The following is a 57,671-nucleotide window of genomic DNA, read 5'->3' on the forward strand; positions in this document are numbered from 1 at the left end:
GGCCTCGCGGTCGAAGAAGGGCTGCGCGTTGGCGCGGAGCCACATGGCGACGGAGTCGTACGCGTCGGCCATGGCGACCGTGGAGATGGACAGCCCTTCCGGCACCCCCGCGGCCGCCTGCTGCATCATCAGGCGGACCGATTCGACGGCCTGGGGCGAGGAGTCGTAGACCTCGACGCCGATCGCGAGGTAGGGCTCGCCCACGGCCGGCTGGATCCAGGCCTGGCGCAGGGCCCGCACCGCGGGGGTGCGGTGCGCGGCTGTGGCGAGCAGGGCGTAGAACTGCGGGATCTGCAGCGACGGTTCGCCTATCTGCAGCGGGCCCGCGGGCAGCAGGTCGAGGCCGCCGGCGATCCTGCGCAGGTCGGGCCAGGGGATGCCGACGCCGCCGCCGTTGGCGTGCGGATTGAGCCAGAGCCCGCAGTGCTCGGGGAAGAGGCTGCGGGCGATGTCCCGCCCGGTGACGATCTCGTGGTCGCGGTTCCAGCCGCTGACGGACAGTTCCTTGGGCGAGGTGCAGCAGGGCGCGTAGCGCTGGCCGCTGACCTCCATGGACGCGTATTGCGCGTCGGGCGCCCCCGGCGTGCCCTGCCAGAGCAGCATCCAGACCTGGCCGTCGGCCAGCGACGCGAGCAGGTTCTCGTATGCGTCGAAGCGGCCGGGCGCCACCTGGAGCAGCATCTGCTCCACATGGCCGGCCGCCGCGCCGCCTTGCGCGCCCGCGATCACGTGGGACCGCCCCTTTCCCGTCGTTCGGTGTTCCGCCATCAAACCAGGTCGACTGTTCCCGGTGGAATGCTGACCGACTCAAGCGGCGCCGGCTAAATGGCACGTATACGGCGGGTATACACAAGCGCCCCGCCAGGCACGCGGGTTGGCCCCGGCGTGCGGCTCAGTCCCGGCTGTAGAACGGTCGCACGGTCTCCAGCATCCAGTCCCCCACCGGGTCCTGGGCGATGTCGAGCAGGATCAGGTGCACCGGCCAGGGCAGCGGCGCCGCGCCCAGGGCGCGGCCGAGCGCGTCCATGGCGGCGGACCTGTCCTGGTCCTGCCAGCCGTCGAGTTCGACGCCGACGAAGAGCGCGGGCGGGTCCTCCTCGACCGCGGCCATGGCGCGGCGGGCGCTGAGCACCACGGGGGTGACGGCGTATTCGGCGGCGGCGACGGCCAGGAAGTCCACCGGCTCGTCGTCGGGCGCCGGCTCCCACAGCCGCACCCTGGCGCCGCTGGGGCTCTGCTCGCCGTATGCCCCGGGCTGCCCGGTGCGGCACAGTTGGGCGACGGCCTCGGGCGGCAGCGGCACTCCGACGGCGCCGCCGGGATTGACGGCGATGCCGACCAGCGGGGGCAGTCCGCGGGCGAATTCCCTCACCGGCGCGACCGTGCAGGACATGCCTTCCGCGGCCTGCCGGAACTGCTGCTCGGAGCTGAAGACCGGCACATAGGGCGCACCGCCCAGCTCCAGGGTGGGCAGGTCGAGGCCGCCGCCTCCCGGCAGGTCTCCGTTGGGCAGCGGCACCCACACATGGGAGCGGCCGAGGACTTCGAGCAGCCGGGGGGTCGCCGCGGGATTGCCGAGGCTCGCCGCGAGCACTTCCTCCAGCTCGTTCGCCGGCCATATGTACGGTGCCGGATTCTCCATGTCCACCCTTGTCCGCGCCTGTGCCACCGTCGCCGCCCGTGTCCTGACCGGAAACACTAGCGGCTGAGCGCTCGGGGTGCCCGAGCATGCAATGATGGCGGCACAATACGCATACCGGCCGTTGGAGGCCGCGCGGGAGAGTTCCGGCCCCTGTCACCAGGTGTCGGGCGCCGAAGGAGCAAGTCCTCCCTTGAATCTCTCAGGCACAGATACCGCGCGGGCGAGGCAGATCTGAAAAGCGGGCGGGCCGTCGACACCGGTCCCGCCCCACCCAAGGTGCAAACCGCGGCCCGCAGGGGTCACGGTGAACCTCTCAGGTTCCGATGACAGATGGGGAGGCCGGGGTCCTAGCCCCGGCCGCAGTGTCCCCGTCCGCCGCCTTTGGGAGCCCTTTCGATGAGTGAACCGTCGAACCAGCCGCTGAGCGCACCGCCCGCCGCGTCCCCGCGCCGTACCGCCCTCGACGCGGTGCACCGCGCCCTCGGTGCGACCATGACCGACTTCGCGGGCTGGGACATGCCGCTGCGCTACGGCAGCGAGCGCGACGAGCACCAGGCCGTACGCACCAGGGCGGGGCTCTTCGACCTCTCGCACATGGGCGAGATCACGGTGACCGGTCCGCAGGCCGGGCAGGCGCTGGACCACGCCCTGGTCGGCCACCTGTCGGCGCTCGCGGTCGGCAAGGCCCGCTACACGATGATCTGCGCGCCGGACGGCGGCATCCTGGACGACCTGATCGTCTACCGGCTCGCCGAGCAGCGCTACCTGGTCGTCGCCAACGCCTCCAACGCGCAGACGGTGCTCGACACGGTCGCGCTGCGCGCGGCGGGATTCGACGCGCAGGTGACCGACGACCGGGACGCCTACGCGCTGCTGGCCGTGCAGGGCCCGGCCGCGCCCGGCATCCTCAAGGCGGTCACCGAGGCGGACCTGGACGGGCTGCGCTATTACGCCGGGCTGCCGGGGACCGTCGCGGGGGTGTCCGCGCTGATCGCCAGGACCGGTTACACGGGCGAGGACGGCTTCGAGCTTTTCGTGGCCCCCGCCGACGCCGAGCGGCTGTGGCAGGCGCTGCTTACGGCGGGCGCCGACGCCGGTCTGGTGCCGTGCGGGCTGTCGTGCCGCGACACGCTGCGCCTGGAGGCCGGGATGCCGCTGTACGGGCACGAGCTGACCGCGAAGGTCACGCCCTTCGACGCGGGGCTCGGGCGGGTCGTGAAGTTCGACAAGCCCGGTGACTTCGTCGGCCGGGAGGCGCTGACCGCGGCCGCGGCCAGGGCCGCCGACATCCCGCCGCGCAAGCTGGTCGGGCTGATCGCCGAGGGCCGCCGGGTGCCGCGCGCGGGCTACACGGTCACCGACGCGTCCGGCGCGGTGATCGGCGAGGTCACCTCGGGCGCCCCGTCGCCCACCCTCGGCGTGCCGGTCGCCATGGCGTACGTGGACGCCGCCCATGCCGCGCCCGGCACCGAGGGGGTCGCGGTCGACATCCGCGGCAGCCGCGAGCCGTACCGTGTCGTGGCGCTGCCCTTTTACCAGCGCGAGCGCTGAGACCCCGAAGTTTTCCACAGAAGGCGGCTTGTCCACAGGCTGCCGCGTCGGCTTCGCCATCACCTCTTCGCATCCGGGAGAATTTCCGTCATGAGCATCAATCCTGAGCAGCTGCGTTACAGCAAGGAGCACGAGTGGCTCACCGACCCCGAGGACGGCGCCTCGACCGTGGGCATCACCTCGCATGCCGCCGACGCGCTCGGTGACGTCGTCTTCGTCCAGCTCCCCGAGGTGGGCGCGACGGTGACCGCGGGCGAGAGCTGCGGCGAGCTGGAGTCCACCAAGTCCGTCAGCGAGCTGTACGCCCCGGTGTCCGGTGAGGTCACCGAGGTCAACCAGGACGTCGTCGACGACCCGTCGCTGGTCAATTCCGCGCCGTTCGAGGGCGGCTGGCTGTTCAAGGTGAAGGTCTCGGACGAGGGCGCGGACCTGCTGACCGCGGCCGAGTACGACGCCTTCATCGCGGCCTGAGCCCTCGTCCCCGCCCGCCACACCAGGAAGATCCCATGTCGCTCCTGAATCAGTCACTGCACGACTTCGACCCCGAGGTCGCCGCCGAGGTCGACGCCGAACTGCACCGCCAGCAGTCCACGCTGGAGATGATCGCCTCGGAGAATTTCGCCCCGGTGGCGGTTCTGGAGGCCCAGGGCTCGGTGCTGACCAACAAGTACGCCGAGGGCTACCCCGGCCGCCGGTATTACGGCGGCTGCGAGCATGTCGACGTCATCGAGCAGCTGGCCATCGACCGGGTCAAGGCGCTCTTCGGCGCCGAGGCCGCCAACGTCCAGCCGCACTCGGGCGCGCAGGCGAACGCGGCGGCGATGTTCGCGCTGCTCAAGCCGGGCGACACCATCCTCGGCCTGGACCTGGCGCACGGCGGTCACCTGACGCACGGCATGAAGATCAACTTCTCCGGCAAGCTCTACAAGGTCGCCGCCTACCACGTCGACGGCGACACCGGCCTGGTCGACATGGCCGAGGTCGAGCGGCTCGCCAAGGAGCACCGGCCGCAGCTGATCATCGCCGGCTGGTCGGCGTATCCGCGGCAGCTGGACTTCGCCGCCTTCCGGCGGATCGCCGACGGGGTCGGCGCGTATCTGATGGTCGACATGGCGCATTTCGCCGGCCTTGTCGCGGCCGGGCTGCACCCCTCGCCCGTGCCGCACGCGCATGTGGTCACCACCACGACGCACAAGACGCTCGGCGGCCCGCGCGGCGGCATCATCCTGTCCACCGCCGACCTGGCCAAGAAGATCAACACCGCGGTCTTCCCCGGCCAGCAGGGCGGCCCGCTGGAGCATGTCATCGCCGGCAAGGCCGTCGCCTTCAAGGCCGCGGCCACCGACGAATTCCGCGACCGCCAGACCCGTACGCTGGAGGGGGCGAAGATCCTGGCGGAAAGGCTCGGGCGGGACGACCTCGCCGCCGCGGGTGTCGCCGTGCTGTCGGGCGGCACGGACGTGCACCTGGTGCTGGTCGACCTGCGCGCCTCGGCGCTCGACGGCCAGCAGGCCGAGGACCGGCTGCACGGCATCGGCATCACCGTGAACCGCAACGCGATCCCGAACGACCCGCGGCCGCCCATGGTGACCTCGGGCCTGCGGATCGGCACACCGGCGCTGGCCACCCGGGGCTTCGGCGCCGAGGCCTTCCGCGAGGTCGCCGACATCATCGCGACGGCGCTGCAGCCGGCCTTCGACGCGGACGCGCTCCGCGCGAGGGTCACCGCGCTCGCCGAGCGCCACCCGCTGTATCCGACGCTCGCGTCATGAACTGCTCCGCGGTGTGCGGCACCCCCCCCCGCCGCACACCGCGGAGCGCCCGGCACCACCCCGCGGACAACGGCGTCCGCGGTCAACCTGGAGCACTGAACGCATGGCAATCTCCGTATTCGACCTCTTCTCCGTCGGCATAGGCCCCTCCAGCTCCCACACGGTGGGACCGATGCGGGCCGCCCGGATATTCGCGCAGCGGTTGAAGACCGAGGATCTGCTCACCCGTACGGCGGCGCTCAAAGCCGAGCTCTTCGGGTCGCTGGGCGCGACCGGCCACGGCCACGGCACCCCCAAGGCGGTGCTGCTGGGCCTGGCCGGTCACTCCCCCCGTACGGTCGACGTCGAAGCGGTGGACGCCGAGGTCGCCGCCGTCCACGCGGACAAGCGCCTGACGCTGCTCGGCGCGCACGACGTGGCCTTCGACCCGGCCACCGACCTGGTGCTGCACCGCCGCCGCTCGCTGCCCTACCACGCCAACGGCATGACGCTGTCCGCCTTCGACGCCGCGGGCGAACCGCTGCTGGCCAAGACGTACTACAGCGTCGGCGGCGGCTTCGTCGTCGACGAGGACGCGATCGGCGCGGACCGGATCAAGCTGGACGACACGGTGCTGCGCCACCCCTTCCGCACCGGGGACGAGCTGCTGCGGCTGTCCAGGGAGACCGGCCTGTCGATCTCCGCGCTGATGCTGGAGAACGAGAAGGCCTGGCGCACCGAGGCCGAGATCCGCGCGGGCCTGCTGGAGATCTGGCAGGTGATGCGGGAGTGCGTGCAGCGCGGCATGACCCGCGAGGGCATCCTGCCCGGCGGCCTCAAGGTCCGCCGCAGGGCCGCCACCACGGCCCGCCAACTGCGCGCCGAGGGCGACGCGGCGGCACACGCGATGGAGTGGATCACCCTCTACGCGATGGCGGTCAACGAGGAGAACGCCGCCGGCGGCCGGGTCGTCACCGCCCCCACCAACGGCGCGGCCGGCATCATCCCGGCCGTCCTGCACTACTACCGGGAGTTCGTCCCCGGCGCCGACGACGACGGCGTCGTCCGCTTCCTCCTCGCGGCCGGCGCGATCGGCATGCTCTTCAAGGAGAACGCGTCGATCTCCGGCGCCGAGGTCGGCTGCCAGGGCGAGGTCGGCTCCGCCTGCTCCATGGCCGCCGGCGGCCTCGCCGAGATCCTCGGCGGCACCCCCGAGCAGGTGGAGAATGCCGCCGAGATCGGTATGGAGCACAATCTCGGCCTGACCTGCGACCCGGTCGGCGGCCTGGTCCAGATCCCCTGCATCGAGCGCAACGGCATGGCCGCGGTCAAGGCGGTGACCGCCGCCAAGATGGCGATGCGCGGCGACGGCCGCCACCACGTGTCCCTGGACAAGGTCATCAAGACGATGAAGGAGACCGGCGCCGACATGAAGGTCAAGTACAAGGAGACCGCCCGCGGCGGCCTCGCGGTCAACGTCATCGAGTGCTGACCGTCTCGTGCCGCGTCAGGCAGCGTTCGCCCTGGGGCGGTGCCGGAGAACTCGTCGAAACGGTCTCCCGGCCGCAGCCGAGGATGGCCCCGTTCCGGCTCTTGACGGCCGGCTGGGCGGACGCGGAGCAGGGGCCGGGGCCGGGGGGCCCGTCGGCGGCGTCCGGGGCTCGCAGCAGCCCGTTCCAGCCCTGGCCATACAACCTCTGACCTGGTCTTCTGTCGTTCTCGCTCCTACGATCGACACCGGTCGAAAGGGGGGCCGGATGGACCGGACCGTACGCACCGTCGAGGACGTTCTCGCGCTCCTGGACGGGCTCTTCGCATCTGAGTCCGAGGCCGGCCGCTTGGCGACGGGCGACGGCAAGGACTTCTGGGACCGCTTCTACGCCGACCGGTCGAGGCCGGTCCCGTTCTTCGCGACGAAGCCGGACGAGAACCTGGCCGCTTACCTCGCTCAGGGCCTGATCGCCCCCGGCCGGGCCCTGGACCTGGGATGCGGGCCCGGACGCAACGCCTTGTACCTCGCATCGCACGGCTTCGGGGTGGACGCCGTCGACCTCTCCCCGGTGGCCGTCGCCTGGGGCGAGGACCGGGCCCGCGAGGCCGGAGTCGACGTCCGCTTCCTGTGCGGTGACGCTTTCGCCCTCCCCGCCGCCGAGTTGAGCGGCCCCTACGACCTGGTCGTCGACTCGGGGTGCTTCCACCACCTGCCGCCCCACCGCCGCGTCAGCTACCTGGCCCTCCTCGACCGGGTCCTCGCCCCCGGCGGCCACCTCGCACTCACCAGCTTCGCCGCCGGCGGAGCCGGAATGGGGTCGGAACTCACGGACACCGACCTCTACCGCGAACGCGATCTGCGGGGCGGCCTCGCCTACACCCCGGAGTCGCTGCGCTGGATCTTCTCCGACCTGGCGGAGGTGGAACTGCGCCGCATGCGGGAGGAGCCCCCTGAGTCAGCGCTGTTCGGCGTGGCCTTCCTGTGGACCGCGTTGTTCCGTCGGGGTGTGACCCCCTGTCACGACGGGGCCGACGTGGTCTGATGCGGCGTTAGCCCTGACCTGCGAATCCTCGTCTTCAGCGCTGTCGGAGCCGAACGCCCCCTGCCGCCGGACACCCATAAGGTGATCGTCGCTTTCCGTGCATCCCCCGGTCATGGAGCCGCGCAGGCGCGATGGCATGCTTGCCCCTGCAGTTTTCCAGACCCACAGGAGACAATGTGCCGCCCCAGCCCAAGCAGCAGCAGGACCCGGCCCTGCTGGACGGAGCGTCCTCGCGCTTCGCCACCGCGTTCACACGGCGGACGACACAGACTCGCGACGGTGGGGACGCGAGACCACGGCCGTGGGCGTGGCCGGCGGGCGCCGTCGCCGTCACCGTCTGCGTGCTCCTGATCGTGTTCGCCGTCTCGAAGATCCCGTCCGGATCCGACGCCGAGAACACGGCGAAACCCGCGCCCACCGCCACCAAGTCCGCGCTCCCGCCCAACCCGTCGTCCTCCCCCCGTTCGCGGGTCGGCTCGTCCGCACCCGGCCGGCCGGATAAACCGGGCAGCCCCGGGCACAAGGGCGGCGACACGGCCGCACACAACGGTGCGGCAGCCGGCGGCACCCCGAGCAGCCCCTCCACCGGGACCGGCTCCGCCCAGCAGCCCACCGGCTCCCCGACCGGCTCCGCCCATGAGCCCTCCGACTCCCCGACCGGCTCCACCCAGCAGTTCTCCGGCTCCAACCAGTCGAACGGTTCGGGCACTTCCGGCGGGCAGGCCTCGACCGGGGACACGCGGCAGCCGACCACCACCACGTACCCGGGTGTCTCCGTCTACAGCCACGCCAGCGGCCGCTGCGTCACCGCCGGCGGCTCCCAGAACACCAAGGCCAAGGACGGCACCCGCCTGGTGATCTGGAGCTGCGTGGGCGGTTCGTGGCAGAAGATCGACTTCCGGTCCGACGGCACCGCTCGGATGTTCGGCCTGTGCATGGACATCGCCTGGGCCTCCTCGAACGACGGCGCCGCCATCCAGCTCGCCAACTGCAACGGCGGATGGGCCCAGCAGTTCAAGCTCAACAGCGCCCACGACCTGGTGAACACCCAGATCGGCAAGTGCGTCGACGTCACCGACGGGGGGAGCGCCAACGGCACCGTTCTCCAGCTGTGGAGCTGCGGCGGCACCGACAACCAGAAGTGGAGCAAGTCCTGAGCCGGAGCGGTACACCGGGCGACCCGGCCCGGTGAGCCCGCACGTCGGGCGCGACCCCGTCCTCCCGGACGGGGTCGACGCACTTTCACCGTCCGCCACGGGCAGGGCGGAACCCCACACGATCGGAACACGGACATGGACCTTGACGACGGCCTCGACATGGACGAGCTGCTGGCCAGAGCCCGGAGGGTGCAGCAGGACATGACCCGGGCCCACGAGGAGCTCCGCGCGGCACACGTCCAGGGAACGGCGGGCGGCGGCGCGGTGAGGGCGGCGGTCGACGGCAGGGGGGAGCTCCAGGAGCTGGTGATCTCCTCGGCCGTCGCCGATCCGGGCAACGCACAGGGCCTGGCCGACCTGATCGTCTCCGCGGTCCGGGACGCCCAGCGGGCCCTGGTGGCCCAGAACGAGGAGCGCCTGCGGCCCGTGCTCAAGGCGCTCAAGACGGAACTCGGGGGCTTCGCGGGCTGACGGGACCCGGTCCGCCCTGGACACCGGGGCCGCGGAACGCCGGAGAACCGTACCGCGGCCCCGCCGCCGTCCCGGGGAGGACGGCCGTCACACGACGTGTTTCAGGTCCGCCCCCAAGGTGAGCTCGCAGAAGCGGGACGCGTCGTCGCCGGCGTCGAGCAACCGCTGCGGCGCATTGATCAGCCGGGCGCGCGGGTCGAGATCGATGGACACGGCCTTCGACGGCGCGGAGTCCTGAGTGGAGTCCCGCGCCGAGTCCCGCGTGGAGTCCTGAGTGGAGTCCCGCTGCGAAGCCTGCTCGGGGGACCGCGGGGCCCGCGTCAGCCCGGCCGTCCCGTGGTCGAGCCAGCGGATCGTGCCGCCGACGTTCATGGCCCACAGCGGCTCGCCCGGCACAGCGCCCATCACCAGCGACCGGGCGCCGGGACCGGCCTCCAGCAGCAGGCGCTCCAGCCGCGCCACGGCGTCGTCCACCGGCTCGCCCCACACGCGCTTGGCGAGCCCGACGCGCTCCCGGTAGCGGAGTCGACCCGCCGGTGCGGAATCCGCCACGAGCTCGGGCACCGCCTCCGGCACGGAGCCCAGGGTCGCGGCGGGCGTCTCCCGCGTCCCGGCCACCCCCCGGTACACGTCGGCCCGCGACCCGGCCTGCTCCGCCAGGTCCCGCACGGCACGCCTGCGGAACTCGTTCCTCGTGGTGGTCACGTAGGCGCGTGCCCGGTCCGCCAAGCGGTCGAGAGCGTCGGCCCGCCGCACGTGGTCGTGCTCGGCGATCCGCTGGTAGTCGCCCAGCAACCGGTCGAGGTCCGCCACCCGTGAGAGCGACCGCAGGTCGGACGCCCCGGGGTCGGTGCTGTGCTCGCGGAACCGGGCCGGGTCGAGCAGGTCCGCCGGCAGGACCTCGGAGGGGCTCGCCTCCTCAGCCGTGACCGTCCCGGTCCGCGTTCCCGCGCCTGCCACCCTCCCTTCCCCGGCGCGGAGTTCGGCCCCGCCCGGCACCACGGCCTCCTCCTCGACCGGCGGGAGGTCCCGCTGCCCGCCCGTCAGGAACCTCGCGCGACCGCTCAGGGCCGGGGGCTTCGGAAGCGCTCCCGTCCGCGTGAGCGGCGTGGGCGGTGGGGGAAGGACGGCGCCCTGCCGCGGGCGGGCGGCCAGGTAGGCGTCCCCGCGGCGGTAGACGACCGCCTGGGGGAGGGGGCCGGCGGTCTCGGCGTCCGCCCCGGTGTAGTAGCGGTAGGAGCCGTCCTCATCGACGACGGTCAGGTCCACGCGCAGGGCCCGCGCCGTCAGACCGGCGGCCAGTCGCTCCGTCTCCGCGTCCCAGCGTCGCGACGTCCGCAGGTTCAGCCTGACGAGACTCCGCCGCTGCTCCGCGGTGAGACGGGTGCGCAGCGCTTCGGGCAGCCGCCCGCCGTCCGCCGTGATCCGGTCGTGCAGGGCGGCGTCGTCGCGGAACCCCTGCCCGAGCCGGGTGTCCAGCTCGCGGGTGTGGAAGACCGCTCGCGGATCGAGCAGGACACCGGCCGGCAGGTCCGGGCTGTGGGCGACCCGCGCCGCCAGGCCGGCCGGGTCGCCGGCACGGCCGTCGCCGGCGTGCTGGACGGCCGCGTAGAAGCCGTTCCCGTCGACGTCGGGCCGGTGCAGGTCCAGGACCCACTCGCGCCCGTCCGGGTCGGTGGCGGTCAGGGTGCGGTGGTCCGCGGCGGCGTCGAAGTGCCGGAGGTCCTGGTCGGGGCCGCCCTCGTACTGCCACGGCGGCCGGGCGAACGCCGGACTCACGTCCGGGCCCTGCTGCCCGACCGTCCGCAGCGCGGCCCCGGTCTTCTTGACCTCGGGCGTCGTCGACTCCTGCTTCTTGACCTCGGGCTTCGTCGACCCCTGCTTCTTGACCTCGGGCTTCGTCGACCCCTGCTTCTTGACCTCGGGCTTCGTCGACTCGGCCTTCGGGGCCTTCGGCGGCGCGAAGGTCACCCTGTCCGGCCGGGGCGTGAGCCGGCTGCCGGCGGGGACGGCCTGGTGCTGGTACCAGGCGGTCAGCCGGTCGGCGCCCTCACGCACACGTGCGAGCTCGTCGGCGAGCGCCTCCGCGTAGTCCTGGTGGGCCCGCAGTTCGGTGCGGAATTCCGCCAGCCGCGCCTGCGCGCCGTCCCGCACGGCGCGGGCGGCGTCGAGCCGGTCCTGGAACCGCCGCGCCTGCGCCAGCCGCGTCCGCGCGGCCTCGATCCGCTCGGCCTGGACCTCCTCCCAGCCTCCGTGATCGGCTTCCGCGGACCCGGCCTCCTGTTCGAGGGCGGTGAGCGCCTCCTGGGCCGCCCGCAGGTCGGGGCCGGGCGCGGTGGTCAGGGCGGTCAGGTCGGATTCGGCCGCGGCCAGGGCGGCTTCCCGCTTCGCCCCGTCACCGCGGCGCAGATCCCAGTACTTCTTGTCGGCGCCGGTCCACTCCTTGTCCGCCTTGGTGACCGCGTCCCAGGACTCGGCCACGTCCGCGGGGAAGTTGGCGTCGTCGATGAGGTCCAGCCGGCGGGCCACGTCCTCGCGCACCCAGGCCAGCACGGTCGTCTCGGTCTCCCACGCCTGCGGTCCGCGCCGCGGATCGCCGAAGGGGCTCCGGAAGAAGGCGACCGCGGTGTCCGCTCCCTTGTGGCGGTGGACGTGGGCCACGCTCAGCCAGGTCGTGGGGATGGCGAACAGGAACGACCGTCCCGCGTTGGGTTTGACGTTCACCGAGCCGAGCTGCTCGGCGGCGCTGCCCGAGATCACGAAGTCCGTCTCGTGACCGGCGGACGCGCTGCCGAACTGGTTCGTACCGGTCACCGTGGACGTGGTCGGTCCGCCGTGCAGCGAGTTCTCCGACGCGCCGACACGGGACGCGGAAGAGCTGCTGCCTCGCGCGTCCCGCCGGGGCGCCTCGAACTTCATCCCGTCGGCGACGGCCAGCAGTTGCGCTCCGGCCAGATCGGGCCGGGAGTGGAGGGCGAGAGTCCCGTCGGCCGCGCCGAAGAAGCCGCGTTCGGTCAGCCCGACCACCTGGTAGCCGTCCGGCGTCAGGGTCTGCTCGTAGAAGGCCGCCAGCGCGCTGTTGGAGGTGCCGTCCTCCAGGCTCTGCGCGGCGCCGGTGCCGGAGCGGGTCAGCGGTGTGTTCCTGACCTCCGCCAGCAGGTCCTCGTCGGCGGCGTCCCCCTCGCGCGCCGACAGGGACGAGCCGTACGCGGTGCCCAGAGCCACGGTGTTCGCGGTGTGGAGCCGGTCGAGCCCGACGACGCTGCGGACGGTGAAGCCCTCGGCGGGCAGCTCGAACGGCTCGACTCCCCCGCGGGCGGCCCAGGACGCGACGTCGTACCGGCCGCCTGCCCCCACCGACCGCGGTACGGGGACCCGCCGGGGCGCGGTGCTCCGCGTGAGCAGCTGCGTCGCCGGCAGGTCGAGCCGGCCCTGCTGATCCGACGGGCCGGGGCGCATCAGGCTGAGCGGGTAGTGCTCGATGAGCCGGCCCGCGTTCCGCCGGACGTCGATCGAGTGCTGCCGCCGCCCGGTCCACTTGCGCGTCCACAGGCCCGCCTGCCCCGTCAGGCGGTCCACGACGGTGCGCGGGCCGGCCGGGACCGGATCGGCGGGCCTGGTGTCGGTGATCTCCAACGCCAGCCGGAGCTCGTACTCCGTGGCGTACTCGCCGTGCGCCTGCGTGGTGGTCGCCGTCGAGATCCGGACGCTGCCCTCGGACCGGGTCTGCGCCGTCGACTGCACCGACGAACCCGCCTGGGTGTACGTCGGTCCCGCGGACCTTGCCACCGGGTCGTGGGTGTGCGCGCCTTCGGACGTCTGGAATCCCAGAGCCGCGCCCGTGGCCCGGGTGCCGCTGTCCTGGACGGTCTCCGCCGCCTGCCGGTGCTCCTCCAGCTCGACGCTGTGGCCCAGTCCCCGGAAGTTCGCGCCGGAGTCCCGCACGGGGACCAGTTCGGCCCGGAGCTTCACCTGGCGGTGCCCGAGCCACAGCTGGGCGGACTGCGAGCCCCAGCGCCCGACGCGCGCCGGGACCGAGGCTCCCGTACTCGCCATCTCCTTGGCGATGGCGCGCACGACACGATCCGACACCAGCCGGTGGAGCTGCTCACGGTCCTCCTGCGAGAGCCCCAGCGGGCGGAGCCTCTCCTCGAACTCCCGCAGCGCGTCCGCCGTGTTGAGCGAGTTGACCGGCCAGCTGCCGAACGGCTGCTCCCGCAGCCAGGGCAGCGGCGACCAGGTGCGCCCGTCGTACAGCGGCACCTCGCCGAAGGAGTCCGCCAGCAGGCCGAGCCGGTGGGCGCTCTTCTCCGGAACGTGGCCCACCCAGCCGTCGGGGAGCAGGACCGTGCGCCCTGACGCGGCGGCCATCCATCGGGGAGCGTGACTCCAGCCGTGCGCCCACGCGCCGGCCCGTTCCGAGGCGACGGCGACCTCGTGGCGCACGGGTGCGGTCACCAGGACCTGGCGGCCGGTGTCCTTGCGGTTGATCTCCGCGACGGCCGTCCGCAGGACCGTCCGCGAGCGCGTGACGTCGCGGCGGTACGGGCTGGCCACCAGGGCGTAGGTGCCGGTGACCCCCTGCCCCACGGGGTGGGACCTCTGGTACCCCAGCTGACCGCCGAAGAACAGCGTGTACGTCCTGGTGTTGCGGCCGGCGGACGGCGTGACACCGCCGACGGTGGTCTCGGTGTCCACCTTCACCGCCTTGGTCAGGGCGGTCATGCCGGCCGGGATGCCGGTCCGGTGGACGAGCACCGCGGACCGGTTGAGATACGGCGCCGTGGACCACAGTCCCGGCGCCCGCCAGCCCGTCGCCGCCGAGGTCTGGTCGAAGTTGGCGGTCAGGTGCCCGGGATCGAAGATGCGCATCGCCGCGTCGTGCGCCGGGGCGCCCGTCTGCGTCAGCAGCCACGAGGAGCCCGACGCCTCGTCCAACGTCGCCTTCACCGCGCCGGTCAGCTGCCGGTCGGATCGCACGGAGACCGTCAGGTGGGGGTGCTCCGCGAGCGGGGAGGGTGCCCTGCCCGCGGCATCCGCCAGCGACTCCCCCGTCCCCAGCGCCAGATGCCGGGCGTCCCGGTCGGTCATGGCCTCCGTCCGCGCCGGCTGCGCGGGCGTGGCCACGGTGCCGGCGGGCGTGTGCTCGACCGGGATGCTCAGCACCACCCGGCCCAGACCCGCCGCGTTCCGCTGGGTGGCGGGGTCCGGGTGGGCGAGCAGTGTGGACTCCTGCTCGGGGAACACGAACGGCTGGGTGCCCAGCAGCGGCAGGAAGGGCAGGCCGCGCATCCAGCGGCGGAAGCGCCAGAAGCCGCCGCGCCTGGCTTCGAGGCTGACGGTGTAGCTGTACAGGTGCGAGCCGCCGTTGCCGATCGACAGGGCCTCGTGCGTGGCGACCGAGCCGTAGCCGCTCTCCGTCGCCGTGCGCCGGCCGACCCTGCCGCCCAGGGACACGGTTCCGGCCTGCACCGGCCTGCCGATGTCGTCCCTCGCCGCGTCACGCACCGACACCAGGCCCTCGACACCGACCTGCACGGCGGTGGCGCCGCCCTGCTGTCCCGTCAGGTTCTCGCTGCCCGGCGCGCTGTACCGCAGCCGCAGGTCCTCCTGCGTGCCCTCGTAGCGCCGCCCGGTCAGCCTGGCGTCCACCCACACGTAGCGGTGCCCGCGCGACAGGCCCGTCGACTCGGTCAGCCCGATCCGCATGCCCGTGGTCATCATCGTCCCCAGGCTCGACGCCATGCTCTGGTACGACAGCGAGTTGAGCACTTCCAGCGTGTTGGACAGCACGGTCTCGAAGTGACCGGTGCCGCGCCACCGGGAGTTCTTCGGGTCGAGCTGGTCCAGCGGGGCGACGGTGTTCGGGTAGACCCGGTCGATCTGCCTCAGCACCTCGTCGGCGAAATGCTCGGGGAACGTCACCGGCCGGCCGCCGACGACCCGGGTGATGTTCCCGTCGGCGAAGGTGAACTCCTCCACCCGGCTCATCCCCAGCGTCGGCGGTTCGTCGGCGCTCAGGTACGGCGGCGCCGCCGGCTCCTGTGCCGGTGGCGTGTCGACGCCCGGCTCGCCGGCCAGGCGGCGGGCTTCGGTGCCGGTCAGGCGCTCCACGGCCCACGTCTGGAACGTCTCGGTGCGGGGGCCGGTCAGCGCGCCCCCGGCGGCGGGGGGCGCCGTGACGGTGACCGTCTTCTGCACCAGATACAGGCCGGTGAGGGCGCCCTTGGCCTGGGCGGCGGCCTTGACAGCCCCGGAACCGCCGAAGACCGTTCCGCGGGTACGGGTGGCGCCGTAGCGGGCGCTGAGCCCGGCCAGCAGGCGCAGGTCGAACGCGCCGTCCGCCAGGCCGAACAGGTGGAATCCGGGGCCGGCCGTCGCGCCGACCTCGGCGCTGGTGGAGCTGCTCATCGTCCGCTCGGTGCGGACGGTGGCCTGTGCGGTGTCACGCAGCTCCGCGGCCTTGGTCTCGTTGATCAGGACCGCGTCACCGGATTCGACCGTCACCGTGAACACCCCGAGCGGGTCGGTGCCGGACGGGCCGCCCGCCAACTGCGGGGTGAACACCCTCCCGGTGTTCAGCGTGCGGCTCATCCGGTGGAAGCCCTCAGTGGAGAAGAAGTCGCCGATCTGGGAGGCGGCCATGCTGTCCGCCGGCACCGCGGCCTGCCGGAGCACCCACTCCCGGATGTGGCTGACCGGCCCGTACGCCTCGGTGTTCACCATCCGGAAGTGCGCGTTGCGGCCCAGCGTCATCCGCTGCGGCAGCGCCTCCTGCAGCGGCTTCGACGAGGTCACGGAGTCGGCGAGCCGCACCGCGAGCCCGTCGCGCACCGCGAAGCCGAAGGCCACCGGCCGCCGGGCCGCGGCCCCCTCGGCGACTCTGCTCCCCGTGCTGTCGACGGGGTGGCCCGCGCGGTCCTTGACCGAGAACTCGTACCAGACGTCGTCGAGGTGCTCGTGCGAGTCGTCGGAGGTGCGGGTCTCGGTCTGGTTCATCACCTGGTTCTGCAGGGAATACCGCGCCTGCTTCCCGAAGGAGGCCTGCACAGAGAGCCGTCCGAACGGTGTGACGGCGTTGCTGACGGGCCCGAGGGGCACCGTGGAGCCCAGCGAGAAGGAGTCCCCGTTGACCTTGACCTGGCCGCTGGTCACCGCGGACCGCTGCATCGTGTCGATCTTGACCGGCTTGCCGTAGCCGAAGGTGAACCGCTGCCACCGCCCGTACGGGCGTGCGGTCGCCTCCAGCGTCCGCGACTTCCCGTCCGCCGCCTGGTAGACGAACGTCCTGCCGTCGCCGAAGAACCCCTGCGGGTCGTCGCTCAAGGCGCGGGTCACCTGCTCCAGCAGCCCGGGGCCGTCCCCTCGGGAGGGCACCGGCCGGGTGCTCGCCGACTGCCCCAGCCGGCTGCCGAGTTCCCGGACGACCTGGTCGGCGCCGTGCAGCGCGGGCTCGCTCTGGCCGAAGCTGAACGAACGGCGTGCGACGTCCTGCGGCAGTCCGGGTATCCGCGAGCCCACCCCGCCGGCCATGTAGAGGGGCAGCTGCGCCTCGTCGCTGAAGCGCACGGGCACGGCGGTCAGCGACGCCGGCGGCAGGTCGCGGTCGAGCCGCGCGGGCCGGCGCTCGCTGATGTCCTGGCCGATCGTGGCCAGCCGCGGGGTCCTGGCGACGGCCCGCTCGATCCGCGCGGACAGTTCGAGCGGCGGGAGCGAGGTCGACGCCTCGGGCACCGACGCCGGGAACGGGCGCCGCCGCCGCGTTCGGGTCGCCGTGGAGGACTCGCCGGGCTGGTGCGCTCCACCGATGTCGGCGGTGCGGCGCTGCCCGGCGAGGTGCTGGGCGATCGCGTCCTGCCGGCTCACGCTGCTGCCCCGGGTGAACGTCACCGCGCGGCTGTCGGCCAGTTCCTGGTAGGTCTCACGCACCCGCTCGGGCGACACGTGGTCCCGGCTCAAGGAGGTCAGCCGGGTGTTCACCGAACGGACGAAGAAGTCGTCCACCTCGTCGAGCCGCACCCCGTCGCCCAGGGTGTCGGCCAGCATGCGGGCCCGGTCCGGCAGCGGCAGCGCCCTGGCTGTCTCGTCCAGCGCGTCGTAGGCCTGCTGCACCCGCAGGTCGAAGAAGCCGTCCCGGCTGCCGGCCGGCAGGCGCTCGCCGACGAGCCGCCCCACCTGCTGCTGGTCGGTGCGCGGCAGCCGCTGCCAGGCGCTGCCGTCCTCAAGCGCCGCGGCCTCCTGCCGCAGGCCCCCCAGCCAGTCCTCCATACGCGGCTTGGCCAGGGCGTCCAGCAGATCCCGGACCGGCTGCATGAACTTCTCCGCCTGCAGGCGGTCCTTGGACGGCCAGCCCTGGATCGCCACTCCGAACCGCGCGGTCTCCCAGAAGGACAGGTGATCGCGCCGCCCCTGGAAAGTGTCGGGGAGCCTCCCCAGGCCGGCGAGGTCGGTGACCCGGCCGAGCTGCCCGATCTCGTCGGTGATCTCCTCGCGGACCCTTTCGACGATGCCGTGCAGATACTCCTGCGTACGGCCCGTGGGCTTGGCGTCCCGGATCCTGCGGATCGCCACGTTGACGGAGGAACCGTTCCTGCCCAGCTCCTCACGCGCCTTCACCGCGTACACCGCCGCCATCGTGCGCGGGTGCTGCGGGGCCGACTCGGCACGCAGCTGGTCGATCCAGTCCTTCGCCGGCCGGTTGACGAACTGGTCCACCATCTCCTCGGCCAGTCCGCGTCGCGCCGCCACGGCGTCTCTCGCCGCAGTCGTGCCGGCCGAGTGCGACGCGTCCGCGCCTGCCTGCGCGATCAGCGCCTCCAGGCTGCTCCCGAGGGCGGCACGTCCGGCCCTGAAGGTGTCGGCGAGCGAACGCAGCCCGTCGAGGTCGGCGACCCGCCCCAGCTGGTCGATCTCGCCGCCGATGTGCCGCTCGATCCGGTCGAACACGCCCCGCAGCCCCGCGGCGTCCCGCCCCGCCGGCGAGACCTCGCCGATCCGCCGCATGAACTGCGGCAGATCCCAGTCACGCAGCTCGCTGCGCGCCAGGTTCTGGTACGCCCGGACCACGTGCCCCAGCTCGCCGCCCCGCGTCATCACGGCCGGACGGCCGCGGACGGCCGCCAGCGTCACGGTCTTCTCCTCGGAGCCGGTGCGGTTCTCCTGGCTGACGAACTCCCACCCGTCCCTGCCGTACCACATCAGGTTGGCGACCTCGAACAGGCTGCCCTGCGGCACGGCACCGGCGTACTCGCCCGCGCCGAACCAGTCCACCGGCCGCTGTTCCCGCCGGAAGCCCACCGGGTGCGGCATGTTCGAGTCCGGCGACTGGTAGTGCCACACCGTGACCCGAGCCGGATCGGTGTGCGGGGTGACCGCGTACGCACACCCGTTCATCGTCGGCGTCACCACCAGACGGGGTTCGGACACCCCGGGGTGACGCGGCACCTCGGCATGCCCGACCCGCCGCGCGTAGTCGGCCGAGCCGCGCGTGAGATACGGGACGAACGCGGCATTGACGTACCCGCTCTCCGCCCGGACCTCGGGAAGGCGCGTCCCCTGCCCGATCCCGAAACGCTCGGCCCCGTAGCGCCGCACATACCACTCGGCCGCCGGCGCCAGTACGTACACCGGCTTCCCGGTCGTGTCCGCGCCCCGCCGCACCAGCACGAAGCGGTGCTCCGGCAGGCCCGGCATCACGTCGAGCGCCCTCATGAACCGGTCCCGGCCCAGCGCGTCGAGGCCGCTCGCGTGGAGCTCCAGGCCACCCTCCATGTCCATCGACAGCACGTTCCCCTGAAGGAACGTCCGGGGGTCCGAGACCAGCAGCGCCTCGGGCTCCTCGTGACCGGCCAGGGGAGCGGCCTGCGAAGTGTCGGAGGTACCGGTGGTGGCGTTCGCCTGGACGTCGGACGGCACGGACAGATCCGCCGCCCTCCCGCGCATGCCGGCGAAAGCGCCCGACCGTCCGCCCGCCGTGACGAGATCCCTGGCCGCCTGTTCCGCCGCCGCTGCCCCGCCCTCGCGCAAGGCCCTGGCGATGTGGCCCAGATCGTTCACACGCCGCTGCCGCTGCGCCACGGCCCTCGGGTCGTGACCGATGGCCTGCGCCGGGGGATCGGCGCGCTGGTGGATGTGGAAGGCCTCCGCGACCTCCTCGCGGGTCAGCCCGTGCAGCACCGGCTCGTCCCTGATGGCCTCGTCGACGGCCTCGTGGAAGGCCTGCTCCCGCGGGACGTCCTCCGCTTCCTCGTGGAAGGCGGCACCGCTGTCCGGCTCCTCGTGGAGCGGGGAGAGCTCCCGCCCCTTTCCCTTCGTACCGGTGCCGCGGTTCCGGTCCGCGAACAGATGCTCGGCGGAGGAGCCGTCCACGAACTCGCGGTGCGCCTCAAGCAGCGCGGGCCGCGACCGCACGATCTTCGTGGCGACGGCCTCCGCCTGCTCGGCCTGCCGCAGGGACGTGAACGGACTGCCGTACCGCTGCGTCAGATACGCGTGCGCCTGGCTGACGTCCTGGTACGTGAACGACAGACCGGTGGGGCGCAGCCAGCTGTTGACCCGGTGGGCCATCTCCAACTGCCACGCCACGCGGTCGGCGACGACGTCGGCCCGCAGGTCGAGGTCGACGTGCTGGAAGCCGTTCCCGAACTCCTGGGTCAACTGCTGCCGGACGTGGGCCACATGCTCGTCGCTGGCGTAACCGGCGGACTGCACGCGCGTGTTGACCGCGCTGAGCAGTGCCCGGTTGTCCATCACCCGGGCCGCCACCGCGCCGGCTCGCGTCTCCAGGCTCAGCTGCCGGAAGTCGTCCCCGAACGCCTCGCCCAGTTCCCGGTGGGCCGACTGGATCTCGGGGCCCCCGACGTACACGTTCGCGTGGTCCACCAGCAGGCGGTTGGCGGCGCTCGCCAGTTCGCCCGCGCTGCGGTTCAGGTGCGCGGCGACTGCCACGGCCCTCATGCCCTGCGGCAGCTGCGGGGTCTGCGCCAGGACCTCGTGGAGGGCGTCCTCGACCTCCTGGGGGGTCGCACGGTCATGGCCCCGCAGCCTCTGGTTGACCTCCTGGGCCAGGGTCGGCGTTTCCTGCCGGCCGCCGAGGGACGTCGATCCCCTGTGCTCCTGGGGCGCGCGGGTGACGGTGAGCTGCTCCTGGTGGGCGGCGGTCTCGCGGCTCGGCGTGACCGTCAGCTGCTCCTGGTGGCCGGCGGTGTCCCGGCTCGGCGTGACCGTGAGCTGCTCCTGCTCCCCCACGGTGTCCCGGCTCGGCGTGACCGTCAGCTGCTCCTGCTCCCCCACGGTGTCCCGGCTCGGCGTGACCGTCAGCTGCTCCTGGTGGCCGGCGGTGTCGCGGCTCGGCGTGACCGTCGGATGCTCCTGCTCCCCCACGGTGTCCCGGGGCACCGCCGTCGATCCGGCATCCTGCGTCGCGCCTTCCCCGTCCCGCACCGGCAGCGGCGGACCGGCGTCGTCCGGCTCCGGAGCGGGGGTGCGGGCGCCCCCGTCGTTCCGGCGGCCGAAGGCGTCACGCACCGCACTGCCCTTGTCACCGTGGACGACGGCGCCCGACGCGCCGGGGTCGTTGCCGCGGCCGCCGAAGTCGCCTTCGTGGAACCAGTTGTTCCGCAGGTCGTCGAGATTGGCCGTGAAGGAGTCGCCGTTGCGCGACTCGTGCGCCAGCCAGGTGTCCGTGCGGTGTCCCTCCGGCGCGAACAGCTCGTCGTACCTGGTCACGCGCTCTGTGCGGAAGTCGCTGCCCAGCCGGCCGAGGGTGTCGTCGTGGAGCTGGGAGGACTCGATGCTGTCGGGATGCCCCACAACGTGGTGGAAGGACCGCGCGGCGTCGGCCACCACGTCCTGGAGGTCGGCCTCGTGGCGGATGGTGTCGTCCAGGGTGGACCGTACGCGGTCGCGCAGGTCGGCCCACGGTCCCGCCGGACTGCTCCCCGGCTTCCCTGTGGTGTCCGACACCAGGTCGAAGTGGTGGCCGGCGGCGTCCCGCACGTTGTTCAGGTACTCCCCGAGCACCCGCTGCCGCCCGCCCTCGCCGAGCCGGTCAAGGGCGTCCGCGCCCAGGCCCGAGAGGACGTCGTCAGCGTGCGCGGTCTCCTCCGGCAGCCTGGACTCGACGTACCTCTCCCGCGCGATACGGCCGGGGACCTGGTCGACGGCACGAGTCGCGGCCATCTGCCACAGCTCTTCAGCTCCCGGGGTGCGGCCGTTGCGGAAGACGAGTTCGTGGTCGGTGCGCAGGTCGCGCAGGAATTCCTGGCGCACCCGGTTCAGGACGGATTCGCCGGCCGCGCCGGGGCCCTCGGAGTTGACCCGGAGGATGTCGTCGGCGACCTTCCCGCCCGTGACACGGATGTCGTGTTCCCTCTCCCCGATGTCCCGGATGCCGCCGAACACGCTGTCCTTGACCGCGTCGATGTGGCTCTGGGTGGCCTCGTCCGGCATGCCCGTCGCGCCCGGGTCGCGCATGAACCCGTCGAGGACCGTGTTCAGGTCCTCGGCTTTGCCGATGAAGAGGTGCTCGACCGGGTTGAAGTCGTGCGACCTGTCGCGGAAGTAGTCGACCGGCGATTCGGAGTCCGACGGGGAGACGAAGGTGAAGTCGTCGGGGCTCGAACCGTCGGCGCCATCCTTGAGCCTGGCGACGGGCCCGTTGTGGTCAGCGTCCTCCGGGTACCCGTACAGCTTCCCGTCGCTCTTCACGTAGGTGTTGAGCCGGGAGTCGAAGACGTAGCGGGAGGACAGCCCGTCGAACTGCGGCAGGTCCTCGCCGTAGCCGAAGCGGTTCGCCTTGTAGGCGGCGATCTGCTCCTTGAAGTGGCCGGCGAGGCGCTCGGCCTGGTCGGCGCGGACGAGGTATTTGTACGCGTTCGCCTTGGCGTCCGCGACGATGCGGTGGAAGGCGTCCGTCGTCACGTGCCCCGACCGGTCAACCTCGGCCCGGAATTCGCGGGTGATGTCCTGGCGCCAGTTGTGGCGGGCGTTCCTCACCGCCAACCCGTCCGCCGGCAGTTGCGACCCGTCCCCGATCGCCGTGAACGTGTCGTACCCCTGCTGCCACGCTTCGTCGAGCTCTCCCGCGCGGGTCTCCAGGCGTCCTTCCGCGTCGACGACCGGCAGGTGCCGCTCGGTCTGCTCGTGCTTGAAGGTGTTCCATTCCGAGTGCCTGGCGGCCTCCTCGGGAGTGGGCTGCCCGTGGCCGGGCGTGCCGCTCCCGCCGCCCGCGAGGTCGTCGCGGGCGTGCGGGCCGCCGGTGCCTGCCGCTCCCGCGTCGTGCGCGGGCGTGCCGCCGGGGCCGGAGGGGCCTTCGTGGCCGCTGCCGGGTCCGTGCACGGTCGTCCCCTCCACGGCGTCGGCACCGTGGCCCTGGCGGCCGGCGTCCGCGGGGGCGGCCTCGCCGGGCCGCACGCCGGGGCCGGAGCCGGCGTCGTGCTGCCTGACGACCGGGACGGCGGACGCGTGGGACGCGAGGGAGTTCGCGGCCAGGGCGACGCCGTCGACCGGCTCGGAGTGCGCCGAGGTCGCGGAGTGCGGCACGGGGTCGGCCGGCCTCGGGCGGTGGTCGTCCTGGGCGCCCGTGTCGTCCCGGCGAGCGGTGCCGCCGGGCGGCTTCTCGGCCGGTGCCACGTACGAGGGGTCGCCTGTGCCGCGGTTGCCGCCGGCGCCGGGGGCGAGATCATGCGGGCCGCGGGTCGTCACCGGGGTCGCCGTACGGCCGCCACCGGACACGTCCGGGCCGCCTTGCCGTGCCGGGCCGCCTGTACCGGCGTCGTGCACGAGGGTGCGCGCGTCGGCCGGCAACTGCTCGACGTTCGAACGTGTCCCGGCGCCGGCCGGCCCCGCGCTGCCGCGCCCCGCGTCGGAACCCGCCTCGTACGTGGCCTCGGGACCGTGGTCGGCCGCCGCCGTGGTGCGGCCGCCGCCGGCCGGGTGCGGGACGCCCCCACCGGAGTGCGGCGCGGCGCCGCCGGGCGGGACCACGTCCCGCACCCCGCCACCGCCGCCCGCCGGACCGGGCGCGAGCACGTCCCTCGGGCCGCCCTGCGTGGGCGCACCCTCACCGGGGACGTTCTCGCGGACGCCCCCACCGGAATGCGACGCGGCGCCGCCGGGCGGGACCACGTCCCGCACCCCGCCACCGCCGCCCGCCGGACCGGGCGCGAGCACGTCCCTCGGGCCGCCCTGCAAGGGCGCACCCTCACCGGGGACGTTCTCGCGGACGCCCCCACCGGAATGCGGCGCGGCGCCGCCGGGCGCGAGCACGTCCCGCACCCCGCCACCGCCCGCCAGACCGGGCGCGAGCACGTCCCGTACCCCGTCGCCGGTGGTGGCGTCCCTGCCCCCGGGAGGGTTGTCGCGCGGGGCGGAGGGTTTCACGGCCGCGTTACCGGGAGCGTCGACGGTGCTGCGCGGCGGCGCGTCGAGGTTCGCGTGCGGCGTCGAGGCCACCGGGGGCGCGTCGTCCCTGACGAGGTGCGGCGGCGTGCCGGCCCCGTGTGCGACCTCCCGGCCGGGGGTGGCCGGCGGGGTGAGGCCGGGCCCGGTGCCGGGCCGTGCCGTGCCGCCGGGGGCCCCTTCGGGGCCGCCGTGAAGGGTCCGCACGTCGCCCGGCAGCGGCACGTTCGCGCCCGCACTGCCGATTCCCGTCCGCGGTGAGCCGGTGACCGGGTCGGTGGCACCGGCGTGCAGCGGCAGCGCGTTGTTCGTCTCGATCACCGAGTTCGTGGGGAACGGCGCGAGGTGCGTGACGTTGGGGAGATCGACATGGACGGTGCCGCCCACATTCGGAAGGTCCGTGTGCACCGTGGTCGGTGTGGGGGTGTTGACGTCCGAGACGTGCGGCAGTCCCGCGCCGGAGCTGATGTGGGGGTTCGTGAGATGCGCCTCCACACCTCCCATCCCCGCGCCGGCCCACACGCCCAGACCGATGTTGAGGCCCTCGCCCTTCCAGTCGATGTCCAAAGGCCCGTGGGCGGCGGCGGACGCCATGATCTGGGAGACCACGTCGGTGCCCAGCGTCATCGCCGCGTTGATCGCCGCGTCGGCACTGAACGCGGCGACCCGCCCCAGCGCTCCGGCCGCACTGGCGATCCTGGAGATGCCGGCCACGACGCTCGCGACGATCTCGCCGACCGCCGTGGCCATCTCGCCCAGGATGCCGGCGACTCCGAACGAGGCGATCCCGAGGGCCGTACCGAAGATCGTCGCGAGGGCTTCGATCAGGTGGTTGCGCTCGATCTCCTTGATCGCCTTCTGCAACTCGTCCGCGTAGCTGAGGATCGCCCGGCCGATCTCGACCGCGACCGTGGCCGCCTGCCAGAGGGAGTTCCAGACGTTGAACGGTGCTTCCGCCTCGCCGTGCCCGTCCCAGACCAGCTGTGCCGCGCGGCCGGCCTTGCCGGTCCACCCGGCACCCATCGCCCCGACGGCGCCGTGCATCGTCGCGAGGTACTCAAGGAGCCTCTCGCCGGTGTTGATCCACTGGTTGCCGAGGTCGCGGATGGGGCCGACGTCGAACTTGGGCATGGGGTGTCCTCACAGGCGGGCGGTCCCTGCCGGGACGCCCGCCGGTCGATCGGTTCGGATGGCAGCAGCGGGTGGCGCTGTGCGAGCCGGGTGAACGGTCAGTCGTCGGCCGCGTCGTGCACCGTCTGGACGAGGGAGGCGCCGCTGCGGCGGGAGACGACGATGCCGCGTCCCGGAGCCAGCCGCCGCGCGCGCTGATCGCCCAGCACGGTTCCCTCGCGGGGATCGCCGGACAGGATCAGTCCTCCGGAGCCGAGGTCGCGGATCCGGCCCGCCACGGGGTCCGCGAGGGAACGGCTCATTCCGCCGTTCCGGCGGGCGACCACGACGTGGAAGCCGATCTCGGCTGCCTGGGTGAGGTAGTCGCCCACCGCGGCCAGCGGGCCGCGCCCGGTCGTCCCGCCCGTGGCCACCAGGTCGTAGTCGTCCACCACCAGGTACAGCTCGGGGCCGGCCCACCAGGCGCGCTCCTTCAGCTCGCGCGAGGTGATGCCCGGGGGCGGCATCCGCTCCTTGAGCTTCTCCACGACCTGCCCGACGTAGAGGGCTGCCGCGTCCGGGTCCCCGGCCATCGCGCCGAGGTAGTCGTCGGGCACCGCGCCCAGCAGCCCGCGCCGGTAGTCGACGACGACGAAGCGCAGGTCCCAGGCCGACCGGCGCCGGGTCATACCCCGCATCCAGGAGCGCAGGAAGGAGGTCTTGCCCGAGCCGGAGTCGCCGTACACCAGGAAGTGCGGCCCGTCGGCTTCCAGGTCGAGGATCTGCGGGCGCAGATCGAAGTCCCTGATCCCGATCGGCACGGCGCCCGCGGGCAGGGCCCCGGCACCACCGGGGAGGGCCTCGCAGGCCCGCTCCAGCTCCTCCGGGGTGATCAGCTCGGCGAGCACGCGCAGCGGCGGGGCGGTGGCGCCCCGCCAGCTCGCGGCGAGCTCCTCGACCACGGTCTCCTGGGCCTTGGTCAGGTTGTCCGCGCTGGCAGTGCCGTCGAGCCGCGGCAGGGCCGCCTGGAAGAGGTTGCCGGGCGCCACCAGGCCGCGGCCGGGCAGGGACGCGCGCAGCTGCCTGGCCAGCGGCCGGGAGACATCCGACTCGGCGGGCTCGGCGAGGCGCAGTTCCAGGCGGCCGGTGACGGTGTCGCGCAGGTTGGCCCGCAGCTCCGCCCAGCGGTTGGCGGTGAGCACCAGGTGGACGCCCACGCCGAGACCACGCACCGCGATGTCGGGCACGATCTCCTCGGCCTCCTCCACGGAGGAGCGCAGGGCGGCCCAGTTGTCGATGACGAGGACGACGTCGGCGGCGTTGACGCCGTGGGGCAGGGCCTCCTCGTCGCGCCGCCGGCGGAAGTCCGCCGCGGAGTCGATCCGCAGCTCCTGGAAGAGCTGCTCCCGGTCGTGCACCAGCTGCCGGACCACGGACAGCGCGCGCCGGGTCCGTGCCTCGTCGTGCCGGGTGGTGATGCCCGACACGTGCGGAGCCCGCTCCAGCCCGACGAGGCTGCCGCCGCCGAAGTCGACGCCGAGGAACTGCAGTTCGTCGGGGGTGTGGGTGAGCATCGCGCTCATCATCAGGGAGCGCAGCAGGGTGCTCTTGCCGGACTGCGGGGCGCCCACCACGATCAGGTGCCCGTGCGGGCCGGACAGGTCGAGCAGCATGGCGCGCTGCTCCTGGCGGCTGGGCAGGTCCACCACCCCGACCGGGAAGGACAGGCCCGCGCCCTGGGGCCACAGCGGGGAGTGCAGGCCCCGCTCCGCGCCGGCCCGGACGGGCCCGAGCAGCGAGTCGAGCTCGACGCCCGTCGGCAGCGGCGGCAGCCACACCTGGTGCACGGGGTTGCCGTGCACCTTCACCCGCGCCACGGCCACCTGCATCTCGGTGCGCTGGCCGGGCAGCGGCCGGGCGAGTGTCATGGACGGCTCGGACTCGTCGGTCTCCTCGGTGGCGGCGTCGGCCGCGGTGCGCAGGCCGAACGGGACGGGGACCGGGGCCGGCCCCGCCACGGGTTCGCGCTCGTCCTCCTCCAGGTAGGTGCCGGAGATGTGCGCGACCCGGAAGCGCTCGTAGACCGTCTCGTCGACCTTGAGGTAGGCCGAGCCGGGGATCGGGGGAAGCCGGTAGGCGTCGGGCGTCCCGATGACCGCGCGGCTCTCCTGGGCGCTGAAGGTCCGCAGGCAGATCCGGTACGACAGGTGCGACTCCAGGCCGCGCAGCCGGCCCTCGTCCAGCCGCTGGGTGGCCAGCAGCAGGTGCATGCCCAGGCTTCGGCCGACCCGTCCGATCTGGACGAACAGCTCGATGAAGTCGGGCCGTTGAGCCAGGAGTTCACCGAACTCGTCGACGACGACCACCAGGTACGGCATCGGCTCCAGGGGCCTGCCGTCCACGTCGGTGCCACCGGCGGCCTGCAGGATCTGGTACTCGCGGACGGAGTCGACGTTGCCGGCCTGGCGCAGCATCTTCTGCCGGCGCTGCTGTTCGCCGTGCAGGGCCGTACGGACCCGGTCCACCATCGCCAGGTCGTCGGCGAGGTTGGTGATCAGACCCGCGACGTGCGGCAGGTCGGTGACGCCGGCGAAGGTGGCGCCGCCCTTGAAGTCGACCAGCACGAAGCTGAGGTGCTCGGGGGCGTGGGTCATGGTCAGGCCCGTGACGAGGGTCCGCAGCAGTTCGCTCTTGCCGGAACCGGTCGCGCCGACGACCAGGCCGTGCGGGCCCACACCGCCGAGGGCGGACTCCTTCAGGTCCAGCACGAGCGGGGAGTTGTCACCGGTGAACCCGATCGGCAGCCGCAGCAGGGCCTCGTCGTCGGGCTCGCGCCACAGCGCGGTGGGGTCGAAGGTGCCCAGGTCGGTGACGCCCAGCATCTCGGGCAGGGAGACGGCGCGGGCGAGGACCTGGTCCTGCTCGCCGGACAGCTTCAGCGGCGACAGCGCCCTGGCCGCCTGCTCGCCGAGTTCGGGCGGGCACACGTCGGCGACGGCGTCCTGGGCCGTCTGGACCAGGGCGGGATGGCGGGTCTCCAGGGTGAGGTTCCCCTCGGCGTCCACCCGGGCGCGGGCGTCGACCCGGCTGGGTTCCTCGCTCTCCTTGGTGACCAGGCAGACGAGGTGCAGCCCGCTCTCCGGACCGGCCTCCGCCAGCAGTTCGGCCACGAGCGGCAGGCGTGCCCACTCCGCTGCGGGCCGGAAGCCGTCCAGCACCAGTACGAGGTGGTGCGACGCCCTGGCCTCGCGCCGCATGCCCAGGGTGCCGGCGCGCTCGGTGCGTTCCTCCCGTATGCGTTCCACGCGCGCCTGGAGCAGGTCGGCGAGGCCGTCCATGCTCTCGGCCACCATGGGCACGAGGTCCGCCCGGCCCGGCTGGCGGGTGTGCGGCAGCCACTTGACCCAGGACCAGGTGTGTTCCTCGCCCGGGGCCAGGGCCATGATCTCGACGTCGTCGGGTGCGTGCAGCACGGCCAGTTGCAGCAGCAGCGACGCGGCGACCTCGGCGGTGCGCTCCTCGGGGCCGAGCAGGCTGAGGACGCCGGTGCCGGCCAGGTCGACCCAGGCCGGCTGGCGGCTGACGGTCTCGAAGTCGCCGGTCAGCTTCTCCGCGCGGCGGTGGGACTCGGTGTCGTGCTCCGCGGTGGGGTCGCTGTGCCTGCTCAGGGTGACGCGCATGGCCGGCGCTCCGCGGCCGAGCCCGAGGCGGAGCTTCATGAAGTCCGCGTCGGCCGGCCGGCGCTCCCAGACCCGGCGCGGACCGGCGGTGGCGATCGCCCACAGCCGCTGCGGGCCGGGGTGGACGAAGGCGCTGACCGCGCGCTGCTCGGCCGCCGACTCCCGTGCCTGGCGGCGGATGTCGGCGAGGTATTCGACGTACCGGTCGCGCTGGCGGTACTGGGTGCGCCGGCTCGCGTTCCTGGTCTGGGTCCTGACCATGACCGTGACGCCGACGGAGACGACGACGAAGCCGATGCCGAGCGCGATCATCCACGGTCTGCCGAAGGTGACCATGTAGGCGGCCATGCTGACGCTGCTCAACAGCGGCAGCAGCATGTAGAGCCAGGTCTGGGCCTGGTTCTGCGGGGCCTTCTGCGGCGGGGCGGCCAGCGAGACCTGCTGTTCCGGGACCGACGGGGGGAACGTCCTGGCGGGGCGGTGGAAATCTGTTCTGGTCATCTAGTTCGGGAAGTCCTGGGTGATGGGGAAGTCGGGGCCGACGTGGTCCGTCGGGCCGGAGCCGTCACCCGACGCTCCCAGCGAGAGGGAGAAGTTGTTCCAACCCGTTTCCAATTCCTGCTCCACCTGGCTGAATCCGACGGCGGTGCCGAGAATTCCCGCGACGAGAGCGGGAAGCATGCCGCCGGCGCCGTCCTCGTCGCCGAAAACGTCGGTCATCACCCCGATCCAGCGGTCGGAGAAGGCGTGCGCCTCGTCGGAGGTGCTCCCCGCCCATCCCAGCTTCAGACCGGAGACGATGTTGTTGACGTGGACGATCGACTCACCCATCTGCTGGGCGAGCGAAAGCAGTGTGTGGCCCTCCGTGCTGAGCGCTTGCGGGTCGATCTTCAGGGAACTGATGTCGTAGTCGGCTGTATCGGGCATGCTCAGTCTCCGGAGTTACGGATAAGGGCTCCCATGGCCTCGGCCGATAGGAGGTGTGCGGCCGGCTGCGCCGGAGTCACCGTCGCCGCCGTGAAGTCGGCGGTCCCGTCAGGGTCCTGCGTGGAGCCGAGCCGATGGGCGGCCGCGGCCAGGGCCGGTTCGTACGGCCTGGCCTGCCCCGGAGGCACCACTGCCCGGGTGGACCCGGTGTTCGGACCGGGTCCACCCGCCGGGGGTTTCGGGCCGCCCCCGCCCAGGTTGCCGGTGTTGCTCACCTCCGCGTCCGCGTAGTTGTCGTAGGCCGTCTGCAGGCGCCGGGCCATCTCGTCCAGCACGGCCTGAAGGTCGCGGGAAGCGCCGTTCAGCCATGTGGACATCGTCTCGAAAGACGTCGCCGACGGGCTCTGCCAATAACTGTGCGCGGCCTCGAAATGGCTCTGGATCTGCCCGATCAGACCTGATACGTGCTCACTTTCCGCGCGTACGGATCCGATGGCGGTCCTGAGGTCGCCCAATGCGACGCGGTACTCATCCGGGGACAACGTCGGCATCAGCCGGTGTTCCTTTCGCACAATCCGCGTGACACGTCGCGGATTTCCGTTGTTCTGCCGTGAGCCGGCCGATGGGCCGCCACTCCCGGAATCCGGTGTGACAAACTGATGGGGGTCGGCGACTGCCGACCGGAACACCCGGCCGGCGGCTCCGCCGGACTCTCACGCGGGAGAACACCATGCCCAATCCCCAGCAGAACCACTCGGGCTCGGGGTCGGACGCAGACGGCGGCGGCATCGACGATCCGGACGCCGGCAAGGACTTCACCAATCTGGACCCCACCATGGCGGTGGGCTGGAACACCCCGCCCAGCTTCAACACCGACACCGGCGGCAGCTCCGGCGGGACGCCGGCCACCGACGTCGTGCCCAACAGCGAACCGATCGCCTTCGACGCGGCCACGGTGCGGGCGACCGAGAACACGCTGCTCGCCCAGGCCCGTGACGCCGTCTGGAACTACGAGGCGCTGCGCCAGAAGGTGTACGCCGCCTCTCACGGCGCCTTCTGGGGCCCGGCGCACCCGGACGCCCCGCTCGCCGCGATGAACACCGGCAGCGCGACGCCGAACACCGGCTACTACCAGTCCATGGATGACCAGGACCGGGCCGACCAGGACACCCTCGCCGACATCGGCGACGAGTTCGCCCCGCACATCAACCCGGCGATGCAGAAGGCCCTGGGGATGCAGAGCAACGCGCTCGAACTGCTGGGCGCCTTCATCGCCATGGTCAACGGGTCGGGCCAGGCCTACGCCCACGTGGACCGCTCCGCGCACTTCCCCGAGCCCCCCGGCCCCGTGACGAGCTGACCGGGGCAGGGCGCCCGGTCCGGCGTGCCTCCGGTTCCCGGTCATCGGGCCGCCACCGCGGGCACGTCGGACGGCAGCAGCACCGTGAGGTCCTCGCCACTGGGGTCGGCCAGGTCGGACACCCGCATGGCGTGCCGCTCGGTCATCCGCTGGAAGGCCTGGCGGGCGGTGCGCCCGTTGCCGAAGCGCTCGGTGCGCTCGATCGCGTCGAAGTGCGCCAGGAGCGCCGCCGCCGTCTCCTCCGGAATCCGGTACTCGTGCCGGGACGCCTGGTATTCCACGATCCGCACCAGCTCCGGCGACACGTAGTCGTCGAAGGTGAGGGTGCGGGTGAAACGCGAGGCCAGCCCCGGGTTGGAGTCGATGAGGCGCTCCATGTCCTCCGGGTAGCCTGCCGCGATGACCACCACGTCGTCGCGGTGGTCCTCCATCAGTTTCACCAGGGCGGAGACGGCCTCGTGCCCGAAGTCGTTGCTCTGTCCCGCCGGCGCCAGGGCGTAGGCCTCGTCGATGAACAGCACACCGCCCAGCGCCCGGCGGAAGACCGCGGTGGTCTTCGGCGCGGTGTGGCCCACGTACTCGCCCACCAGGTCGCTGCGGTCGGCCTCCACCAGGTGCCCGTCGGCGAGCAGGCCGAGCGCGGCGAGGAGCCGGCCGTACAGCCGGGCCACCGTCGTCTTGCCGGTGCCGGGGTTGCCCGCGAAGATCAGGTGCCGGCTGAGCGGCGGCGGTTGCAGACCCGCCTCCTGACGCCGCTTGACCATCTGCATCAGCTTGGCCATGGCGGCGACTTCGCGCTTGACGCCCTCCAGGCCGACCAGCAGGTCGAGTTCGGCGAGCAGCTCGGGCAGCCGGTCCTCGCCGACGGCCTCCTGCCCGCCCGCCCCGGCCTTCTCCGCGGCCGCGCCGCCCCGCGCGGCGGGTGCGCCGGCCGGGGCGGCCGCTTCCTCCCCGGCCGCGGTCGGCATGGTGGCGACCTTGACGTTGCTGCTGCGGCACTGCTCGAAGCGGGCCGCCGCGTCGTCGGCCCGCGACAGGTCCTCGTCCGTGTCGTGCACCAGGCAGCGGCGCAGCACGGGGGCGGCCTTGGCACCCACGTACACCGCGGGATAGCCCGTGGCGGTGACCGTGCAGTCCTCCAGCAGCCCTTCGGCGCCGTCGCCCGCGTACACCCCGTTCTTCCCGGCACCGGCGACGGTCACCGACCGCAGCCGGGGCCGGGCTCCGGACCAGATCACCAGCCCGCTTCCCTTGACGTCGGCGATGGTCAGCTCCTCGATCCAGGCCTCGCTGCGCTCGTCGAGGAAGACACCGGCGGAGCCGGTGCCCTCCACCCGCCCGCCGAGCACCACGGCGCCGGTGCCGGCCGCCACCTCGATCCCCGTCTTGGCGGACCGGGCCACTTCGCAACCGTCCAGCAGCGGGCGGTGCCTTGTCTCCAGCCTGATGCCGGTGTCCGTGTCGGCGACCACGCAGCGGCGCAGTACGGCGTCGGCGTCCTTGATGTCGATGCCCGTCATCCGTGCCCGTTCGATACGGAGGTCCTCGGCGAGGACGTCCGCCGCGGCCTCCGCCCGCAGGGCGTGCTGCGCGCTGTCGCGCACGGTGCACGAGCGCAGCTCCGCCCGTGCGCTGCCGCCGAAGTACAGGGCGGTGTACGCCGTGGTGGAGATCTCGCACTCGGTGAGGCGGACGGTGGAGGCGTCCGAGGCGTGCACACCGTTGGCGCCGGTCCGCGCGACCGTGCCGCCCCGGACGTGCAGCTGCGCGCTGTCGACGGCGGCGAGGCCCGTCCCCCGCGGGTCCACCACCCGGCTCTGTTCGAGCTCGACCCGGCTGCTTCCGGCGGCGATCACCCCGGCCCCGCCCGTCTCGCGGATGTGGCAGTCCCTGAGCCACACCTCGCCCCCGCCGGAGACCAGCACGCCGTCCTCGGCCGTGTCGAAGATCTCGCACTTCTCCAGCCGGACGCGTGTCTCCTCGCGGCCGGCCGCCGCGGCCGCCCCGTCGGCGGCGGAAGCGGGGGCCGCGGCCGCGGCCGCGGCCCCCGGCGCGTCGCACACGCGCAGCCCCTGGGCCTTGGTGCCGTGCAGCCGGCAGCCGCGCAGCACAGGGCGCGCCGGGGTGTGCACCACGACCGCCGCCTCGCCGGTGTTCCGTACGGTGCAGTCGTCGAAGGTGCCCAGCGACTCCCCGGCCATCACCACCCCGCACCCCGTGACCTGCTCGACGGTGGTGCGGCGCACGTCCGCCGTGGCGGCGTCGCTCAGCATGAGGCCGTGGCCGGCTATCGACCGGATCGCGCAGTCCTCCAGCACCGCACCGGCCGTTCCGGTGGCGTGGAAACCGGCGCCGGAGGCGTCCTGGACCGTGCACGAGCGCAGTTCGGCGGTGGCGTCGCGGATCACCTCGACGCGGCCCCGGGAGACCTCGCACTGCTCGAGTACGGCTTCGCCGCCGCCGATCAGCACCGCGGGCCCGCGGTCGGAACCGCCCTCGATCGCCACGTCCCGCAGCAGGGGGGCGCCGCCGTTGACACTCACGGCGGGCCCGTGCGCGGCGACGATGCGCACGGTGCCGGGGCCCTTCTCCGCGACGACGCTCACGGCACGGTCCAGGACCAGGGACTCCCGGTACACGCCGGGTTGGACGTGTATCACCGCGCCGTCCTGCGCCGCACGGACGGCGGCGGTGATGGTGCGGTGGGTGCCCCAGCCCCGCTCCGCCACCCGCAGGACGTTCCGCTTCACCGGCCGCGCACCCCGTTCTCCGGGCCCGTCACGGCGTCTGCCCCGAGTCCAGCAGCGCCGCGTACACGTCGAAGACACCCACCGCCAGCGGCACGGCCGCCAGCAGGAGGAGCCCGGCGAGCGGATCGATCCACCCGGGACGGTTTTCGGCGGCGTCGGCGCGGAAGGCCCGGCTCAGGCCGATCACCAGCGCGAGCACGGCCGAACCGAGCAGCGCGACGGAGCCGCTCCAGTCCGGTGCGCCGAAGTTCCCCGGCGCCCGGATCACGGTGGCCGCCAGGCCGATCGTCCCCGCGGCCACCATGGGCACGGCCGCGGCCGCCATGGTCACCCGCCCCGCGCGCAGCACGAGCGCCAGCCCGAGGCAGGCGGCAAGGGCCACGGCGAACTTCTGGTCCGAGGTGCCGAGGACCACCAGGCACGCGGCGGCCAGCGCCGAGGCGAGGAGGGTCGTCCCGATGAGCAGGCGCTGCCCGCGCCGCACCAGGTGCAGCACGTCGGCGTCGTCGCCGTACGCCTGCGGGCCGCCGGTGTGCGAGCCGGCGAGCACCGCGAAGTGCCCGGCGGCCCGGGGAGCGACGGCGAGCACGGCCATCATCACGACGCCGACGACCGCGGACGACTCCGGCAGCGTGGTGTGGCCGAGGACCAGGCACACCGTGAGCACGAGGGAGAGCAGGGTGATCGCCACCGCCATCAGCGTCGTCGCGTGGCGGATGGCCAGGAGGGCGGCGAGCGCCCCGAGTACCGCCCCCGCACTCACCGCGGGCAGCACGGACCCGGTGCCGGCGTCGGCCGCCGGCAGGGACGCGGCGGCCACCGCCAGCAGCGGCACGGCCGAGTACGCCATGATCAGCCGCAGGCCGAGCGGGAGGGACCAGCCCTGCCGGGTGGCGTGCCAGGCGAGCAGGGCCAGCGAGAAGGCGGCGAGGATCGCGCCGGCGCCCGTGGCCGGCAGCGCCTGTCCGGACCGGGCCAGCATCACGAAACCGGCGATGAGGCTCAGGACGCCCAGGCTCAAGGTGGTGAACGCCCGCGACCGCCAGCCCCACGCGGTCAGCTCACCGTCGGCCTGCTCGACCGACTCCTCCAGGTCCGTGACCACGGGTTCGTCGGACTCCCGCGCGGCCGCGTCCCTCAGGTACAGCGTCGCGCCGTCCACGACGCCCCACTCCCGCAGGGAGGTCTGCGGGGGGAAAGGCGGTGTACCGGGCAGGGCGAGCGACCAGACCGGCGGGAAGGTGTCGTCGAACTCCACCTGGCCCACGAGCCTGAGCAGGTTCGGCGTGTACTCGGCGATGGCCGCGTCAGCAGGCACCGCGAGGTCCACCCGCCGCCGCGTTCCCACCACGGTCACGTGGCAGCGTTCGTTCTCCACTGGGCCTTTCCTTGTCACACGTTGGCTGGGGGCCGCACGGATGCGTGCGGCCGGCGGTCCGCTGTCCGCCCGGTCAGTGCGTGGCGGTCCACGTCCTGATGTTGGCTTCCTCCGCCCCGACGTAGTTGCCCCAGTTCACGCGCATCGCGTGTGCTATCTCGCCGAGCACCCCGTCCTCTTCCTCACTTCCGAAGAGACCGACGGCGGCCATGTCCCACTCGTGCATGCGGCCCTGGTACTCGGTCGCGGACTGGGCGTTCCAGGTGTCGATCAGCGACTGGATGCGCGTCTTGAGAGCGCTCAGCTCGCCCATGATGTGCGCCGCCTGGCCGTTGAGATAGGCGCCCGCCCCCTCCAGGTCCCTGCCGACGCGGATGGGCGTACCTTCGATATCGGGCATGTCGATTCCTCCGACGAGAAGAGTGCTTGCTGCGTGGCCGGCCGCGGCCGCCGCGGTCAGGCCAGGCGGGCCGGCGGCAATTGCACGTTGCGGATGTTCGCCACGTTCGACTGCTCGGACTGGATGTAGTTGTCGGCGGAACCGTCCAGGCCGCCCGCGATGGCGAGCAGCGCCTGCTGGAGGTGCGCGGCGTGCGTGTCCCACTGCTGCATCAGTTCCTGGAACGTGGTCGAGGCGATACCGCCCCACACCTCCTCCAGGCTGACGACGTACGCCTTCAGGTTGTCGAGCTCCGCCTGGACGACTGCCTCGGTGTTGCGGATGTCAACGGCCTTGGAGTTGAGGTCCGCGGGCGTCGTGTTGTAAAGAACGCCGTCCGAACCCTGGAATCCAGAAGTCGCGCCACCGGGTTCCGCCATGTTGTCCGCCTTCCTGAACTGTTCTGCCGATGTCGGCACTCGGCGTGCCGGGCCCCGCGTGAGGAGTGCGTGTAGGCACCCCACGGAAACGGACCGGCCCGTCTTCCGGCCGGCATGCGAAACCCGCGTGTACAGGGCATGCAGGTCGTCATCCGCCGCCCCGCACAAACCCGTCCACAGGAAGCGAGAATCTACTCGAAGCGCTCCGCCGAATACTGGGTCAGCCCACAGGAATTCACCGGAAGTTCGCCAGGAGAACGCGCTCCGTGTTCACCTGAAGGCGGAGTGCAGTCAACCGAGTCAACGCGCACCCGCCCCCGGAACGTTGAAAATTCTACCATCAAGCCACTCGGCCCAGGTCGGCGAGCCGGGAGGGACCGCCAGGCAGGCAGGGTGAGTTCGCACGACCCGCACCGACCGGGGGCGTCCGGTCCCCGGCCGGCGGTCCTGTTCGGGTCGGCCTTCGGCGGCCGGTTCCCCTTCGCCGTCAGTCGGGCCCCCGCAGATAGACCTGCCCCCACCGACGCCGATCCTTACGCACGAAAGGCTCAAGAAGCGGCCGGACAAAGCGACCGGGAAAAGCGAAAGCCCGCCCCAGCCGGGCAAAGGGATGCGCTGTCAAGTCAAAGGCACCGCTTGGCCGGCAGCCGCACCTGCGCTGCCGGGTGCGCCGTCGAACGGTCTGAGCGCGTACGCGAGGAAGGCCGCCGGCGACTCCGCGGCGTCACGCTTCGAAATGTGCGACCCCCGTCCTCGAACGGGCCGCTCCGGAGGGTGACTTCGGCGGTGGGCCGCCGGGGGGACCAATCCGCGGGGGCTGTTGTCGCGAACCGTGCTGTGACCCGCCCGCTGACCGAGTGGGTGGACGGAGAGATGGGGCGTGATGGCCGTAGAGCACATCGACACCCGGCTGCTCGGGGAACTGACCGAGCAGTCACAGGATCTGAACAGCGACGCCGTACGCATCACCCGCGGCGCGCTGGACGACTTCGCGGAGGTCACCGGGCCGCGGCCGCGGCGCTGGTGGCGGCGCGGGAGCACCGTCGCCGGGGCGGCGGGGGCCGCGGCGCTGCTGACCTCGATGCGCGCCGCAGCCGCCACGTCGAGCGACGACATCATGGCCCTGCAGACGGCGGCGTCGATCGAGATCCTGGCGATCAGCGTCTACCGGACCGCCGCCGGGCTGCCGTTCATCAAGGACGGCAACAAGACGATCTCGGCCTTCATCGCGAAGACCACCACCCAGCACCAGGCGCACGCGCAGGCCTTCAACGCCGCGGTCACGCAGGCCGGCGGCGCGGCGCAGACCGCCCCCGACCCGAAGTACGCGGCCGTGGTGAAGGAGGCGCTGCCGACCGTCAAGACCCCGGCCGACGTGGTGAAGCTCGCCATCACACTGGAGGACGTGGCAGCGCAGACGTACACCAAGAACGTCAGCCAGGTCAGCAGCGCCCAGTTGCGCAAGCTGTTCGCGTCGGTGGCGCCCGTGGAGGCTCAGCACCGCGCGACGCTGCTGGCCGTGCAGGCGCTGCTCGCCGGGAATCTCGGCAGCCTGGTCGCCATCCCGACCGACGTCGCGAAGCTGCCCGCCGCCGCAGGCAGTGTCGGCTTCCCCGACGCCTTCTACCCGACCGTGAACGCCTCGCCGATCTCTGAGGGGGCCGTGAAGTGACCACCGCACGCGACGGCTGGGACATGCCGATCAGCGACGACCGGCTCGCCCGGCTCACCCGCGACATGGAAGCCGCCCACCGCGACACCCTGCCGGCCATGCGCGCGGCCGCGGTGGACCTCGCCGAGGACCTCCGCGGCAACCTCGGCGGGTCCGACGACGCCCCGCGGGCGCCGGGCCGGCGCCGCTTCCTCGTCGGCGCCGGCGGCCTCGCGGCCGCCATGGCCCTGGCCGCGTGCTCCAGCGGCGACAAGCACGACTCGGCCGCGCCGACCAAGGGCGCCGCCCCGTCGCCCTCGGGGTCGTCGAAGAGCCAGTACACCGGCGATCTGAAGGTCGTCGCGCTCGCCGTGGCGCTGGAGAACCAGGCCGTCGGCGCCTACCAGGCCACCCTCGCCGCGGCCGAGGCGGGCAAGCTCGGTCAGGTGCCGCCGGCCGTCGCCACCTTCGTGACCACGGCGATGGCCCAGCACTCGGACCACGCCAAGGCGTGGAACGCGGTGCTGACCGGCGCGGGCAAGCCCGCGATCCACGACGTGCCGCTGAGCAACCAGCCCGCCACCCTCGCGGCGCTCGGCAAGGCCAGGACGGTCACCGACGTGGCGAAGCTGGCGCTCCAGCTGGAGGACCAGGCGGCGCAGACGTATCTCTTCGCCACCTTCGACGTGAGCGCGGCGGCCGGTGTGGCGACCGCCGCGAGCATCGCCCCGGTCGAGGCGATGCACGCGGCGATCCTCCATTACGTCCTCGGCCAGTACCCGGTTCCGGACGACTTCCTGCCGGTCGACAAGGCCGCCGACCCCGCGCTCCTGACCGTCTGACCCGGCGCGGAGCCGAAAAAAAGGGGGGTGCCCGGCGACCGCCGGGCACCTGTGCGGTACGCGGCTAGCCGATGCCCAGGACGGGCAGGCACTCTTGGAGGCCGGTCAGCTCGATGTCGTCCCGGCGGGCCCCTTCCCACGCGTCCCGGGCGAGCCGCCACCGCTGGATCCGCGCGGGCTCGCCGCGGCGGGTGTCCCAGTCGGTGCCGTTGGGTTCGTAGCCCAGACCGCGGGAGACGCGGTTGGACGCCACGTTGTCGACGAAGGCGTCGCTGGCGGCTTCGCGGGCGCCCAGCCCGGCGAAGGCCAGGTGCAGGATCGCCGCCCGCATCTCCTTGCCGAGCCCCTGCCTGCGGCTGCCGGGGGCCAGCCACGAGAAGCTGGACACTGTGCCGAACCGCGTGAAGTCCGTGCCGATGAGGTCCTGCATGCCGACCGGTTCGCCGTCGACGATCACGGCGAAGTACAGCCGCCACGCGTCAGGGCTCACGCGGCCGCGTCCGGCCCAGACGGCGCGCAGCCATCGCCATTCGCGTTCGGGGCCGTCGGCGTAGAAGGAGATCGGGTCGTCGAAAGGCCACGGCTCGGCGTCGGCGACCCCGGCCCGCACGAGCGGCACGAGGCTTTCCAGCAGTTCGTCGGACGCGCCGGCCAGCGTCAGGCGGGGCGTGCGGACGACGACATTCAGCGGGGGATAGGTGTGGGCCACGCCAGGACGCTAGCCAGCCGGCCCGGCCGGCGCATCCGGTTTCCCGGGCGCCCGGTCAGCCGAACGACAGGCCTAGGCCTGCTCGGGGGAGGTGCGCGGGGGGCGGACCACGACCTTGCCGGAGGCGAGGTCTATCGGGCCTCGGCCCGGATCGCCGCTGCTCTCGTCCTCGCGGAAGAGCTCCAGCCGGTTGCGCTCGTCGTCGGTGTGCTTGCGCGAAGGCGCGAACAAATCTTCAAGGATGTTGAACACCAAGACCTCCCCGGCAAGCGGCGCTGTCCTCATCAGGTTACGCCCAAGGATCGGCGAACGGTCCGGTCGTCGATCCCGGCCCGCCCGCAGCTCACCCACCGCCACGACCTCGTCACCACGGTGTTGCCGAAGCCGGCCGCGGCGTCCACGGCGCCGGCGCCGCTCTTGACAGGGCCCGCACACGCTGGCCTTATCTATGGGAGCGCTCCCATGCCCCATGGCCCCCCACGGCCTCCCCCCACACGGAGTCCCCATGCCCAGATCCACGTTCCGCAGAGCGGGTGTCGCCGTCGGCGCCGTCCTCGCGATGCTCTCCCTGACCGACGCGGCGGTGAACGCGACCGCCGCCACCACCACGAGCGCCCGCGCGAGCGCGGCCGGACTGCCCTACCAGGACCCCTCGCTGCCGGTGTCGCAGCGGGTGGCCGACCTGCTGGCACGGATGTCGCTCGACGAGAAGATCGGCCAGATGACCCAGGTCGACAGGACCGCGCTGGCCGCCGCGCCGGGCGACCTGGCGACGTACCGGATCGGTTCGGTGCTCTCGGGCGGCGGTTCGGCGCCGAGCACCAACAACGCCGCGAGCTGGGCCGATATGTACGACGGCTTCCAGCGGACCGCGCTCGGGACGCCGCTGGGCATCCCGATGATCTACGGGATCGACGCGGTGCACGGCGACAACAACGTCTACGGCGCCACGATCTTCCCGCACGACATCGGGCTCGGCGCGACGCGCGACCCGTCGCTGGTGCAGCAGGTCGGGCGGGTCACCGCGGAGGAGGTGTCGGGGACCGGCATCGACTGGGACTTCGCGCCCTGCCTCTGCGTGGCACGCAACGACCGGTGGGGGCGGACGTACGAGTCGTTCGGCGAGACGCCCGACCTGCCGTCGCAGATGACCACCGAGATCACCGGGCTGCAGGGCGAGACGCTGGGCGGCGCGGCCTCGGTGCTGGCCACCGCCAAGCACTACATCGGCGACGGCGGCACGGACGGCGGCGTCAACGAGGGCAACGCGACCCTGTCGGAGGCGGACCTGCGGGCGATCCACCTGCCGCCCTTCAAGGCCGCCGTCGACCGCGGGGTCGGCGCGGTCATGGTGTCCTACAGCAGCTGGAACGGCGTCAAGGACCACGCCAACCAGTACCTGATCACCAGCCTGCTGAAGGGCGAACTCGGCTTCTCCGGCTTCGTGGTGTCGGACTGGGCCGGGGTCGACAAGATCGACGGGCGGTCCGGCTTCACGGCCGCCGAGGTGGCCGGCGCCGTCAACGCCGGTATCGACATGGTGATGGTGCCGACCGACTACAAGTCCTTCGTCGCGGACCTGAAGAGCGATGTGAGCAGCGGCGCGGTGACGACGGCGCGGATCGACGACGCCAACCGGCGCATCCTCACCAAGAAATTCCAACTCGGTCTCTTCGAGCACCCGTTGACCGACCGGTCGTACACCTCCACGGTCGGCTCCGCCGCGCACCGGGCGGTCGCGCGGCAGGCGGTGCGCGAGTCGCAGGTGCTGCTGAAGAACGATGGCGGTGTGCTGCCGCTGGCCAAGTCCGCGAAGGTCTTCGTGGCCGGCAAGTCCGCCGACGACATCGGCAACCAGAGCGGCGGCTGGACGATCAGCTGGCAGGGTTCGAGCGGCGCGATCACCCCGGGGACGACGATCCTGCAGGGCATCAGGTCCGCGGTGAACAACACCTCGCAGGTGACGTACAGCAAGACCGGCGACGGCATCAACGGGTCGTACTCCGCCGCGATCGCGGTCGTCGGCGAGACCCCGTACGCCGAGGGCAGCGGCGACCGCACCGGCTCGATGGGCCTGGACCAGGCCGACTTGAGCGTGCTGGCCAAACTGAAGGCCAGCGGTGTGCCGGTGGTCACCGTGCTGGTGTCCGGCCGCCCGCTGGACATCGCGGCCCAACTCCCGGACTGGAAGGCCCTGGTGGCCGCGTGGCTGCCGGGCACCGAGGGCAACGGCGTCTCCGACGTGCTCTTCGGCGACTACGCGCCCACCGGCAAGCTGCCGATGTCGTGGATGCAGAGCGCGTCGCAGGAGCCGATCAACTACGGCGACGGCAAGACGCCGCTCTTCCCCTACGGCTACGGGCTGACCTACGGCGACACGACCCCGCCGACCTCCCCGCCGCCCACCACTCCCCCGCCGACGACGCCTCCCCCGACGACCCCGCCGCCCACCGGGTCGGGCTGCACCGCCCAGTTCGCGGTCACCAACTCCTGGTCGGGCGGCTTCCAGGCGAGCGTGACCGTCGCCAACCCGGGTACGTCCGCGCTCGCCGGCTGGCGGGTCGCCTGGTCGGCGCCGACGGCGACGATCACCAGCCTGTGGAACGGCACCCTCACCCAGAGCGGCTCCGCCGTCACGGTGGCCAACGCCCCCTACAACGGCGCCGTCTCCCCCGGCGCCTCGATCTCCTTCGGCTTCACCGCCAACGGCACCCCGGGCTCACCCCTGCCCACGCCGGTCTGCACGGCGGGCTAGGGTCCGCTGTTCCTGCGGTGCCGGGCCCCCGCGCCCGGCACCACAGGGGGCGGTTACGCCGCTGCCGCCGCACCCGTGATCTGCTCCGCGCTGGGCGCGAGCCGGGGTGAGAGCAGGGTGATCACGAAGGTGCCGGCGGTGAAGGCCGCGGCCACCAGCAGGCCGCGGTGGAAGCCGTCGACCAGGGCGTCGGTCTGCGAGGCGCCGCCGGTCAGCGCGTGGGTGGTGCGCGAGGTGGACAGCGTGGTGACCACGGCGAGTCCGACCGCGCCGCCGACCTGCTGGAAGGCGGTGAAGACGCCGGAGGCGGCGCCCGCGTCGGCATGGGTGACGTCGACGACCGCGGCGATCTGCGCCGGCACCGAGACCGCGATGATGCCGAGGCCGAAGAGGACGAGGCCCGGCATGATCTGGCTCGCGTAGGAGCCGGTGGCGTCGGCGCCGGAGAGCAGCACCAGGCCCGCCACGCTCAGCAGGGTGCCCACGGTCTGCACGGGCCTGGTGCCGAAGCGGGTGATCAGCGGGGTGGCGAGCACCGCGGCGCCGATGGCGGCGCCGCCCATCGGCAGGAATTCCACCCCGGCCCGCAGCGCGCTGTCGCCGCGCACCTGCTGGAGGAAGATCGCGGTCAGGAAGAACATCGAGAGGAAGGCCGCGCCGGTCAGCGCGATGGCGCCGCCCGAGCTGCTCAGGGCGCGGGACCTGAGCAGCCGCATCGGCACCAGCGGGGTGTCGGTGCGGGTCTCGACGACCAGGAAGGCGGCCAGCAGCAGCACCCCGCCGGCCAGGCAGCCGATGACCTCGGCCGAGGACCAGCCGAGCGGTTCCGCGCGCACGACGGCGTAGACGACGCCGAGCAGCCCGGCGGTGGCCAGGACCGCGCCGAGCGCGTCGAAGCCGCGGCGGCCGGCGTGCGGCTTGACGTGCGGGACGATCAGCGGGGTGGCGATGACCAGGGCGGCCACGATCGGCACGTTGACGATGAAGACCCAGCGCCAGCTGAGCGAGTCGACCAGGAAGCCGCCGGCGACCACGCCGAGGGTGCCGCCGAGGCCGGCCAGGCCGCCCCAGACACCCATGGCGATGTTGCGCTCCCTGCCGTGCGGGAAGGTCACGGTGAGGATGCCGAGCGCCGCGGGCGAGAGCATCGCGCCGCCGAGGCCCTGGAGGGTGCGGGCCGCGATGAGCAGGCCGGGCGAGCCGGCGAGGCCGCCGGCCAGCGAGGTCACGCCGAAAAGGATCAGGCCGGCGACGAACACCCGGCGGGACCCGAGGAGGTCGGCGGCCCGGCCGCCGAGCAGCAGGAAGCCGCCGAAGACCAGGGTGTAGGCGCTGATCACCCATTGCAGGCCGTCGGCGGTGAAGCCCAGGTCGGACTGGATGTTCGGCAGTGCGACGTTCACGATCGTCACGTCGAGCACCACGATGAATTGGGCGAGGGCCAGCACGGTCAGAGTGGCCCAGGGACTGCGTCGCATAGCAACCTCGGAAGGGATAGCAGCCTCGGAAATTTTTGTTTACAGCGTATGCTTACGGCGCAACCATACAGGCATTGCTTACTTTGTAAACAGAGGTGCGATGTGTACGCTGTAGACCACTGCGGGGGGCGGATGTACGGGTGAAGGGTGAGCGGACATGGCGGCTCAGAAGCGTTTGAACCGAGACGAACTGGTCACCACCGCACTGACCGTCGCCGACGCCGAGGGGCTCCCCGCGGTGACCATCCGCCGGGTCGCCCAGCTGCACGACGTCACCCCGATGGCCCTCTACCGGCACTTCCCCGACAAGGAGGGCCTGCTGGTCGCCCTCGCGGAGCGGCTGCTGTCCGGCGCGGTGGTGCCCGAGCCCGACGAGCGGCCCTGGCACGAGCAGTTGCGCGATCTGCTGAGCGGCTTCCTTGACGCCCTGCGCCCGCACCCCAACGCCGCGATGCTGGTCTTCAACGGCATGGTGACCACCGAGCCCGGCCTGGCCATCACCGAGCGGGCGCTGGCGCTGATGGCCCAGGGCGGCATGTCGGTGGAGCGCAGCGCGGACGCCGCCAGCCAGATCCTCGGCTCACTGGTCGCGCTGGCCATCGCGGAGCCGGGCCGCGACCTCGGCCCCGACCCGGAGGCGAGCGAGGACGCGGTCCGCGCCAAGCGCGCCACCCTGCTCGCCCTGTCCCCGCGCCGCTACCCGCACATCGTGGCCGCCGCCGACGCGATGGCGGCCTGCGCCGACCAGCAGCTCTACTTCGACCGGGGCATCGACCTGATCGTCACCGGCATCCGCGACGCCGCCCGCGCGGAGGCGGCCGCCGCGCACTGACCGCCGCCGTCGGCGGCTGCCCGGCGGGACGCCTGTGGCGTACGTGACGGACCGTCATCCACGACCGGTGGGACGTATCGGCCCGTAGGGCACGGGCATGCCGCACAACACCCAGATTTAACCTCGATACTCCTTCTGCGTCCGGATCTACGCGCGTATCTTGAGGCCGATCGCGCATGCCCCGACTCGGGGTGACGCGCCGTCACCATCAGTCGCCTCCTCGAAGGAGAACCCCTCCGGTGTCGCACCCCTCTGAGGCCGCCGAGGCATCGTCCCGCCCCACCAGACCCCTTCCCACCGGGCTCCGCAAGCGGTTCCTGCCCATCGGCATAGCCGGTGCCGTGGTGCTCGCCGGGATCGGCGTGCACGCCGCCTTCGCCGCGCCGTCCGCCGACGCGCTGATCGCCGAGGTCTACGGGGGCGGCGGCAACACCGGCGCCACCTACACCAACGACTTCGTGGAGCTGGCCAACGCCGGTGCCTCCGCGGTGGACCTGGGCGCCTACAGCGTGCAGTACCTGCCGGGAGCGCCCACCGCCTCGTCCAAGTGGCAGGCCACGCCGCTCACCGGTTCGCTGGCCGGCGGCGGCCGCTTCCTGGTCCAGGAGGGCGCGGGCACCGGCGGCACCACCCCGCTGCCGACGCCGGACGCCACCGGCGGCATCAACATGTCGGGCACGACGGGCACTGTCGCGCTGGTCACCGGCGCCGACCCGCTGACCTGCCTGACCGCGGCCGACTGCGCCGCCGACCCGCGGGTCAAGGACCTGGTGGGCTACGGCACCGCGGTGGTGCGCGAGGGCAGCGGCCCGGCGGCCGGCGCGAGCAACAGCAACTCCGTCACCCGGGGCGCCACGCTCACCGACACCGACGACAACGCGGCGGACTTCACCCCCGGCCCGCCCACCCCGCAGAATTCCGGCGACAGCGGCGGCGGCCCGACCGACCCGCCCACCACCCCGCCGACCACCCCGCCCACCACCCCGCCCACCTCGCCGCCGACCGGCACCGAGGCGAAGATCCACGACATCCAGGGCGACACCCGCAACTCGCCCTTCGCGGGCAAGGCGATCACCGGCGCGACCGGCATCGTCACCGGCGTGCGGGACTACGGCTCGTCCAAGGGCTTCTGGATGCAGGACCCGAACCCGGACGCCAACCCCCGTACCAGCGAGGGCATCTTCGTCTACACCAGCTCCAGCCCCACCGTCGTGGTCGGCGACAGCGTGTCGGTCGCCGGCACCGTCTCGCAGTACTACCCGGGCGGCGCCACCACCGGTGTGCAGGCGATCACCGAGATCACCAAGCCCACGGTGACCACGGTGTCCTCGGGCAACCCGGTGCCCGCGCCGGTCGTGCTGGACGACAAGTCCGTCCCCGACGCCTTCGTGCCCAGCGCGGGCGGCGGCAGCATCGAGGACCTGCCGCTGCGGCCCGCCGACTACGCGCTCGACCTGTACGCGTCGCTCGAAGGCATGAACGTGCAGATCAAGGACACCCGGGTGGTCGGCGCCTCCGACCCGTACTCGGAGCTGTGGGTCACGGTCAAGCCCAAGCAGAACCCGACCAAGCGGGGCGGCACCCTCTACACGGGCTACGACCAGCCCAACTCGGGCCGCCTGATGGTGCAGTCGCTGCTGCCGACCGCCACCTCGCCCTTCCCGACCGCGAACGTCGGCGACACCCTGGGCGGCACGACCGAGGGCCCGCTGGACTACAACCAGTTCGCCGGTACGTACGCGCTCCAGGCCCGCACCCTGGGCACCGTCGAGAGCGGCGGCCTGCAGCCCGAGGTCACCGCGAAGGCGTCCGCCGACCAGGCCACCGTCGGCACGTACAACGTGGAGAACCTGGCGCCCGGCAATCCGCAGTCGAAGTTCGACGCGCTCGCCCAGGGCCTGGTGCACAACCTGCGCTCGCCCGACATCGTGGCCCTGGAGGAGATCCAGGACAACAACGGCGCCACCGACGACGGCACCGTCGTCGCCGACCTGACGCTGACCAAGCTCACCGACGCTATCGTGGCGGCCGGCGGCCCGCGCTACCAGTGGCGCGAGATCGACCCGGTCAACGACAAGGACGGCGGTGAGCCGGGCGGCAACATCCGGTCCGTCTTCCTCTTCAACCCGCTGCGAGTGGGCTTCACCGACATCCCCGGCGGCGACTCGACCACCCCGGTCGGCATCACCGGCACCGGCGACAAGACCTCGCTGACCGCCTCCCCCGGCCGCATCGCGCCCGCCGACCAGGCCTGGAACACCAGCCGCAAGCCGCTGGTCGGCCAGTTCACCTTCCGCGGCAAGAAGCTGTTCGTGATCGCGAACCACTTCGACAGCAAGGGCGGCGACCAGGGCATCGACAGCCACCTCCAGCCGCCGGTGCGCAGCTCCGAGGTGCAGCGCGTGCGCCAGGCGATCCTGGAGCACGACTTCGTGCAGCAGCTGGAGACCGCGGACAAGAAGGCGAACGTCGTCGTCCTCGGCGACCTGAACGACTACCAGTTCTCGCCCGCCGTGCAGAGCCTGACCGGCAACGGCTCGGTGCTGACCGACCTGGTCAACACCCTGCCGGCGAAGGAGCGCTACTCCTACGTCTACGAGGGCAATTCCCAGGTCCTCGACCACATCCTGGTCAGCCCGAACCTGGACAGCCGCGTCGACTACGACGTCGTCCACATCAATTCCGAGTTCGCCGGCCAGACCAGCGACCACGACCCGCAGGTCATCCGCCTGCGCCCGTAGCGCACGCCTCGGCGGTGGGGGCGGGCGGCCGGCGGGCCGCCCGCCCCCACCGCTGTCCGGGGGTGTCACACCGCTCTGCGGTAGAGCCGGACGCCGAGCGGCGCGAAGACCGCCACGATGCCCGCGTCCCAGGCCAGCGCCTGCCAGACGTCGGAGCCCACCGGGCCGCCCAGCACCAGGACGCGGACGGCGTCGGCGGTCTTGGACACCGGCTGGTGCACGGCGAAGGCCTGCAGCCAGCCCGGCATGGTGTCGACCGGGACGAAGGCCGCGGAGGCGAAGACCAGCGGGGCCAGCACGGGGAAGGCCGCCGCCTGGGCGGTCTCCGGGTCGCCCACCGCCATGCCCACCACCGCGAAGATCCACGACATCGCGAAGCCGAAGGCCAGCACCAGCAGCACCCCGCCGAGGAACGCCAGGACCCCGGCGTGGATGCGGAAGCCGATGGCGAACCCGACCCCCGTCATCAGCCCGACGACGAAGACGTTGCGCACGAGGTCGGCCGTGGTGCGCCCCACGAGCACCGCCGATCTGGCCATCGGCAGCGAGCGGAACCGCTCCATCAGACCCGTCTGCATGTCCGTGGCCAGGCCGATCGCGGTGTTCATCGACCCGAAGACGGCCGTCTGCACGAAGATGCCGGGGATGAGGAAGTCGACATAGCTGACCCCGTGCAGCGCGGGGGCCACGACACCGCCGAACACGTAGCGGAACATCAGCACGAAGACCAGCGGCTGGATGGTCGAGAAGACCAGCAGCCGGGGTACGCGGCGCAGCCCGATCAGATTCCGCCAGGCGACGGCGAGGCCGTCCTGCGCGGTACGCACCAGGCGCGGACCGCTGTGGGTGAGCGGCTCCTGGGGGTCGGCGGGGCCGTTGCGTCCCCGGTGCGGGCGGGCGGCGTCCGTCACGGCCCGCCCCCCGGGCCGTCGCCGCCCGGCAGCCCGGTCAGCTGGAGGAAGACGTCGTCGAGGCTGGGCTCCCTGACCGCGACGGTGCCGGGCACCAGGTCGTGCGACTCCAGCACCCGCAGCACCTCAAGGAGCGGCCGGGTGCCCTCACGCGAGGCCAGGCTGAGCCGGGGGCCGTCGACGCGGGGCGGCTCGCTGAAGCCGCCCCGCAGCAGGTCCGCCGCGCGCGCCGCCCGGTCGTCGCTGACCATGTCGATCTCGATGACCGTGCTGCCCATCCGGGACTTCAGGAGCGCGGGCGTGTCGTCGGCGATGACCTGGCCGTGGTCGATGACCACCACCCGGGAGGCGAGCTGGTCGGCCTCCTCCAGATACTGCGTGGTGAGCAGCACGGTCGTCCCGTCGGCCACCAGCTCCCGGATCAGGTGCCACAGCGCCTTGCGGCTCTGCGGGTCCAGGCCCGTGGTCGGCTCGTCGAGGAAGAGCACCGGCGGGTCGGGGACCAGCGCGGCCGCCACGTCCAGGCGCCGGCGCATGCCCCCCGAGTACGTACGCGCCGGACGGTCGGCCGCGCCGGTCAGCTCGAAGCGCTCCAGCAGGTCGGCCGCGCGCCGGCGGACCCGGGAGCGCCGCACATGGGTCAGCCGCCCGATCAGCCGCAGATTCTCCCTGCCGGTGAGGTTCCTGTCGACCGCCGCGTACTGGCCCGCCAGGCCGATCAGGCCGCGGACGGTGGCCGGCTTCCGCACGACGTCGTGCCCCAGCACCTCGGCGCGGCCGCCGCTCGGCGCGAGAATCGTGGTCAGGATGCGGATGGCGGTGCTCTTGCCCGCGCCGTTCGGGCCCAGCAGGCCCAACACCGTCCCCGGCTGGACCTCGAAATCCACGGATTCCAGTGCGGTCACCGGCCCGAAGCGTTTGCTCAGGCCGCTCACGGTGATTGCCGGTGCCTCTGCCAAGGCCCCACCTCACTCCCACGGGTGCGCCCCTCTCCGATTGTCACTCCCCCCTGCCGGGTGCGCCCGCCCGCCGCCGCGGTGGCTCCGCGGTACCCCTCCGGCAAGGGGGGGGTGCCCTTCTGCCGGCCGCGGGGGCCGTGGGGTGCCCCTTCGGCAAGGGGGGGTGCCCTTCCGCCGGCCGCGGGGGCCGTGGGGTGCCCCTTCGGCAAGGGGGGGTGCCCTTCCGCCGGCCGCGGGGGCTGTGCGGTTCCCCTTCGGCAAGGGGGTGCCTGACAGGGGCGCGGGGAACTGCGCACCCAGCCCCCACCAGGCGCGCGGGTCGCCACCGTCCGAAAGGGGCTGTTCGGTCCGATCCGGACCACCGGCCGGTGGACGGCTGAGCGCGCAGTTCCCCGCGCCCCCGGGGGGTCGTTGCGGTCCGGCGGAACACGACGGCGAGTGGGGGCTGGCCGCGGCAGCGGGTGGTTGCCGGAAGTCGGCGCCACGACGGTGGGTGGGGGCACGACGCGCCGTGGGGGTAAGGGCTTTCAGGGGCCAGGTGACCCCCGTCACCTGCGCCCCTTGTGCAACTCCTTGACGCCGGATCCGCCGCGTACTAGAAAAACCCCTGCTCGAAGAGAGCGCTCTCACATGAAAAGAGAGCGCTCTCACGCAAGTCCCAGCGGATTGCCTCGCACCCCCCACATCGGGCAGATCGGGACAGGAGATCACGCATGTCCATCGGACACGCACCACTACCCCCCACACCCCCTGGCGGCCACCGCCTGCTGCGTACGAAGGCCCGGCTGACCCTGGCCGCGTTCACCGTCGGTGCGCTGAGCCTGGCCGGGCTCGCGGTCGCCGCGGCGCCCGGCGGCGCCGCCACGCCAGCGGTCCAGGCGGCCGCGCAGGCCGCCGCCCCCGCCGCGGTCCCGGGGCCGCCGTCCGGCTTCACCACCACCTGGAGCGACGACTTCAGCGGTGCCGCCAACACCGGTGTGAACACCGGGAACTGGAAGTACGACACCGGCCCCGGCAGCAGCTTCGGCACCGGCGAGATCGAGACGATGACCAACAGCACGTCCAACGTCTTCCAGGACGGCAACGGCCACCTCGTGCTCAAGGCCCTGCACAGCGGCAGTGACGCGCGCTCGGGCTGGACGTCGGGCCGGATCGAGACGCAGGCGGCGACCTTCGGGGCGCCGGCCGGCGGCGTGGTGATGATGCAGTCGTCGATCCAGCAGCCGAACCTGACGACCGCGAACGGCGCCGGCTACTGGCCGGCCTTCTGGATGCTCGGCTCGACGCTGCGCAGCGGCGTGGGCTGGCCGACCTCCGGTGAGATCGACATCCTGGAGGACATCAACTCCCGCAGCTCCGTCTTCGGCACCCTGCACTGCGGCACCGGCTCCGGCGGCCCCTGCCACGAGACCACGGGCATCGGCAGCGGCGAGCGCGCCTGCTCCGGCTGCCAGACCGGCTACCACACCTACGCGGTGCAGATCGACCGCTCGGTCTCGCCCGAGCAGATCCGCTGGTACCTGGACGGCGCGAACTACTTCACCGTGAACTCCACCCAGGTGGACGCCACGACCTGGGCGAACGCGGTCGACCACCCGTTCTTCATCATCTACGACCTGGCGATGGGCGGCGGCTTCCCCGACGCCTTCGGCGGCGGCCCCAACTCCGCCACCGTCTCCGGCGGCCAGATGAGCATCGACTACGTGGCGGTCTACAACAAGGGTCCGGGCAGCACCACCCCGCCGCCCTCCGGCGGCAACCTGTCGCAGGGCAGGACCGCCACCGCGTCCTCGGCGGAGAACGCCACCTTCCCCGCCGCCAACGCGGTGGACGGCAACACCGGCACCCGCTGGTCCAGCGCCTTCGGCGACCCGCAGTGGATCCAGGTCGACCTGGGCGCCAGCCACACCATCAGCCAGGTGAAGCTCAACTGGGAGGCGGCGTACGGCAAGGCCTTCCAGATACAGACCTCGGCCAACGGCACCAGCTGGACGGACGTCTACAGCACGACCACCGGGACCGGCGGCAACCAGACGCTCGACGTCTCGGGCACGGGCAGATACGTCCGGGTCTACGGCACCCAACGTGCCACGCAGTACGGCTATTCGCTCTTCGAGTTCCAGGTGTTCGGCAGCTGACCCCTGACACCGAAGGGGGCGGGCCGGACCTCCACGGTCCGGCCCGCCCCCTTCGCCGTCCCGGGTCAGGGCAGCAGCACGATCTTGCCCCGCAGGTGCCCGGCCTCGCTGGCGCGCTGGGCGTCGGCGGCCTCGGCGAGCGGGTAGGTCTGGTGGATGGCCACCTCCAGGATGCCCTCGGCGTGCAGGGCCAGAGCCTCGGCCAGGGCCGGCTCGCCGCGGTAGCCCTCCTTGCCGCCGCCCGAGCTGAAGGCGACACCGTATTCGCCGGCGGTGACCGGGTTGCCGATGGTCAGCACCCGGTCCTTGCCACCGGTCAGCTCGACCGAGGCGGCCAGCGACTCGGGGAAGCCGGTGGTGTCGAAGGCCGCGTCGACGCCTTCGGGGGCGGCTTCCCGCACCCGGTCGACGAGCCCGTCGCCGTAGCTGACCGGGATCGCGCCGAGCGCGCGCAGGTGCTCGTGGTTGGCCTCGCTCGCGGTGCCGATGACCCGCAGGCCGCGGGTGACGGCGAACTGCACGGCCACGCTGCCGACGCCGCCGGCCGCCCCGTGCACGATCAGCGTCTCGCCGGCCTGCACGCCGAGCGCGTCGAGGGCGCGGTAGGCGGTCTCGGTCGCGGTGGGCAGGGCCGCGGCCTCGGGGAAGCCGAGGGAGCCGGGCTTGACCGCCAGCTTCGCGGCCTCGGCGAGGGCGAGCGACGCGTAGGCGCCGGAGGCGGTCGGCCCGAAGACCTCGTCGCCGACAGCGAGGCCGGTCACGCCCTCGCCGACGGACTCGACCACGCCGGAGGCCTCCAGGCCGGGCACGTGCGGCAGTTCCACCGGAAAGGCCGCGTTCATGGACCCGGACCTGATCTTGTGGTCGAGCGGGTTGACGCCGGCCGCGCGCACCTCGATCCGCACCTGGCCGGGCCCGGGCTCCGGTACGTCGATGTCCCTCGGGTGCAGCACGTCGGCGGAGCCGAACTCGGTGAAGGCGATGCCCTTGGCCTTGGTCATGGAATTCACGATCCTTGCAGCAGTCGGGGAGCTGAGGTGTAGGGAACGGCGCTGTGCCGTCCGGCATTCCCCATCGTGACCTCCCGGCGCCGCGGCCGCTCGGGAACGCCGGGAGCACCCCGTGTCCCGAAGACCACATGACGCAGCAGCAGGAACCGCGCTGTCCCGGCGAGCCCGGAGGCGCCGAGGTAGACGCCCTGCCGCAGCAGCGCACCGCCACCCGGGTGCAGCCCGTCGAAGGCGAGCAGGGCGCCGGTGGTGAAGGCGTACGACAGGGCGACGGTCAGCCCGCTCGCCGCGTGGTCGCTCCAGCCCGCGCCGCCGCGCCCGAAGGTGAAGCGCCCGTGCAGTTCGGTGGCCAGGACGGTGGAGGCGACCGTGATCACGGCGTTGGCCAGGGCGAAGGGCACCCGGTGGCCGATCAGCAGCAGCACCCCGCTCGCCAGCAGGGTCACCCCGCCGCCGCAGATGACGAAGCGGACGAAGGCGGCGACCGGTCCGCTGCGTGCCGTCGGCGCTGCCATGGCCAACTCCTTTGTCGGGGGCGGCCGCTGGGCGGCGACCGGCTCGTGGACGACTCTGCCGCAGCAGGCGGCGGGCGCCCATCCGGCGCAACCCCCATTACGGGTTGGGGGTACCCCCACCCTCGCCTCGGGGTCTTACCCGAGGTCTCTCAGCAGATGAAATATTAGAAGCCTATAAGGAGAATTTCCCGTGATTTACAAGGTGAGTGGCGCACATCACCCACACATCACTCGATAGATTGCCCCGTCTGCCGGATATGCCCCTTATGCACGCTTGCTTCCGCGGCGGCCGGCGTGCCAGAGTCGGGACAACAGCCGATCGACCCGAGCAAAGGCTGTTCCACAGGCGCCGCGGACCACACCCCCCTGCTCCGCGGCGGTCACGAAGAGGCCCCTTCCACCGTCGCAACCCGACGCAAGGGGCCTCTTCGCATGCACCGGCGGCGGCCGGCGGAACTACCGCTCGGGCACCCGCAGTTCGAACCAGCTGGTCTTGCCGCGCGGCAGCAGGTCGACGCCCCACCGGTCGGAGAGCTTGTCCACCAGGAAGAGGCCGCGCCCGCTGGTGTCCATCTCGCGCACCGGCAGCAGGCAGGGCAGCGCCCGCGACGGATCGCGCACCTCGACCCGCACCCAGCCGCGCCGCCGCCGCATCCGCAGCCCGAAGCTGCGGGCGCCGGTGTGGCGCACGGCGTTCCCGACCAGCTCGGAGACCAGCAGCTCCACGGTGTCGCCGTACTGCGGCAGCCCCCACAGCCGGACCACCGACAGCGCCAGCCGACGGGCGGTGGAGGCGGATTCGGGGCGCGAGGTCAGATGGACCTCGCGGACCGACGGATCGCCCAGCAGGTCGAGCACCGTGCTCGCGGCGTCCGCGGCACTCTCGGCGTCGGCGTCGGCGGCTTCGGCTTCGGCGGCGCCGGGCAGTACGGGTACGGCACCAGCGGCGGTTTGCGCGTTCACCCGCTGCGGCTGCTCGGATCCACCCCTGCCCGACATGAGTTCATCATGGCCGCCCGAATGGCGTTGCGGGGTGCAACCGAGGGAATTGGCGAAGAGGAATGGCCCGTTCCATCCCGCTGTTTCGGCATATACCGGGGGCAAGAATCACCCCATCCCAGCCATTACCACCTGCGGTGTTGGTGAAGCCAACCATCCCGGTGATCAGTGGCGGACCGGAATTCCTTAAGACTGCCATAAGGCTGCCTTAAGGTGGGCCGCCACCAGCGGGCTACCGCTGTTCGTTCACCTGTACGGGAATCGTACAGACCTCGTGGGGCTCCCGGTCAGCGGAATTCGGCCTTGCCCGGACCGTCCTCGACGAAACTGCGCATTCCCGTCTCACGGTCGGCGGTCGCGAACAGGCCTGCGAAGAGCCCGCGTTCGATGGCCAGCCCGCGGTCCAGGTCGGTTTCCAGACCGGCGTCCACCGCTTCCTTCGCCGCCCGCAACGCGTAGGCCGGGCCGCGGGCCAGCCGCGCCGCCCACGCCAGCGCCCTGGCGTGCACCTCGGCGGCCGGGGCCACCTGGTCGACCAGCCCGATCGCCAGCGCCTCGGCGGCGCCCACCATCCGCCCGGTGAAGATCAGGTCCTTGGCCCGCGAGGGCCCCACCAGCCGCGCCAGCCGCTGCGTCCCGCCGGCCCCCGGAATCAGCCCGAGCAGGATCTCCGGCTGCCCCAACTTCGCGTCCTCCGCGGCGATCCTGATGTCCGCGCACAGCGCCAGCTCGCAGCCGCCGCCCAGCGCGTACCCGGTCACCGCGGCGACCACCGGCTTGGGAATCCGGGCCACCGCGGTGAAGGCCTCCTGCAGCGGCCCCGCCCGGTCGGCCATGTCCTCGTACGACATGGCCTGCATCTCCTTGATGTCCGCTCCCGCCGCGAACACCTTCTCCCCGCCCCACAGCACCACCGCCCGCACGTCCGGCCGCTCCCCGGCCTCCCGCGCGACCTCCCTGAGGCGGTCCTGCGTGGCGCTGTCCAGCGCGTTCATCGGCGGCCGGTCCAGCCGGATCGTGCCGACACCGTCGTCGACTTCGAGGGTCACAGTCATGCCGCGAGACTACGACCCCCGGGCGGTCAGGACTTCCACTGGCTCCAGGGGAGGTTCCAGCCGTTCAGGCCGTTGTACCACTGGACCGTCTTGTCCTTGGAGTTGATGACCTGCACCACGTCGCCGAGGATCGAGCTGTTGTAGAACCAGGCGGCCGGGGTGGTCGCGTCGCCGGCGCCGCGGACGTCGTGGAGGCCGACGCAGCCGTGGCTGGTGTTGCTGTGGCCGAAGACGGAGGGGGCGGCCCAGTAGTTGCCGTGGATGAAGGTGCCCGAGGTGGTCAGCCGCATGGCGTGCGGGACGTCCTTGATGTCGTACTCGCCGCCGAAGCCGACCGTGTCGCCGTTCATCCGGGTGGTGACGTACTTCTCGGAGATCACCATCTTGCCGTTGTAGGTGGTGTGCTCCGGGGCGCCCGAGGAGATCGGGATGGTCCTGATCGCCTTGTTGTCGCGGTAGACCGTCATCGAGTGCTTCGCGGCGTCGACGACGCTGACCTGGCGGCGGCCGATGGTGAAGTGCACCGACTTGTGCTGCTTGCCGTAGACGCCGGGGGCGCCCTCGACGCCCTTGAGGTCCAGGTCGAGGGTGACCTTGGTGCCGGCTGCCCAGTAGTCGGCCGGGCGGATGTACAGCTCCTCGCTGCCGTTCCAGCGGGCGGCGACCGGGACGGACGGGGACGCGCTCACCTTGACGCCGGCCTCGACGGCCTTCTTGTCGGTGATCGGCCGGTTGAACTTGAGGTAGACCTCCATGCCGACGCCCACCGTGGACCCGTCCTCCGGCGTGAAGTAGCCGACGAAGGTGTCCTTCGGGGTGACCGTGGTGAAGGTCGAGTGCTTGTCGGACTCGCGGCCCGCCGCGTCCTTGGCGCTCGCGTCCACCGTGTACTGCGTGGAGGTGTCGAGGTGGCCGGTCGGGGTCCAGCCGAGGCCGTCGGCGCTGATCTCGCCGGGCACGGCGGTGCCCTTGTCGTCCTTGACCACGACGGTGGACAGCCTGCCGCCGCTCGCGGCGACCTTGAGGGTGCCGGTGGTGGCCACGTCGTCGGCGCCGTCGCCCGGCGCTATCGAGACGACCGCGGTCGAGGCCACGGTGTCCGCGCTGGCCGACGCGCTGGGCGCCTTGGGGTCGCCGGCCGCCGCCGAGCCGCTGTCGTCACCGCTGCCGCCGCTGCCGCACGCCGTCGCGAGCAGCAGCAGCGCGCCGAGCGCGAGCGCCGTCACGCTTTTCCTGATGCCAGGCGCCACACCTATCGGCTTCAATTCCGCTGCTCCCTGCCCGCTACCCGCGCTCACTACCCTGGACTCCCCCGGATGGCGCTAGACAACCACACCTCGGGCGTGCCCGGACACCCTGCTATGTCACCATTCCGTCCCAGATAGCTCTGTACCCGGGTACGGTGAGCGTCAGGCTCCGCGGGACCGGCCGTACGGACGTGCGAACAGGGGGACTTACCGGGGCGTATCGCCGCCGCCGGCGGGTGTCAGCCCCTGCGTGGTCCGCGTGGCTGCGAGGGACGTGGCTTCGGGTCGGTGCTGCACCCCATTTTCCGGCAGTCCGGGTTCGAGCAGGACATCTTCGTCACTCCTTGCTGTCGTGCATGCGTACAGCCGTGTGCACCGGCGCCGCGGCATGCGGCAGCGTCGGACACGCGGTCGTGAAGATCGACGCACGACGGGGTGATTCGGTTCCACCTGGCGGGAGTTCACAGGTTCTAACCCGGACTTACAGGGCGGAACCCGCGGTCCACTGCCGCCAGGTGAGATTCCAGCCGCTCATGCCGTTGTCGGGGGCGACCGTGGTGTCGTGGGAGTTGACGACCCGGATCGGGTCGCCGACCAGGGAGTGCGCGAAGAACCAGCCGGCCGGGGTGTCCGGGCCGCCGCCCTTGGTGTCGAGCAGGCCGATGCAGCCGTGGCTGACGTTGGTGCGGCCGAAGACCGACGGGGCCGACCAGTAGTTGCCGTGGATGAAGGTGCCCGAGCGGGTCAGCCGCATCGCGTGCGGGACGTCGGGGATGTCGTACTCGCCGCCGAAGCCGACGGTCCTGCTGTCCATCCGGGTCACCGCGAACTTCTCGGCGATGACCATGACGCCGTTGTAGGTGGTGTGGTCGGGGGCGCCGGCGGAGATGCCGAGGCTGCGCAGCACGCGGCCGTCCCTGCGCACGGTCATGGTGTGCGTCGCCGCGTCGACGGTGGAGCGCTGGTCGCGGCCGATGGTGAAGTGGACGTCCTTGGACTGGGTGCCGTAGACGCCGGGGGCGGCCTCGACGTCGCGCAGCCGCAGCCGCAGGGTGACGCGGGTGCCCGGCCGCCAGTAGTCGGCGGGGCGCAGGTCGAGGCGCTGGTCGCCGAACCAGTGGCCGACGACGGTGGCGGCGGGCACGGCGCCGACGGTGATGCCGCGCTCGACGGCGGCCCGGTCGGTGACCGGGCGGCTGAAGCGCAGGGTGACGATCATGCCGTCGCCGACGGTGGCGCCGTCCTCGGGGGTGAAGAAGCCGATCACGGTGTGCTGCGGCACGGCCGTGGTGAAGACGGCGTGCTTGGCCGCGGTCCGCCCGTGCGGGTCGACCGCGAGCGCGTCCACCGTGTACTGCGTGGCCAGTGCGAGGCGTCCGGCCGGGTGCCAGCTGCGGCGGTCCGCGGACAGCGTCCCGCCGACGGGGGTGCCGTCGGCGGCCTGGGCGGTGACCTGGCTGAGGGTGCCGTCCGCGACGGTGACGGCGAGGGAGCCGTCGGCGGCTACGTCCTTGGCGCCGTCGCCGGGTGCGACGGTGATCACCGCCTGGGACAGCCGGGGCGCGGCCGTCACCCGGTCCGCCGGTTTGGCGTCGGGCCCGTCACCCCTGCCCGTCCCGTCGCCGCAACCGCCGATCGCCAACGCGCACAGCACCGCACCCGCACCTGCGCGCACCGCGCGCCTCACCGCTTCTCTCACGCCCCGTCAACGACGCCACCTGCGCCGGGGAAACGCGTCCCGGCGGCCCGTATCGTGGGCCGCCGGGGTGAGTCCGGGGCCCCGGGTGGGAAGGAATGGTGCAGGGACACGGTGGGCCGCCGGGCACGGGACGTCCGGGCGAGCCGTCGCCGTGTCCGAGCCGCGGGAGGAAACACGTGTCGGAGACACGCGAGTTCGGCGTATCCGGGTGGGCGCAGGGCGCCGCACTGCCCATCGCGGCGCCGGCCGCCGGCCCCGGTCCTGGCCCGGACCTGGACCTGGACCCCCGCCCGCCGGGCAGCGGCACGGGCACCCTGGCCGCTCCCCCGCCGCAGCGCGCCGCCCCGGCCCCCGCGGCCGGCCGGCAGCGCCCGGCGCCGCGGTCGGCCGATGTGTGGCCGGGTTCGCCGCAGCCGCTCGGCGCCCGCTTCCACACCGGGCCCGACGGGCGTGCGGGCACCAACTTCGCGCTGTGGGCGGGCAGCGCGGAGTCGGTCGAGGTGTGCCTGTTCGCGCCGGACGGCACCGAGACGCGGGCGCCGCTGACCGAGCTGACGCACGAGGTGTGGCACGGCTTCGTGCCCGGGGTGCTGCCGGGGC

Annotated in this window: 36 protein-coding genes and 1 riboswitch (2 of these 37 running past the window's edge); of the genes, 15 read left to right on the plus strand and 21 right to left on the minus strand. The window is 72.7% G+C overall.

Annotation, left to right across the window (positions count from 1 at the left end):
• Positions 1-681 carry the 5' portion of an enhanced serine sensitivity protein SseB C-terminal domain-containing protein gene (locus OG900_11995; protein ID WUH95720.1) on the minus strand. It extends 45 nt beyond the left edge of the window, so 681 of the gene's 726 nt are visible here — the first part of the coding sequence; its start codon is at positions 679-681; its stop codon lies beyond the left edge, outside the window.
• 211 nt (positions 682-892) lie between these two features.
• Complete coding sequence (locus tag OG900_12000) at positions 893-1,642, minus strand: enhanced serine sensitivity protein SseB (GenBank protein ID WUH90746.1); 750 nt, start codon at positions 1,640-1,642, stop codon at positions 893-895.
• Between the two features lie 123 nt (positions 1,643-1,765).
• Positions 1,766-1,867: riboswitch (glycine riboswitch) on the plus strand.
• Between the two features lie 195 nt (positions 1,868-2,062).
• Between OG900_12000 and gcvT the strand changes: the two genes are divergently transcribed.
• From gcvT to OG900_12035, 7 genes are all read left to right on the plus strand, one after another.
• Positions 2,063-3,193, plus strand: coding sequence for a glycine cleavage system aminomethyltransferase GcvT (gene gcvT / locus OG900_12005; GenBank protein ID WUH95721.1), 1,131 nt, complete (start codon positions 2,063-2,065; stop codon positions 3,191-3,193).
• 90 nt (positions 3,194-3,283) lie between these two features.
• Positions 3,284-3,664, plus strand: a complete 381-nt coding sequence (gene gcvH / locus OG900_12010) for a glycine cleavage system protein GcvH (GenBank protein WUH90747.1) — start codon at positions 3,284-3,286, stop codon at positions 3,662-3,664.
• A gap of 35 nt (positions 3,665-3,699) precedes the next feature.
• Positions 3,700-4,965 (plus strand): serine hydroxymethyltransferase, encoded by a 1,266-nt coding sequence (locus tag OG900_12015; GenBank protein WUH90748.1) that lies wholly within the window; start codon positions 3,700-3,702, stop codon positions 4,963-4,965.
• Positions 4,966-5,068: 103 nt separating this feature from the next.
• Complete coding sequence (locus tag OG900_12020) at positions 5,069-6,436, plus strand: L-serine ammonia-lyase (GenBank protein WUH90749.1); 1,368 nt, start codon at positions 5,069-5,071, stop codon at positions 6,434-6,436.
• Between the two features lie 265 nt (positions 6,437-6,701).
• Complete coding sequence (locus OG900_12025; GenBank protein WUH90750.1) at positions 6,702-7,478, plus strand: class I SAM-dependent methyltransferase; 777 nt, start codon at positions 6,702-6,704, stop codon at positions 7,476-7,478.
• 176 nt (positions 7,479-7,654) lie between these two features.
• A complete protein-coding gene (locus OG900_12030; protein ID WUH90751.1) occupies positions 7,655-8,635 on the plus strand; it encodes a ricin-type beta-trefoil lectin domain protein in 981 nt (326 codons plus the stop codon).
• A 135-nt stretch (positions 8,636-8,770) separates the two neighbouring features.
• Positions 8,771-9,106, plus strand: coding sequence for a YbaB/EbfC family nucleoid-associated protein (locus OG900_12035; GenBank protein ID WUH90752.1), 336 nt, complete (start codon positions 8,771-8,773; stop codon positions 9,104-9,106).
• An 87-nt stretch (positions 9,107-9,193) separates the two neighbouring features.
• On the opposite strand, the gene OG900_12040 is transcribed toward OG900_12035, so the two are convergent.
• The 4 genes from OG900_12040 to OG900_12055 all read right to left on the minus strand — a co-directional run bounded on the left by OG900_12040 (position 9,194) and on the right by OG900_12055 (position 29,774).
• Positions 9,194-24,637 carry a hypothetical protein gene (locus tag OG900_12040; protein WUH90753.1) on the minus strand — a complete coding sequence of 5,148 codons (15,444 nt, stop codon included), beginning with the start codon at positions 24,635-24,637 and terminating at the stop codon, positions 9,194-9,196.
• 98 nt (positions 24,638-24,735) lie between these two features.
• Positions 24,736-28,797, minus strand: coding sequence for a type VII secretion protein EccCa (gene eccCa, locus OG900_12045; protein ID WUH90754.1), 4,062 nt, complete (start codon positions 28,795-28,797; stop codon positions 24,736-24,738).
• The gene (locus OG900_12050; GenBank protein WUH90755.1) at positions 28,798-29,223 is read right to left on the minus strand and encodes a hypothetical protein; all 426 of its coding nucleotides are present in this window, start codon (positions 29,221-29,223) and stop codon (positions 28,798-28,800) included.
• A gap of 2 nt (positions 29,224-29,225) precedes the next feature.
• Complete coding sequence (locus tag OG900_12055) at positions 29,226-29,774, minus strand: WXG100 family type VII secretion target (GenBank protein WUH90756.1); 549 nt, start codon at positions 29,772-29,774, stop codon at positions 29,226-29,228.
• Positions 29,775-29,953: 179 nt separating this feature from the next.
• On the opposite strand from OG900_12055, the gene OG900_12060 reads away from it, so the two are divergent.
• Positions 29,954-30,583 carry a hypothetical protein gene (locus OG900_12060; protein WUH90757.1) on the plus strand — a complete coding sequence of 210 codons (630 nt, stop codon included), beginning with the start codon at positions 29,954-29,956 and terminating at the stop codon, positions 30,581-30,583.
• Between the two features lie 41 nt (positions 30,584-30,624).
• On the opposite strand, the gene OG900_12065 is transcribed toward OG900_12060, so the two are convergent.
• The 4 genes from OG900_12065 to OG900_12080 form a co-directional block, all read right to left on the minus strand.
• Positions 30,625-33,333, minus strand: a complete 2,709-nt coding sequence (locus tag OG900_12065; protein WUH90758.1) for a right-handed parallel beta-helix repeat-containing protein — start codon at positions 33,331-33,333, stop codon at positions 30,625-30,627.
• Positions 33,334-33,361: 28 nt separating this feature from the next.
• On the minus strand, positions 33,362-34,711 hold the full coding sequence (gene eccD / locus OG900_12070) for a type VII secretion integral membrane protein EccD (protein ID WUH90759.1): 1,350 nt from the start codon (positions 34,709-34,711) through the stop codon (positions 33,362-33,364).
• 73 nt (positions 34,712-34,784) lie between these two features.
• Positions 34,785-35,111 carry a WXG100 family type VII secretion target gene (locus tag OG900_12075; GenBank protein WUH90760.1) on the minus strand — a complete coding sequence of 109 codons (327 nt, stop codon included), beginning with the start codon at positions 35,109-35,111 and terminating at the stop codon, positions 34,785-34,787.
• 56 nt (positions 35,112-35,167) lie between these two features.
• Complete coding sequence (locus OG900_12080) at positions 35,168-35,530, minus strand: WXG100 family type VII secretion target (GenBank protein WUH90761.1); 363 nt, start codon at positions 35,528-35,530, stop codon at positions 35,168-35,170.
• Positions 35,531-36,413: 883 nt separating this feature from the next.
• Between OG900_12080 and OG900_12085 the strand changes: the two genes are divergently transcribed.
• Positions 36,414-37,202, plus strand: coding sequence for a ferritin-like domain-containing protein (locus OG900_12085; GenBank protein WUH90762.1), 789 nt, complete (start codon positions 36,414-36,416; stop codon positions 37,200-37,202).
• A complete protein-coding gene (locus tag OG900_12090) occupies positions 37,199-38,023 on the plus strand; it encodes a ferritin-like domain-containing protein (protein ID WUH90763.1) in 825 nt (274 codons plus the stop codon). Before OG900_12085 ends, OG900_12090 begins: the two co-directional genes overlap by 4 nt.
• Positions 38,024-38,087: 64 nt before the next feature.
• On the opposite strand, the gene OG900_12095 is transcribed toward OG900_12090, so the two are convergent.
• Positions 38,088-38,732: a GNAT family N-acetyltransferase gene (locus tag OG900_12095; protein WUH90764.1), complete on the minus strand. Its 645-nt coding sequence runs from the start codon at positions 38,730-38,732 to the stop codon at positions 38,088-38,090.
• Between the two features lie 72 nt (positions 38,733-38,804).
• Positions 38,805-38,984 carry a DUF6191 domain-containing protein gene (locus OG900_12100; protein WUH90765.1) on the minus strand — a complete coding sequence of 60 codons (180 nt, stop codon included), beginning with the start codon at positions 38,982-38,984 and terminating at the stop codon, positions 38,805-38,807.
• Between the two features lie 253 nt (positions 38,985-39,237).
• Here OG900_12100 and OG900_12105 point away from each other — a divergent pair, with 253 nt between their 5' ends.
• Positions 39,238-41,487, plus strand: coding sequence for a glycoside hydrolase family 3 C-terminal domain-containing protein (locus tag OG900_12105; GenBank protein WUH90766.1), 2,250 nt, complete (start codon positions 39,238-39,240; stop codon positions 41,485-41,487).
• 53 nt (positions 41,488-41,540) lie between these two features.
• Here the strand turns inward: OG900_12105 and OG900_12110 are convergent, their stop codons facing one another.
• Complete coding sequence (locus OG900_12110) at positions 41,541-42,965, minus strand: DHA2 family efflux MFS transporter permease subunit (GenBank protein WUH90767.1); 1,425 nt, start codon at positions 42,963-42,965, stop codon at positions 41,541-41,543.
• 157 nt (positions 42,966-43,122) lie between these two features.
• On the opposite strand from OG900_12110, the gene OG900_12115 reads away from it, so the two are divergent.
• Together OG900_12115 and OG900_12120 are read left to right on the plus strand one after the other, a co-directional pair.
• A complete protein-coding gene (locus OG900_12115) occupies positions 43,123-43,797 on the plus strand; it encodes a TetR/AcrR family transcriptional regulator C-terminal domain-containing protein (protein ID WUH90768.1) in 675 nt (224 codons plus the stop codon).
• A gap of 341 nt (positions 43,798-44,138) precedes the next feature.
• Complete coding sequence (locus OG900_12120) at positions 44,139-46,538, plus strand: endonuclease/exonuclease/phosphatase family protein (GenBank protein ID WUH95722.1); 2,400 nt, start codon at positions 44,139-44,141, stop codon at positions 46,536-46,538.
• Positions 46,539-46,603: 65 nt separating this feature from the next.
• Here OG900_12120 and OG900_12125 read toward each other — a convergent pair whose 3' ends face one another.
• Together OG900_12125 and OG900_12130 are read right to left on the minus strand one after the other, a co-directional pair.
• Entirely contained in the window at positions 46,604-47,449 is an 846-nt protein-coding gene (locus OG900_12125; protein WUH90769.1) for an ABC transporter permease, read from the minus strand.
• On the minus strand, positions 47,446-48,408 hold the full coding sequence (locus OG900_12130) for an ATP-binding cassette domain-containing protein (protein ID WUH90770.1): 963 nt from the start codon (positions 48,406-48,408) through the stop codon (positions 47,446-47,448). The genes OG900_12125 and OG900_12130 overlap by 4 nt, the downstream gene beginning before the upstream one ends.
• Before the next feature lie 713 nt (positions 48,409-49,121).
• On the opposite strand from OG900_12130, the gene OG900_12135 reads away from it, so the two are divergent.
• On the plus strand, positions 49,122-50,546 hold the full coding sequence (locus OG900_12135) for a discoidin domain-containing protein (protein WUH90771.1): 1,425 nt from the start codon (positions 49,122-49,124) through the stop codon (positions 50,544-50,546).
• Between the two features lie 65 nt (positions 50,547-50,611).
• On the opposite strand, the gene OG900_12140 is transcribed toward OG900_12135, so the two are convergent.
• The 6 genes from OG900_12140 to OG900_12165 all read right to left on the minus strand — a co-directional run bounded on the left by OG900_12140 (position 50,612) and on the right by OG900_12165 (position 57,047).
• On the minus strand, positions 50,612-51,547 hold the full coding sequence (locus tag OG900_12140; protein ID WUH90772.1) for an NADP-dependent oxidoreductase: 936 nt from the start codon (positions 51,545-51,547) through the stop codon (positions 50,612-50,614).
• A 5-nt stretch (positions 51,548-51,552) separates the two neighbouring features.
• On the minus strand, positions 51,553-52,071 hold the full coding sequence (locus OG900_12145) for a hypothetical protein (protein ID WUH90773.1): 519 nt from the start codon (positions 52,069-52,071) through the stop codon (positions 51,553-51,555).
• 456 nt (positions 52,072-52,527) lie between these two features.
• Complete coding sequence (locus OG900_12150; GenBank protein WUH90774.1) at positions 52,528-53,070, minus strand: ATP-binding protein; 543 nt, start codon at positions 53,068-53,070, stop codon at positions 52,528-52,530.
• Between the two features lie 287 nt (positions 53,071-53,357).
• Positions 53,358-54,125, minus strand: a complete 768-nt coding sequence (locus OG900_12155) for an enoyl-CoA hydratase-related protein (protein WUH90775.1) — start codon at positions 54,123-54,125, stop codon at positions 53,358-53,360.
• Positions 54,126-54,151: 26 nt separating this feature from the next.
• Complete coding sequence (locus OG900_12160; GenBank protein ID WUH90776.1) at positions 54,152-55,390, minus strand: Ig-like domain-containing protein; 1,239 nt, start codon at positions 55,388-55,390, stop codon at positions 54,152-54,154.
• Between the two features lie 463 nt (positions 55,391-55,853).
• Positions 55,854-57,047, minus strand: a complete 1,194-nt coding sequence (locus OG900_12165) for an Ig-like domain-containing protein (GenBank protein WUH90777.1) — start codon at positions 57,045-57,047, stop codon at positions 55,854-55,856.
• 338 nt (positions 57,048-57,385) lie between these two features.
• Here OG900_12165 and glgX point away from each other — a divergent pair, with 338 nt between their 5' ends.
• On the plus strand, positions 57,386-57,671 hold the 5' end (the start) of the coding sequence (gene glgX, locus OG900_12170) for a glycogen debranching protein GlgX (protein WUH95723.1). The gene runs 1,952 nt beyond the window's last position; only the first 286 of its 2,238 coding nucleotides appear in the window; the start codon lies at positions 57,386-57,388; its stop codon lies beyond the right edge, outside the window.

The sequence above is a fragment of the Streptomyces sp. NBC_00433 genome (assembly GCA_036015235.1).
Taxonomy (GTDB): Bacteria; Actinomycetota; Actinomycetes; order Streptomycetales; family Streptomycetaceae; genus Actinacidiphila.

Excerpts from the sequence above, each read along its gene's own strand:
- OG900_12075 (WUH90760.1), bottom strand. The coding sequence starts at position 35,111 with ATGCCCGATATCGAAGGTACGCCCATCCGCGTCGGCAGGGACCTGGAG.
- OG900_12060 (WUH90757.1), top strand. The coding sequence starts at position 29,954 with ATGCCCAATCCCCAGCAGAACCACTCGGGCTCGGGGTCGGACGCAGAC.
- OG900_12110 (WUH90767.1), bottom strand. The coding sequence starts at position 42,965 with ATGCGACGCAGTCCCTGGGCCACTCTGACCGTGCTGGCCCTCGCCCAA.
- OG900_12155 (WUH90775.1), bottom strand. The coding sequence starts at position 54,125 with ATGACTGTGACCCTCGAAGTCGACGACGGTGTCGGCACGATCCGGCTG.
- OG900_12150 (WUH90774.1), bottom strand. The coding sequence starts at position 53,070 with ATGTCGGGCAGGGGTGGATCCGAGCAGCCGCAGCGGGTGAACGCGCAA.
- gcvH (WUH90747.1), top strand. The coding sequence starts at position 3,284 with ATGAGCATCAATCCTGAGCAGCTGCGTTACAGCAAGGAGCACGAGTGG.
- OG900_12020 (WUH90749.1), top strand. The coding sequence starts at position 5,069 with ATGGCAATCTCCGTATTCGACCTCTTCTCCGTCGGCATAGGCCCCTCC.
- OG900_12085 (WUH90762.1), top strand. The coding sequence starts at position 36,414 with ATGGCCGTAGAGCACATCGACACCCGGCTGCTCGGGGAACTGACCGAG.
- OG900_12035 (WUH90752.1), top strand. The coding sequence starts at position 8,771 with ATGGACCTTGACGACGGCCTCGACATGGACGAGCTGCTGGCCAGAGCC.
- OG900_12105 (WUH90766.1), top strand. The coding sequence starts at position 39,238 with ATGCCCAGATCCACGTTCCGCAGAGCGGGTGTCGCCGTCGGCGCCGTC.
- OG900_12000 (WUH90746.1), bottom strand. The coding sequence starts at position 1,642 with ATGGAGAATCCGGCACCGTACATATGGCCGGCGAACGAGCTGGAGGAA.
- eccCa (WUH90754.1), bottom strand. The coding sequence starts at position 28,797 with ATGACCAGAACAGATTTCCACCGCCCCGCCAGGACGTTCCCCCCGTCG.
- OG900_12050 (WUH90755.1), bottom strand. The coding sequence starts at position 29,223 with ATGCCCGATACAGCCGACTACGACATCAGTTCCCTGAAGATCGACCCG.
- OG900_12135 (WUH90771.1), top strand. The coding sequence starts at position 49,122 with ATGTCCATCGGACACGCACCACTACCCCCCACACCCCCTGGCGGCCAC.
- OG900_12040 (WUH90753.1), bottom strand. The coding sequence starts at position 24,637 with ATGCCCAAGTTCGACGTCGGCCCCATCCGCGACCTCGGCAACCAGTGG.
- OG900_12140 (WUH90772.1), bottom strand. The coding sequence starts at position 51,547 with ATGACCAAGGCCAAGGGCATCGCCTTCACCGAGTTCGGCTCCGCCGAC.
- OG900_12115 (WUH90768.1), top strand. The coding sequence starts at position 43,123 with ATGGCGGCTCAGAAGCGTTTGAACCGAGACGAACTGGTCACCACCGCA.
- OG900_12145 (WUH90773.1), bottom strand. The coding sequence starts at position 52,071 with ATGGCAGCGCCGACGGCACGCAGCGGACCGGTCGCCGCCTTCGTCCGC.
- OG900_12015 (WUH90748.1), top strand. The coding sequence starts at position 3,700 with ATGTCGCTCCTGAATCAGTCACTGCACGACTTCGACCCCGAGGTCGCC.
- OG900_12080 (WUH90761.1), bottom strand. The coding sequence starts at position 35,530 with ATGGCGGAACCCGGTGGCGCGACTTCTGGATTCCAGGGTTCGGACGGC.
- OG900_12055 (WUH90756.1), bottom strand. The coding sequence starts at position 29,774 with ATGCCGACGTTGTCCCCGGATGAGTACCGCGTCGCATTGGGCGACCTC.
- OG900_12025 (WUH90750.1), top strand. The coding sequence starts at position 6,702 with ATGGACCGGACCGTACGCACCGTCGAGGACGTTCTCGCGCTCCTGGAC.